This is a genomic window from Micromonospora sp. DT46, assembly GCF_049841735.1.
Taxonomy (GTDB): domain Bacteria; phylum Actinomycetota; class Actinomycetes; order Mycobacteriales; family Micromonosporaceae; genus Micromonospora; species Micromonospora reichwaldensis.
This window is the reverse complement of sequence record NZ_JBNCKW010000003.1, coordinates 286,056-341,097: the sequence shown is the minus strand read 5'-3', so window position 1 is coordinate 341,097 and position 55,042 is coordinate 286,056. Positions and strand designations below refer to the sequence as shown.

Here is a 55,042-nt window from a genome sequence, read left to right as displayed (position 1 = left end):
CACGCCGCCGACCCGGCCGTCACCGCGGGGGTGCTCACCGGGGTGTTGCTGGCCCGGCTCGGCCGGGACCTGCCCACCGAGGACGAGCGGGCCCGGCAGGCCGAGACGGCCCGGGAGCGACGCGCCGCCGCCGAGCGGGACCGGCAGGCGGAGACCGCCCGCGACCGGGCCGACGACGCCGAGTGGCAGCGACGAGCCGCCGCCGCGAAGGGCCGGGGTGCCGACGCACGGGAGCGGGTCGCGGCGGCACGGGACCGGGCGGAGGCGGCACACGACCAGTCGACCGCGGCCCGGGAGCGGGCGGCGACCGCCGGCCAGGCCGCCCCGAAGCCGGACCGGACGACGACACAAGGCCGGCCCGATCCGACGGCCGACCGGGCGGCGACGCACGGCCGGCCCAGCCCGACGCCGGACCGGGCGGCGGCGCACGGCCGGCCCGGCGGGTTGGCTGGCGGCGCGCCGGCCAACGGTGGCGCACCGGGCAGCGGCGGATCGACGGGCGATGGCGGCGCGTCGGCGGGCCGCGGTGGACCGGCCGCCGACGGTGCCGCCGCGGGACGGCCCGGATCGGCCGGCCGCGTCTGGTCGAGCCCGCCCGCGGGCCGGCCGGCGTCGGGCGGCACCCCCGGCCCGCGCGGGCGGGGCGTCGATGGCTGACCGGCGGAGCCAGCTGGTCACCCGGGCCAGGGGCATGCTGGGCGAGGCCCTCGGCGCCACCCGGACCCGGCTGTCCAGCGCGCAGGCCGAGCTGACCACGGCCCGGGAGCGGCTGGCGAAGGTCCGGCGGGCCGCGTCGGTCGTACCGGAGCGGGTGGGCGCGCAGCGCGACCGGCGGCTGGCCGAGATCGACGATCGGCACGCCGCACGCATCGCGGAGCTGGCCCGGCGGGCGGCGGACGCGGCGCAGCGGGAGGCCCCCGGGGCGGCCTCCGCGGACTGGACGCGGTGGCACCCGACCCCGACCCGGCGGGCCGAACCGCCGGGCGCGCTGCGCATCGGCACGGTACGCATCCCCGGCGCCGAACCGGTGCCGGCGCTGGTGCCGCTGCTCGACGCCGGCCACGTCGAGCTGACCGGGGACGACCGGGAGGGCTGCGACGCGGTGGTGTCGGCGCTGCTGCTGCGCGGCGTCGGGCGCGCCGATCCGGGCGCCGTACGGCTGGTCGGCTACGACCCCGAGCACCTGGGCGGCGGCCTGGCCGGTTTCGCCCCCCTCGGCACGGCCGGGCTGCTCACCTTCGTCGGCCCGGGCGGCTTGGCCCGGCTCCTCGACGACCTGGTGGAGCAGATCCGCCGGATCAACGAGACGGTGCTGGCCGGGGAGTACGTCTCGCTGCGCGAGCTGGCCGCCGCCACCGGTCGCCGGCCCGAGCCGTGGCGGGTGGCGGTGCTGCTGGGCGGGGACGAGCTGTCGCGGCACGAGCGCGGCCAGCTCGACCGGGTGGTCCGCACCGGGGCGGCCTGCGGCGTGCACCTGGTGGTGCGGGGCGTGTCGCTGCCCGAGGATCCCACCGTGACCCGGGTGGGCGCGTACGCCGACGGCGCCCGGATCGGCGGGCCGACCGGCCTGCCCGTACGCCTCGACCCGCCACCCCCGCCGGTCCTGGTCACCGAGACCTGCCGGGAGGTGGCGGCGCGGGTCAACGCCGGCCCCGCCCCGACTCCGTTCACCGACCTGCTGCCGCCGGTGGAGCAGATGTGGCGGGAGGACTCCGCCACCGGGCTGACCGCCCCGATCGGCGAGGGCCCGCACGGCCGGCCGGTGCTGCTCACCCTGGGCGACTACCCGCCGCACGCGTTGATCGGCGGCCCGTCCGGCACCGGCAAGACGAACCTGATCTTCGCCTGGATCGGCGCGCTGGCGGCCCGCTACTCCCCCAGCGAGCTGGAGTTCTACCTGCTGGACTTCAAGGAGGGGGTGTCGTTCGCCCGGTTCGCCAAGGGCCGGCGGGACCCGAGCTGGCTGCCGCACATGCGGCTCGTCGGGATCAACGTCAACACCGACCGGGAGTTCGGCCTGGCGTTGCTGCGCTTCCTCGCCGAGGAGCTGCGGCGGCGGGCCGACGCCGCGAAGAAGCACGAGGTCACCAAGCTCGCGGAGCTGCGCGCGGTCGACCCCACGGGGCACTGGCCGCGGATCGTCGCGGTGGTCGACGAGTTCCAGATGCTGCTGGCCGGGCGGGACGTGGTCGCCCGGGAGGCCGCCGACCTGCTGGAGGACCTGGCCCGGCGCGGCCGGTCCCAGGGCATCCACCTGGTGCTCGCCTCGCAGGACGTACGCGGCATCGAGGCGCTGTGGGGACGGCCGGCCCTGGTCGCGCAGTTCACGTTGCGCATCGCGCTGCCGAAGGCGCTGCGGATCCTCGCCGAGCGCAACGACGCCGCCCAGTCCCTGCCGCGCCACCACGCGGTGGTCAACGCGGAGTCCGGCATGGCGGAGGGCAACCAGGTGGCCCGGATCCCGTCGGCCAGCGACTGGGAGACGTGGAGCGAGTTGCAGCACCGGCTGTGGCGGATGCGCCCGCAGGACGCCGCGCCGGCCCGGCTCTTCGACGGCGACGCGATCCCCCGCCTCGCCGACGCGCCGGACTTCCGGGCGCTGGCCGCGCCGGAGACGGGGCACCCGCGTACGCCGGTCGCGCTGCTCGGCGAGATCATCGACGTGCAGTCCCGCTCGGCGGCGTTGCGGCTGCCCCGGGCTCCCGGCCGCAACCTGGCGGTGCTCGGCACCCGGGTGGACGAGGCGTGCGCGGTGCTCGACGCGGCGGCCCGCTCCCTGGCCCGCCAGCACCGCCCCGGCACGGCCCGGTTCTCGATCGCCTGCCTCGACCCGGACGCCGACCCGGCCGCCCGGTCCCTCTACGAGGATCTCGCCGACGACGCCGCCTGGTACGACGAGGAGACGGTAGGCGAGCTGATGGCCGAGACCGCCGAGGGGCTCGGTGCGCCGGGCATGCCGCACTACCTGCTGCTGTTCGCCGTCGACGCGGCGGCCGGGGCGTTGGCCACGCGGATCGGCCGGCGTACCGGGCTGGAGGAACTGCGCCGGATCCTGCACGACGGGCCGGAGCGGCGCACCCACGTGCTGGCCTGGTGGCGGGGCGTCGCCCGGATGCGGGCCGACCTGGGCGGGCCGGCGGCCCGGACGGACCAGATCGGCGCCTGGGTGGCGCTGGACGCCCACGGCGGCGAGCTGGGTTCGTCGCTGTATCCGGGGACGGGCGGCCCGGACTGGTATCCCCGGCCCTGGCGGGGGCTGTTCTTCGATCGGGCGGTGCACCGCACCGGCCAGGTGATCATTCCCTACGGGCCGGCGCGATGAACGAACCGGTGACCAGTGAGTCGTACGCGGCCCAGATCCGTCGGCTGGCCGAGCTGAGCGCGCGGGTGCGCGTCCAGCGGGCCGAGGCGCACACCTGGCACGCCCAACAGTGCGCGGCGGCCGAGCGGGCCGTCGCCGAGGCGGAGGCCGAACTGCGGCGCGCGGAGCGGGAGCTGGTGGACGCGCGGGAGGAGCAGGAACGGGTGGACGCCGAGGTCGCCGACCTGTGGCAACTGCTGCGCGGCCGGCTAGGCGGCTCGGGTCGCCGGGCGGGCGGGCCACCGGCGCCGGTGCCCGGCGCGACGGGCGACCCTGCTCCGCTGCTGGCCGGCGTGCGGGACCTGCTCAACCGCACCCGCCAGCCGGGTGACCTGCCGGGCTCGGTCAACCCGCTGCTGGCGTTGTGCGGGGTGGCGGGCGCGGTGCTCGCGTACGCCCTCGGTGGCGCGGCCCGGGCGGCGGGCGAGCGGTACGGCGGCGAGCTCGGGGTCGGGCTGCCGGTGCTGGCCCTGGTGGTGACGCTGCTGGGTCCGCTGGTCGGTCTGGTGCCGGCGAAGGTCCTCGCCGACCGTCGGCACGCCGTGCTCGGCCCCCGGCCGATGACCGTCGTGCTCGTCGCCGGGCTGGTGACCACGGTCGCGCTGCTCGTCGCCGGCCGCTGAACCGTGGCTCCGTCGCCGTGCCAGCGCCGGCTGGCCGGCCGCACACGCGGCCGACGGCAGCCGGGGTCGTCGCCCCGCCGCCGAAACGGTGGCCCGCTCAGGCGGGGACCAGCACCGCCTCGCGCAGGAGGCGGCGGGCCAGGGTGATCCGGTCGGTGTCGTCGTCCAGGCCCGGCAGGTCGCCGACCCGGACGGACCCGGCGCCGAGCAGGGCGTGCACGGCCGGCGCGCACGACGCGGGCAGGGTGATCGTGCGGTCGAACAGCACGAGCGCGACCTGGTCGCCCCGAGGGGTGAGCCGCCAGCGCAGGCCGGGTCGCGGGGCGAGCCGGGTGTCGGCGTCCAGGGCCGCCAGCGCGGTGGCCTGGGCCAGGGGTCGGATGGGCGCGGGCCGGGCGGCCGGCCAGGCGCGCTGCCGCAGCCGGGCGGCGACGGCCGCCGGGTCGGCCCGCAGCAGCCAGTCCCGCAGCGCCTCCACCGTCTCGGTCAGCTCCGGCTCGATCGCGTCCGGATCGGCGACGTCGGTGCCGAACGGCAGCGTGGCGCGCAGCCGCGGGTCCTCGGCGGCGAGGGCCAGCAGCTCCTCGACCATGGCGTAGCGGGTCAGCGCCCGGACGCCGACGGTCAGGTGCAGCGAGCTGGACTCCTGGGCCTGCGCGCTGTGCAGCCAACCGCGGGGCAGGTAGAGCGCGTCGCCGGGGGCGAGCACGACGTCCAGCGCGGCGGGCCCGTCGGCGGTGGCGGCGACCTCGTCGGCCCGGCCGCCCCACGGCTGCTTCTCCAGCGGGTCCGGCAGCACCGGCGGGTGGATCCGCCAGTGCTTGCGGCCGTCGACCTGGAGGACGAAGACGTCGTGGGTGTCGTAGTGGGTGGCGAACCCCTGGCTGCCGGCGGGGGTCAGGTAGGCGTTGACCTGCAACGGCTGCCCGACGGCGGTGCCGAGTTCGCGGGTGAAGTCGGTCAGGGCCGGCCAGGTGCGGTGCAGACCCTGCAGGACGAGGGTGGCGCCGCCGGCGTACAGCTCCAGCACCCGCTCGTCGAGGACCTGGTCGGCGATCTCGGCGCCGGCACCACCGCCGCCGGTGAAGCGGGCCGCCGGCACGAGCTGGCCGTCCTTGGCGATGCGCAGGAACGGCGTACGCAGGCCGCGGCGGCTGAGCAGCTCGTCTGCGTCAGCGGGGCTGAGCAGGTCGGTGAAGCCGGCCCGGTTGGGCAGTTCGTCGGCGCGGGAGAGCAGCGGGGTGCGTCCCCAGTGGGCGGCGGCGAACTTCGCCGGCTCGACCGACACGCAGCGGGCGAGCGCGGCCGAGGCCTCGGACGGGACCGCCGGGCGGCCGTCGCCGCCCGGCGGGTCGATGTCGGTCATGGCGGTCCGTCAGGCGCTGCCGTCGGCGCCACCGTCGTGCTGGCCCGGCGTGGCACCGCCGTCGGCGGGACCCTCCGCGCTGCCGTCGGCGCCACCGTCGTGCTGGCCCGGGGTCGCACCGCCGTCGGCGGGACCCTCCGCGCCCTGGTCAGCGCCCTGGTCGGCGCCACGCTCGGCACCGCGATCGGCACCGCCGTCGGCGCCACCGTCCTGCTGGCCCGGGGTCGCGCCGCCGTCGGCCGGGCCCTCGGGGCCGCCACCGCTGCTGGTCTGCATGTCGTCGTCGTTGAGTGCCATCGGTGCTCCCTAGGGATGTGCCGCCCCGCCGTTACGCCGGGGTCCGTCGTGCAGCGGGTGGTACCCCACACGCGATCTTCTCTAACCACACCGTAGACGTCCTTTCCGGTTCACACCGGCGGTTCGCCGTCCCCGGTCAGGGCCGCCAGCAGGCACGTCGCGGCGCGCGGTGCGGGTCCGACGCCGACGGCACCGGGGTTCGCGCCGCCCGGCGCGGCGACGCCGACGGTGACAGGATGGTCCTGTTCGAGCAGGAGGTGGCGATGATCGAGCCGACCGGACCGCGCCCGCTGGAACCGGTGACCGAGCAGTGGCAGCGCGCGCTGGCGATCGTGGCGCACCCCGACGACCTGGAGTTCGGCGCCGCCGCCGCGGTCGCCCGCTGGACGGCGCAGGGCAGACAGGTCGTCTACTGCCTCGTCACCAGCGGCGAGGCAGGCATCGACGCGATGCCCCCGCCGCGGGCCAGGGAGGTGCGGGAGCGGGAGCAACGCGAGTCCGCCGCCCTGGTCGGGGTGGAGACCGTGGAGTTCCTCGGCCTGCCCGACGGCATCCTGGAGTACGGCGTACCGCTGCGTCGCGCCCTGGCCGGGGTCGTCCGCCGGCACCGCCCCGAGATCGTCGTCACCAACAACTTCCGGGACACCTGGGACGGTGCGTACGCCCTCAACCAGGCCGACCACATCGCCACCGGCCGGGCGGTGCTGGACGCCGTCCGCGACGCCGGCAACCGGTGGGTGTTCCCGGAGCAACTCGTCGACGGGATCGGGCCGTGGAACGGGGTGCGCCAGGTCTGGGCCGCCTCCTCGCCCCTCGCCGCACACGGGGTGGACGTCACCGACACCTTCGCGCGGGGCGTGGCCTCGCTGCGGGCGCACGACGCGTACCTGAGCGGGCTGGGCGACGGCAGCTTCGACCCCGAGGAGTTCCTCGAAGGGCTCTGCCGCCCCGTCGGCGCCCGACTGGGCGTCCGTTACGGCACCGCCTTCGAGGTCTTCCACTTCGACCTCTGGTGAGGGACGGCGGATGATCCTGCTCGGCACCTCGGGATGGCAGTACCGCGACTGGCGGGGCCGCTTCTATCCGGCCGGGCTGCCGCAACGGCTCTGGCTGGAGCACTTCGCCGCCCGGTTCGCCACGGTGGAGGTCAACAACGCCTTCTACCGGCTGCCCGAGCGCGACACCTTCGCGGCCTGGCGGGCCCGTACCCCCGACGACTTCTGCGTGGCGGTGAAGATGAGCCGCTACCTCACCCACGTCAAGCGCCTACGCGACCCCGCCGAGCCGGTGGCCCGCTTCCTGGGCCGGGCCACCGCGCTCGGCGACCGGCTCGGCCCCGTGCTGGTGCAACTGCCGCCGAACCTGCCCGCCGACCCGGCGGCGCTGGACGCCACGCTGCGGCTCTTCCCCGCCGAGGTGCGGGTCGCGGTCGAGCCGCGGCACCCGTCATGGTGGACCGACGCCACCCGCGCCGTCCTGGAGCGGCGGCGGGCGGCGCTGGTCTGGGCGGACCGGCTCGGCCGGCCCGTCGCGCCCCGCTGGCGTACCGCAGACTTCGGCTACCTGCGGCTGCACGAGGGACGGGCCAAGCCCTGGCCCCGCTACGGCCGCACGTCGCTGGCCTCCTGGGTGCGCCGGCTGGCCGACGCGTTCGGCGACGACGAGCCCGCGTACGTCTACTTCAACAACGACCCGGGCGGCGCCGCCATCGTCGACGCGACCGCCTTCGCCGCGCTCGCCCGCCGGGCCGGCCGGTCGGTCAGCCGCGTACCCGGGACGCCCCCGGCCCTCGACGACGAGGACGAGGGAGAAGTGGCGCCGAGCGGGCCGGCGTGAACGGCGCGCGGTCCGCTCCGCCAGGGGCGGAGCGGACCGTCGCGGACGTGCGGCGCGTCAGGGAAGGATGTTCGCCATGTCCCGGGGCATCGTGGCCTTCACGTCCTCCCACTCGCCCTGGGTCACGTGGCGGCGCAGGGTGTCCAGCACCACCTGCACCACGCGCTCCGGGCCGCCCTCGACGTCGTACGGGAAGCCCTGCCGGACCTCCAGCAGGAAGTCGTCCCGGTTGAGCTTGATCGGCACGTCCGACGGCTTCCAGCCGTCGAAGTAGATCCCGCGCACCAGCACCGGGAGCTGCGCGGCGAACTCCACGCTCTCCTGCACCGGCATCCGGTCGCGCAGCAGGTGCAGCACCGTGCGCAGCGCGCAGTAGGACTGGTTGCGTTGCTCCTTGGGCCAGCCGTAGGCCTGCTCGATGTCCTTGAGGATGATGTTGGTCTTGTCCATCGAGGACTCGAACGCGGAATGCAGCTGCTCAGCCATCTGTCCACCCCCGTACGTCGGTCTCCCACCGTCGGTCGTCGTCACGTCGCGGCGGCCCCACCGGGCCGCGCGGCTGCCGGGTCGGACCGACCCGGGCGGGGCGCGGCGCCCACCGGGCGTCGGGGGACGACCCGACGACGTGCAGCACGGGGCCGCGTCGTCGACCCGGGACCACCCGAACCGTCATCTCCACCCACCTCCGTGGTGTCGCCTGCCGCGGCCACGGTCGGCCGCACACACCGTCCATGCTGCGTGGCGCCGGGGTGAGCGGCCCTCACCCCGACGGAGTGAACCGCCCGGCTCAGTCCGCGTCGAGCAGCCCGGCGAGGGTCGCGGCGTTGGTCTGCGCGAAGTCGCGGTAGCAGTTGTTGAAGAGGACGTGGGTCTGCCCGGTCGAGTCGGCCAGCTCGCGCAGCTTCGGCGCCCAGTCGCGCAGCTCCCGGTCGGCGTAGCGGTAGCCGAACTTCTCGTGGATGTCCTTGCTGGTCCACTTGTCGCTGTGCCCGTGGAAGCGGACCACCGCGAGGTCCGCGGTGGCGGCCAACACCGGGGGCACCGACGAGCGGTGCCCCTGCGGCATGTCCACGCAGACGTACGCCAGCCGGTGCTCGCGCAGGAAGGCGAGGGTCTCGTCGGCGTTGTCGCCGTCGAACCAGGAGGCGTGCCGGAACTCGTAGACCGGGCGCAGCGGGGCGCAGCGCTTCGCCACCTCCAGCAGGTACTGCTTGTTGTCGCGCCTGATGGTGAACCAGGGTGGGAACTGGAACAGCAGCGCGCCGAGCTTGCCCGCCTCGACCAGCGGGTCCAGCGCGGCGAGGAAGCGCGTCCACACCTCCTCGTACGCCTGCGGCGGCAGGTCGTCCGGGTACAGGTTCTTCTTCCCCGTGTCCGGCCGGAGGTCCTTGTAGAGCGCGCCGACCCGGGTCGGGTGCCCGGTGAGCAGGCTGAACGCCTTGACGTTGAAGGTGAAGCCGGCCGGGGTGCGCTCGGCCCACAGCCTCGCCGTCCGCTCGGCGGGCGGCGAGTAGTAGGTGGCGTCGACCTCGACCAGCGGGAACTGGCGGGCGTAGTACGCCAGCCGCTTCTCCGGGGTGTCGGCGGTCTGCGGATACCAGCCGGAGTCCAACAAGGTCCGGTCGGTCCAGGAGGCGGTGCCGACCTTGATCTCACCCATCGGTCGACCTCGCCGCGGTCCGGACCGACCGGCAACCGCTGGCGGGGATCAGGCCGCCCGACGTTCCCGGTTCTGCTTGCACTGCACGCAGGTGGTGGCGGAGGGGAAGATCTCCAGCCGCTCGACGGGGATCGCCGAGGTGCAGCCCTCGCAGAAGCCGTAGGTGCCCTCCTCCAGCCGGGTGAGGGCGTGCTCGTACTGGGCGCGGCGGTCGAGGATGGTCCGCAGCAGGGACTGCGCGGTGTCCCGCTCCGCCGTCTTGGTGCCGCTGTCGGCCTGGTCGTCACCGGCGGTGTCACCCACCTCCACCAGTCGCAGCACCTGGCTCTGCAGCACCGCCTGCTCGTACTCCGCGGACAGCTCGTCGTAGCGGGCCTGCAGGGAGCGCCGGATCTGGTCGATCTCCGCCTGGGATCGGCCCGTACCGATCGTGTCGTGGACGAGCATCGCTGCCTGCCTTTCTGGCCTGGAAGATCCGCCGGGGCACCGGGTAGGTGCGCCCGGCGCCGTGGTGGTCTGCGCGCGGGCGGATCACCCGCGCTCTGTGAGCCGGGCGAATACCCCGGCACGTCGACCGTCAAACCGACGACTTTTCGCCGTGTCACGGCGTCAGGGCGACACCGGGGACTCCACCAGCGCCGGATGCCGGGGATCGTCGGCACGGACCACGACGTCGGCGAAGGAGGCCGGTGCGACCTCGTCGGCGTACCGGGCGAAGGCGGGCAGCGTCCACCGCTGCGCGGGGTCGGTGCGCCGGTCCAGGGCTGCCGGGGAGAGCACCAGGTGGACCGTGACGTCGAAGGGCAGGCCCCCGCCGAGCAGCAGTGCCCCGCTGACCAGCACGACTCCCCCGGGCGGCAGGTCGACGTACGCGGCGCGGCTGGCCCGGTCTGTGGTGGCGTCCCACAGCGAGGGCAGCACCCGTCCCGAGCCGCCGGGCCCCGCCGGGTCGAGCACCTCCCGCCGCAGCCCCGGCTCGTCGACCCAGCCCTCGTAGAACGCGTCGGGGTTGGTCCGGCCGAACTCGAGGCGCACCGACGCGGGGCGGAGGAAGTCGGCGGCGCGTACGTGCAGCACGGGCCGACCGAGCGCGCGCAGCGGGTCGACCAGCGCGGCGGCGAGTTCGTCCGGGCCGGCCGCCGGGGCGCCGTCGACGGCCACCCGCAGCCGGCCGGGGGCGTCGGTGCCGGCGAGGCGCTCGGTCAGCTCGGCGACGAGCAGCTCCGGGGAGATGGGTCGGATCCGCATCCGACCATGGTGCCCCGCCGGCCGCCCCGGACGGGGCGCGGCGGCCGGCGCCCGCGCGGTCGGTGCTCGTAAGGCCAGTGCTCGCGCGGCCGAACGCGCGCGGTGGACGGTGCTCGCGCCGTGGACGGTGCTCGCGCGGTGGGCGGCGTCAGCCGTTGCGGTCGATGGTGACGCGGGCGTCGTCGGCGAGCCGGTAGCCGACGCCGTAGACGGTGGTGACCAGCGGGACGTCGACGCCGACCTTGCCACGCAGCCGACGGACGTGCACGTCCACGGTACGCACGCCGGCGTGCTCGTAGCCCCAGACCGCGTTGAGCAGCTGCAACCGGGTGAAGACCCGGCGGGGGTGGGCGACGAGGTGCAGCAGCAGGTCGAACTCCAGCCGGGTCAGGGGCAACGGCTCGCCGTCGCGCAGCACCGACCGGGACGAGGCGAGGATGTGCAGGGTCGGGATGGTGGCGGCGACCGGGCGCGACGGCGCGCGGCCGGCGGGCACCGGGTCGGGGCGGCGTTCGACGGTGGCGGTGATGACGGTGCCCTCGCCGCGTTCCAGCATCTCCCGGGCGGCCTCCAGCAGCCGTCGGGCGGGCGCGGTCAGCGACTCCTCGGATGCCAACGGGATGTTCAGGGTCACCGTGAGCATCGGTGCGGCGGTGTTGGCGGGGCGACGCTGGCCCCCCGGGGGTCGTCCGGGAACAGCGGGCTGGGACGTATGCCATCCGGCGCGCGACGAGGCGGGGCTGACCGACATGGTCCTCCTTGGCTGGTCCGGGTATCTCCCCACGGCCCGGGACGCCGCTCCATCGATGCTTCCCGGCGCCCGGGCGAGGGTCAAGGGGCGGCTGCGTTGCATGAATGTGACAATTGACGAACGCATCGGAGCCGGATGCTCGCTCTGCGTACGAAGCCTGATGATTACAGCAGAGCCGCCGGGTTGACCCGATAGGGGGGTGCCCGCCCGGTTCACGGTGGTCGGCGCGGGTGCGCCGGGAATGGATCAGCGTGGATCGCGTCGGCCCTCCGGACGGCCGTGGGCACGCGACCGGGGTGCCGCGCGGCGTACCGGCGACGGGACACTGCGGACGCGGACGCGGCGGCGCGGCGCGCCCAAGGCCGGGCACGCCGCGCGGGTGGCGCCGTCAGCGACTGCGCTCGATCTCGATCCGTGCCTCGTCGGCGAGGCGGTAGCCCACGCCGTAGACGGTGGTCACCACCGGCATGTCCTGGTCGAGCTTGGCGCGCAGCCGGCGGACGTGCACGTCGACGGTGCGCGCCACCGCGTGCTCGTAGCCCCACACCCGGCTCAGCAGCTGGAGCCGGGTGAACACCCGGCGGGGCTGCTCCGCCAGGAACAGCAGCAGGTCGTACTCGATGCGGGTCAGCGGGATCACGCGGGAGCCCTGGTGGACCACCCGCGAGCCGGTGGCGATCCGGATCGCCTGGGGGTCCACGACGGCCGGCACCGGCCGGGGCGCCGCCGGCCGGTCCTCGGCGACGCCGGGACCCAGCCGCCCCTCCCCCGACTCGGCGAGTTCGCCGATCAGCTCCAGCAGCCGGGCCAGGCGGGGGCTCACCGGCCCCGGGACGAGGTCGAGGGTGATGGTGACGGTCGGGGCGGAGCGCGGTCGGACCGCTCCGATCCGCTCGGGGCGCGCGGTCGAGTGGTGTCGGGTGGGGATGGCGACGACGGACATGGAGCCTCCTGGGCGGCGGTGCCGCCACGCCCGGTGGAGCGTGACGGTCAGGACGGCGCCCGACCGGCGGTCACCGGGGGCGCGGGGGTGGACGTGGGCTGCGGCGGGGTGGGGCCGAGCACGGGCAGGCCGGCGAGCCGCCAGGCGACGAAGCCGCCGACGACGTCCGTGGCGTGGCGCAGCCCGAGATCCTGGAGGGCGGCGGCGGCCAGCGAGGAGGTGTAGCCCTCCTGACAGATGACCATCACCCGCAGGTCGTAGCCGACGGCCTGCGGCAGCCGGGCCGGACAGCGGGGGTCGAACCGCCACTCCAGCACGTTGCGCTCGATCACCAGCGAGCCCGGCACGGTGCCGTGGGCGGCCCGCTGGGCGGCCGGGCGGATGTCCACCAGCAGGGCCCCGCCCCGGTGCGCCAGGTGTGCGCGCTCCGGGTCCAGCCGGTCCAGCCGCACCCGGGCGGCGGCCAGGATCTCGTCGATGCCCCGGGAGCCCGGCGGCGCCACCGGGGCCGGACACGCGTGCGGGTCGTCGGTCTGCGGCATGGTCGTTCCCTCCACTGGTTGCTGGCGGTGCACGTACGACGGCGGGCCGCCGGCGCGGGGCGGGCGGCGCGCAGGGGGTCGCGGGCGGCCCGGGCGCGACGGCGCCGCGCTCACCAGGCCACCCCGGCCTCGGCCACCTCGGCGACGCGCAGCCGGCCGTCGGTGAGCCGGTAGCTGGTCATCCGGCGCAGTGCGGGCCGGTAGACGTGGACGCTCACCGCCGGCTCGTCGTCCCGGTTGGACACCAGGTGCACGTGCCGCGGGCCGAAGCGACGCCCGGACCCGGCCGGCAGCCGGTGCGGGCGGAGCACGCCCCCGCCGACCGTCTCCTCGGTCAGGACTCCGGAGACGACCAGGAACGCGCCGCCGCAGCCACCGTGGTCGTGCAGATCGGTGCCCTGGCCGGGCAGCCAGCTCAGCGCCCACACCTCGTGGTCGGTCTCGTGCGCGAGCCGGGCGTACCAGCGGGAGACCGGGTCGAAGCGCAGCGGCACCGGCCAGCGGGCGGGGTCGGCGGCCCACCGCCGGGCGGTGGCGAGCAGGTCGGGTGGGCGTCGGTCGGGCATGGCGGTCCTCGCGGTTCGGCGGCGCGTCGACCAAGCATAGGCTGCAAACCCTATTGGTTTAGTAGGCATTCCCAGAGGCTGGGACGCGGCAGCGGCGGACCGGCGGATCCACCCGGCAGGCCGGCCGAGCAACGCACCAGGGGAGCGTCCGACTAACCTGGACCGGTGAGTGAGGAACTCGACGCGGAGACGCTGGCGTTCGCGCACCGGATGTTCGACCTGGCCCGCGACGGGGCCACCGCCGAACTCGCCGACTACGTCGACGCGGGGCTGCCAATCGACCTGACCAATGACAAGGGCGACACCCTGCTGATCCTCGCGGCGTACCACGCCCACGCCGAGACCGTCGCCGCGCTGCTCGCCCGCGGTGCCGACCACTCCCGGACCAACGACCGGGGCCAGACGGCGCTGGCCGCCGCCACCTTCCGCAGCAGCGCCGAGGCCGTCCGGGCGCTGCTCGCCGCCGGGGCCGACCCGCACCACGGCAACCCGTCGGCGGTGGAGACCGCCCGCTTCTTCGACCTGCCCGAGATGCTCTCGCTGCTGGCCGCGCCGACCGGCTGACGCCGACGCCCGGCGCATCCGGTCCGCGCCCGGTATACAGGGTCGGTGGAGGATCCGCTGCCCGAACAGATGCGCACCGCCGCCACGGCGCTGCTGGCCGCGCTTGACGAACCCGCCCGCGCCCAGGCCGCCCACCGGTTCGACGACGAGGCGGCCCGCCGCTGGCTCGAGTACCGGCCGCGACCCCGGCCCGGGGTCTGCCTGGCCGACCTCGACCGCGCCGGGCGCAAGGCCGCGCACCGGCTGCTGGCCACCGCGCTGAGCCCACCGGCGTACGCCCAGGCGATGGCCATCGTCGCGCTGGAGGAGGTGCTGGACCGGGCGGAGGGATGGCGCCGGGGCCGGCACAGCGGCGACTACTGGGTGGCAGTCTTCGGCGACCCGGCCCGCGACGACGCCTGGGCGTGGCGCCTGGAGGGGCACCACCTCTCGGTGAGCATGACCGTGGTGGCCGACCAGGTCTCCCCCGCGCCGATCTTCCTCGGCGCCAACCCGGCCACCGTCCGGTACGCCGGCCGCCCGGTCTCCCGGCCGCTGGGCGTGGAGGAGGACCTGGCCCGCGCCCTGCTCGACGCGATGGGCCCGGCGGGCCGGACGGCGGCGATCGTCGCCGACGAGGCGCCCGGGGACATCATCAGCGCCACCCGCGCCCGGGTGGACGGGCCGCTGGAGCCGCTCGGGGTGCCCGCCGACCGGCTCGGGCCCACCGGGCGGGCCCTGCTGGACCAGCTCGTGGCGCTCTACCTGGACCGGCTCCCACCCGAGCTGGCGGTCCGGGAGGCGCGCCGGCTGGACTCCGGGCAGCTGCACTTCGCCTGGGCCGGCCCGACGGCGCCCGGCCGGCGCCACTACTACCGCGTGCAGGGCGACGACCTGCTCATCGAGTACGACAACACCACCGACGACGGCAACCACGCGCACACCGTCCTGCGCCGCCCGGCCAGCGACTTCGGCGCGGACGTCCTCGCCGCCCACCACGCCGAATCCCACCCCCACCCCCGCTAGCCCCTCTCCCCCGCTAGCTGCCCCCAGCACCGCCCCGCCCACCCCCAGCCTCGTCGATCATGCAGTTGTAGCGCCCCGCGAAAGGGGCGAACAGTCCTCAACCGGCCACCACAGCTGCATGATCGGCGCCGCCGGGGCGGGCGGGGCGGGGCGGACGGAGCGGGGCGGGGCGGGCAGGGGTGGGGGGTCAGGGGCGGTGGTGGGCCAGGTCGACGGTGGCGTCGGAGGCGCTGGAGAGCGCGTCGAAGGTGGTGGGCTCGGCCCGGCGACCGGCGTCGAAGCGGCGTACCAGCCGGGCGCCCAACGCGACGCCGACGGCGCCGATGCCCAGGGCCACCAGCTCGGTGAGCAGCAGCACGACGGAGGCGCCCCGCTGCGGCGCGTCCGCGCGGACGAGGCAGGAGATCAGGAACAGCGCGGCCATCGCCACGTTCACCAGGTTGAAGGTGACCGCCGTGCGCCGGGTCCGGTCGACCGGCACGTCCCACAGGTCGATCATGCCGGCCACGGCGGTCAGCGCGGCGGCGACCAGGGCGGCCACGGACGTCCAGTAGCCCACCTCACCGAGGAAGGCCGGCCCGCCGAGCACGTCGGTCAGGTCGAACACGGTCGCGCTCACGAAGAGCCCGAACGGGAACGTCACCAGCATCGGTTGGATCGGGTGCCCCTGCACCCGCAGCCGGCTCTGCATGGTTCCTCCCCAGGTAGGCACACGTCACCAGTCCAGGGTGCTACCCGGGCGCCCGTACGCCGAAACGACACGCGGCCCGCCGGCCACCAGCGTCACGCAGGTCCCGATGGTCACGCCGGCCACGAAGGGCCCGCGGCGTCACCGCAGCACCGGCCGGCTGGCGGGTTCAGTTGTCCCGGGGGCGCGACACGGTGGCGACCAGCCGGTCGGCCACCTCCCGCAGTGGGATGTCCAGCGACGACGCCGCGCTGCGCAGCACGTCGAGCGCCTCGCCGGCCGCGCAGCCGCGCTGGGTCATGATCACGCCGATCGCCTGGCCGATCACCCCGTCGCCGAGCACCGAGGGCTCCAGTTCCCCGGCCTCGGCCGCCTTGCGCGCCCGGTCGCGGACCGCCGCGAGGAGCAGCCCGGCGTGCTCGGCGAGCAGCATCGCGGTGAGCTGGTGCCCCGGGGTGAGCAGGTCGTCGGGGCCGGCGTACAGGTTGATCGCCCCGATCACCTGTTCGTCGACGTCGACCGGCGCGGAGATCACCCCGTGCACGCCCAACTCCCGGGCCCGCGGCGTCCAGGACGGCCAGCGCACCTCGCGGTCCAGCCGGTCGGAGAGGATCATCTCCCGCCGCCGGATCGCGTCCATCGCGGGCGAGTCGGGGCCGTGCCGCAGGTCGTCCAGCCCCGCCAGGCGCGCGTCGGAGGCCGCCACCCCGGCCGGTTCGCCGGCGCGCAGCGCGGTGAAGCCGCACCAGCTCACGCCGGCCACCGCCTCGCGGGCGGTACGCACCAGCGCGTCCAGCGCCTCGTCGAAGTCCTCGACCGCGATCAGCGCGGCCGTCAGCTCGCGCAGCAGGGCGGCGGTCTCCAGGACACCGAGCCGCTCCACCGCCGGGTCCCACATCTCCAGGTTCACCGCTCCACAGCCCCCACCGTCCCGGGGCGTGCTTCCGCACGGCCGACCGGCGCCGTCACGTGTTCCATCGTCTGGTCTCTCCCGACTCCTCGGACCCGGCCTACTACCCTCGCAAACCGGGATCGAAACGGCGCAAAAGGGGCCCCTTCCGGTGCCCGAAGGCGCCGGAAGGGGCCCGGAGCGTCAGCGCGACGCGGAGCTGAGCCGCCGCCCCACCGAGGCGATCAACCGGTCCAGCTCCGAGCCGAACGGGTTGTCGTGCACGAGGTACGTCCAGGTCGCGCTCGGCCGCACCAGCTTCGCCTCGTCCGGCTCCCAGTCGTCGGTGAACTCGGTCTCCTCGAAGGTCTCGATCGTCCGCCGCTCGATCTCCGGGATCAGGTTGTTGAACGCCGGCACGGCCGCCCGGTGGAACTCGTCCAGCGGGTCGAGCCGACCCAGGGCGCGCAGGTGCACACCCTCGCGCACCTCGGAGAGCTCCGCGAGGTGGTCCGTCCAGAGCCGGTCGAGGTGGTAGAGGGCGATTGAGCGGGCGACCCGGGCGAGCAGGTCCTCGTCCATCTCGCCGGCCTTCTCCGGCACCCGGTCCAGCAGCATCAGCGCCGCGACGTCGCTGGTCAGTAGCCGTTCCCGGCGCTCCGCGAGGGCCTTGCGCTGCTGCTCGATGACGACGCTGTAGCGCCAGGTGTTGCGGTGGATCTCGTGGTTGACGCCCTCGGCGACCCGCTGGGCGTGCTCGACGGCGTACTCGACCTGGTCGTCGGTGACCAGGCCGTCGGCGTTCATCCGGGGCGAGGCGGGAACGGCGTCGCCGGCGTGCCGGGCGACCAGGTCGTCCTCCAGGCTGACGAAGAAGACCGATCCGCCCGGGTCGCCCTGCCGCCCGGCCCGGCCGCGCAGCTGGTCGTCGACGCGCCGGCTGTCGTGCCGGCCGCTGCCGATGACGTAGAGGCCGCCCAGCTCGGCGACCCGGTCCCGGTCGGTCTGGTCACTGCCGCCGAGGCGGATGTCGACGCCCCGGCCGGCCATCTGGGTGGAGACGGTCACCGCGCCGTACGCGCCGGCCTCGGCGATGATCGTCGCCTCCTCGTCGTCGTTCTTCGCGTTGAGCACCACGCAGGGCACCCCGATGGCGTTCAGGCCGGCCGCCAGCCCCTCGGACTCCTTCACGTCCAGGGTGCCGACCAGCACCGGCCGCCCGCGCTCGTGGTGGCGCTTGATCTCGTCGACCAGCGCCTCCTCCTTCTCGGCCCGGGTGGCGTAGATGCGGTCCGTCTCGTCCTCGCGCACGCACGGGGTGTTCGGCGGGATCACCGCCACCTCGAGGCCGAAGAACTCGCGGAGCTGGTCGCCGACCAGCACCGCGGTCGCCGTCATGCCGCACACCTTGGGGTAGAGCGCGATGTACGCCTGCACGGCGATCGTGCCGAGCACCTCGCCCTCGGCGGTGGCGTCGAGGCCCTCCTTGGCCTCCACGGCCGCCTGGAGCCCGTCCGGCCACCGGCGGCGCTGGGCGACCCGGCCTCGCATCTCGTCGATCAGCTCGACGGAGCCGTCGCGGACGATGTAGTCGACGTCGCGGTGCAGCAGGGCGTGCGCGTGCAGCGCCACGTTCACGGCGGACAGCTGCGCGACGTGCTCCTCGTCGTACAGGTCGATGCCGAGCTTGGCCTCGACGGCGGCCAGGCCGGCGGCGGTGAAGGCGACACTGCGGCCGTCCTCGGCCACCGTGTAGTGCTTGCCCTTGCGCAGGCCCCGCACCTGCGCGGCGGCGGCGTGCACCGGGTCCTGCTCGCCGGCGACCGAGCCGGCGAGGACCATCGGCACCCGGGCCTCGTCGATGAGGATCGAGTCGGCCTCGTCGACGATCGCCGTGCGCAGCGGCGGCTGCACCCGGTCCTCCACGTCCGTGACGAGCTGGTCGCGCAGGTAGTCGAAGCCGGCCTCGCTGACCGAGACGTAGGTGACGTCGCAGGCGTACGCGTCGCGCCGCTCCTGCGGGGTGGACGCCTCGTTGACCCAGCCGACGCTCAGGCCGAGCAGCTTGTAGACCGGCTCCATCCAGAGGGCGTCGCGCCGGGCCAGGTAGTCGTTGACGGTGAGCACGTGCACCGGGCCGTTGCCCAGCCGGACGTGCCCGTAGGCGGCGATGGTCGCGGTGAGCGTCTTGCCCTCACCGGTGGCCATCTCGGCGACCTTGCCCGAGAGCAGCGCCATCGCGCCCAGCAGCTGCACGTCGTACGGCCGCTGGTCGAGGCCGCGGCGGGCGGCCTCGCGGCCGATCGCGCAGATCTCCTCGTAGCCCGTGGCCTTGCCGGCGGCCTCGGTCAGCTCGGCGTCGTCGAGCGCCGACAGCTCGTCCTCGCGCGCCTCGACGGCCGGCAGCAGCTTCTCCAGCGGCCCCAGGTCGACCGTCGTCCCCGGGCGCTGGAGGAACCGGCGGAACCTGGTCTTCAAGCGTTGCGACACACCCATGAGCGGCAACGGTACGCGACCGGAGCCCGCGTTGGCGGCCCGCCCGGCGCGCCGCCGCGCGGGTGTCGTCGCCGGGCGGGTCGCGGTCGTGGACCGCTCAGCTCACCAGGAGCTGGTGCGTGGCCAGCTCACGGTAGAGCGGGCTGGTCCCGGTCAGCTCGTCGTGGGTGCCGGTGGCCGCCACCCGGCCGCCGTCGAGCACCACGATCTGGTCGGCGTCGACGACGGTGGAGAGGCGGTGCGCCACGATCAGCAGGGTGCGCCGGGCGGCGACCGCGTCGATGGCCCGGCGCAGCGCGGCCTCGTTGCGGGCGTCGAGGTTGCTGGTCGGCTCGTCGAGCAGCAGCACCGGCGGTCCGGCCAGCAGGGCGCGGGCGATCGCCAGCCGCTGCCGCTCGCCGCCGGAGAGCAGCACCCCGCCCTCGCCCACCTGCACGTCCAACCCCTCGGGAGCGCGCTCGGCGAGGTGGCCGAGGTTGACCTCGTCGAGCACCGCGCGCAGCCGGGCCTCGGTGGCCTCCGGCGCGCTGATCAGGAGGTTCTCCCGCAGCGTGCCGGCCAGCACGGGCGCGGACTGCTCGACGTAGCCGATCCGGGCGCGCAGCGCGTCGCGGGGCAGGTCCCGCACGTCGACCCCGTCGATGCGCAGCGCGCCCTCGGTGACCTCGTAGAAGCGCTCGACCAGCGCCAGCAGCGTCGACTTCCCGGCGCCCGACGGGCCGACCAGGGCGGTGCGGGTGCCGGCCGGCACGGTGAAGCTCACCTCGTGCAGCACCGGCGGGCCGCCGGGGTAGCCGAAGCCCACCCGGTCGAACTCGACGGACGCCGGGGCCCCGCCGGGCAGCGCCCGGGCCGGGACGGACGCGGGCCGGTCCGCGGCCCCCTCGACCGGCACGGCGAGCATCTCCTCGATGCGCTGGAGCGCACCCAGCCCGGTCTGCAACTGGGTGTAGGCGTGCACCGCCTGCCCGAGCGGAAGGACCAGGAAGAACAGGAACATGATGAAGGCGACCAGGTCGCCGACGGTGATCGCGCCCGCCGCCACCCGCGCCCCGCCCACCCCGAGGACCAGCAGGAACGCCCCCTGGATGGTGACGCTGCTAGCCGGGCCGACGAACGCCTGCACCCGGGCCACCCGCAGGCCCGCCGCGTACGCCCGCGCGGCGCTGACGCCGATCGCGTCGGCCTCGCGCCGCTCCGCCCGCGCCGCCCGGATCGTCCGGGCGGCGGAGATGGCGCGTTCCACCGCCGAGGTCATCTCGCCGACGCGTTCCTGGGCGGCGCGGGCCAGGCCCCGCACCCGGTGGGCGAAGGCGACGGCGATGCCGATGCCGGCGGCCACCCCGAGCAGGGTCACCCCGAACAGCACCGGGTCGAGCAGGACCATCGCGCCCCCCGCGCCGAGCACCATCACGGCGCCGGTGACGACCTCGAACAGGCCGGAGGTGACCACCGCGCGCAGCAGGGTGGTGTCCGAGCCGACGCGGGAGAGCAGGTCGCCGGTGCGGCGGCGGTCGTACTCGGCGATCGGCAGCCGCAGCAGGTGGCCGGCCAGCCGCCGCCGGGTGCCCAGCACGACCCCCTCCGCGGTGCGTTGCAGCAGGTAGTCCCGCACCCCGCCGATCGCCGCGGCCACCAGCACCAGGGCGACCAGCGCCGCGACCAGGCCGGCCACCGATCGGCTGCCGGAGAGCCCGTCCAGCACCGAGCGGGTGAGCAGCGGTTGTGCCAGTGACGCCGCCGCGCCGGCCAGCGACAGCGCGCCCACCACGGCGAGGGTGCCGCGGTGGGCGCGCAGGTACGGCAGCAGGGCGGCCAGGCCGATCCGCCGGTCGTCCACGGGGGCGCCCGAACCGCCGGCGGCGGTCGGCACGGGGTCGTCGGGGGTCGTCACGGGAGCGGCGGCGGTCATGGCTGGCACGGTATCGGGCCGCGCCATCCGCCCGGGGGGCGACGCGGGGCCTCAGGCGGTCAGCACCACCTGGAGCTCCTGGCGGCGCCGCTCGGCGAGATCGGTCAGCAGGGCCGGGGCCTGCTCGAACGGCACCACCGCCGAGACGAGGTGCTTGCGGATCACGTCCCCGTACGCGCGCAGCAGGTCGATCGTCTCGGCGGAGAGGCGCTCCCGGTCCCAGGTGGGGGCGAGCCCGCGCGGCACCCGGCCGATCTGCGCGCACCGCAGCGACAGTCCGTTGTGGTGGAACTCCTCGCCGAACCGGACCGCGTCCGCGCCGGCCTGGTAGAAGGCCAGGTCGACGACCGTGCCCTGGGGGCGCAGCAGGCGCAGCGCGAGCTGCAACGCCCACGCCTGCCCCCGGCACTGGAACACCACGTCGGCGCCCCGGTCGCCGGGGCCGTGCGCCCAGCGGGTCTTGAGCACCACCGCCGGGTCGTCGGCCTCCGGGTCGAGGGTCTCCAGGCCCAGCGCCTCGGCGACGGCCCGCCGCTGCGGGGTCGGGTCGAGCACCACCACCGAGGCGGCGCCGTGCCGCCTGGCGAACAGGGCGGTGAGCAGGGCCACCACCCCGCTGCCGACGACCGCGACCCGGCGGCCCCGCACCCCGTCGCCCAGCGACCGCACGTCGGCGCCGTGCAGGTCGGCGGCGGCGTGCAGCACCCCGTTGGCGCAGATCGGCCCCATGTGCGCGACGTAGACGCCGAGCAGCGGATCGAGGTCCTCGGGCAGCGGCACGAACCGCTCGGCGACCGGGTCGGCGACCCAGCCGGTGCGGTGGCCGTACGTCATCGCGCCGACGGTGCCCACGGCGACGGCCGGCGTACGGCTCTCCACCACCCGGCCCACCTGCATGTAGCCCAGCCGGGTCACCGGGTACGGGGTGCTGGCCGCGCCCGGTTGGAAGAGCCCGAGGTCGGCGTTCCAGGTGACGTTGAGGTAGGGGTTGGTGCCCTTGACGTAGCTGAGTTCGGTGCCTGCGGAGACGCCGCTGAACAGCGTCTCGACCCGGAACGTGCCGTCGGTCAGCTCGGCGGCGTCCTGCTCGACCAGCTCCACCCGGCCCGGGCCGCTGACCACCACGACGTGGTCACGCATCGACGGTCACCCCCGCGGCGAGCGGCGCGGCGACGGGCGTGTCCAGCCGTACGGGCCGGCCGGTGCGGGCGGAGTCGGCGACCGCGAGGGCGAGCCGCTGGGTGCCGAGGGCCTCGGCGTACGGGACGCGGACGTCGTCGCCGACGCCCCGGACCGCGTCGACGAAGGCCCGGTCCACGGCCACCCGGGCGGCCTCGGGATCGGCGTCGAAGCGGCGTTCCCCGTCGGCGTCGCGTACGACCAGGCCGTCCTCGCTGAGCGAGAGGGCCAGCCCGTCGGCGAGGATCTCCAGTCCGGCGCGGTGCTTCCAGCCGAGCACGCAGGCGGCGGTGAGCGTGCCGACCGCGCCTCCGGCGAAGCGCAGCGTCGCGGTGGTCACCGAGTCGATGTCGGCGCCGTCGACGGGCGGCGGGGTGCCGTTGCCGTACGCGGTGACCTCGGTGGCCTCGCCGACCAGGCACCGGATGAGGTCCAGCACGTGGGCGGCCTGCTCGACCACGGGGCCGCCGGAGCGGTCCCGCCGCGACCACCACGCCACCGGGGGCACCTTGTCCCACCACGCGCCGCTGACCATCCGCACCGGACGGTCGCCGAGCAGTTCCCGGGCCTGCTGGACCACCGGCAGGTACCGCCAGTGGTGCCCGACGCCGGTGAGCAGCCCCCGCCCGGTCACCAGGTCGGCGATGCGCTCGGCGGTCACCAGGTCGACGGCGACCGGCTTCTCGACGAACATGGGCACACCGGCCGCGACGACCGCCTCCTCGGCCGGCCCGTGGGCGAACGGCGGCACGCAGACGTAGACCGCGTCCGGCCCGGCGGCCAGCAGTTCCCCGACGTCGCCGAAGGTCCGGGCGCCGTGCGCGTCCGCCAGTTCCGCCGCCGCCTCCGGCACCACGTCGGTCACCCCGAGCAGTTCCACGTCCGCGAAGCCGCCCAACACCCGGGCGTGGCGTTGCGCCACCCCGCCGGCCCCAACCAGTCCCACCCGGCACGTGCGCATGTAAGAGCCCCTTCGCCACAGTTTCGCGTTCGGCGACTGCACTCCCCCCGCGTGCGCGCAACCAAACGTTCACCAGGGCGGAACCCGGTCACGTCACTGACGTGATCAAGCTGTTAGGCATGCTGCGTTAGCGCGAGTGCGGTAGTGGGAAAAACAGGGAAGGTTTTTCCGCCACGATCTGGGGGTGCCTGTGCGGAATACGGAAACGATGGTGTCACCGGTGGTGGAGGCGTGGGCCACCTACCGCACCACGTCGGCGGGTGACTGGCCGGCGCGGCGGCTGATCCGCGCCAAGGGGGACAGCAGGGTCAGCGTGGTCCTGCCGGCCCGAAACGAGGAGGCCACGGTCGGCGCGATCGTGTCGACGATCCGCGAGCACCTGATGGAGCGGGTGGCCCTGGTCGACGAGCTGATCGTGGTGGACTCCCGGTCCACCGACCGCACCGCCAGCGTGGCCCGCGCCGCCGGCGCGGAGGTGGTGAGCCAGGACGCGATGACCCGGGGCCTGCCCCGGCTGACCGGCAAGGGCGACGCGCTCTGGGCGGGGTTGGCCGCGGCCGAGGGCGACGTGGTGGCGTTCATCGACGCCGACCTGCGCGAGTTCCGTCCGCACTTCGTGACCGGGCTGATCGGTCCCCTGCTGACCGATCCCTCGGTGGACTTCGTGAAGGGCTTCTACCACCGCCCGCTGGTCGGGGCGTCGAGTGTGGAGGCCGACGGCGGCGGGCGGGTGACGGAGCTGATGGCCCGGCCGATGCTGAACCTGTTCTGGCCCGAGTTGGCGGGCTTCGTGCAGCCCCTCGCCGGTGAGTACGCCGGCCGCCGGGAGGTGCTGGAGCGGGTGCCGTTCGTCTCCGGCTACGGGGTCGAGACGGCGATGCTCATCGACCTGCTCGAGCTGGTCGGGTTGGACGCGCTGGCCCAGGTGGACCTGGGCGAGCGCAAGCACCGCCACCAGGACACGGCCGCGCTGGGCCGGATGTCGGCCCAGATCATGCTCACCGCCTGGTCGCGGCTGCAGCGGCGCGGCTGGGCGGCACCGGGGGCGATGCCCGCCGCGCTGCTGACCCAGTTCCGGCGCGGCGGCTCCGACGCCCTGCCGAACCTGGACCGGGAGATCGTCGTCAGCGACGTCTCCGTCGAGGAACGGCCGCCCCTGGCCGAGCTGCGGCACCGGATCCCCCGCCGACGGGTCGCCGCGGCGTGACCACGCGACCCCCCGTGACCGCGAACGACCGGACGCGGACGGCCCAGGCCCCCGCCGAGGGAAGGAATCCCGCATGAGCCTCACCGTCCTGATGAACGCCGGTCCGTGGCTGTCCGTGCCGCCGCCCGGCTACGGCGGCATCGAGAACGTGATCGCGACGCTGGTGCCGGAGTTGCGCCGGCTCGGCGTACGGGTGGTGCTCGCGTCGGTCGACAGCAGCACCCTGCCGGTCGACGAGAAGTTCTCCGTCTTTCCCGACGGGCAGTTCCACGCCCTGCAACGGCCGTACAACCAGGTCTGCGGCATCTCCCAGGCGCACCTGAACGGCGTGGTGCGCGCGTTGCACTCGCGCGACGACATCGACCTGGTGCACGACCATGTGGAGGCGGTCGGCCTGGCGACGCTCGCCGCGATGGGCCCGGACGCCCCGCCGGCCCTGCACACGCTGCACTGGGACCTGGCCAAGCACCCGGCGCTCTACGGCAACGTCGACGGCGGCGACCGGGTCCGGGTCAACGGGGTCTCCGCCTCGCAGCTGGCCCGCGCGCCCCAAGCGTTGCGGGAGCACTCGGTGGGCCACGTGCACCTGTCCACCCCGCTCGCCGTCGACGCGGACCGTCGGCCCCGGGTGGAGAAGGGCGACTATCTGATCATCCTCGGCCGGATCAACCCGGGCAAGGGCCAGGACGTGGGCGCGCGCCTCGCCCGGCGGGTGGGGGTGCCGCTGGTGCTCGCCGGGCCCGTCGGCCCGTACCACCGGCCGGAGGACCTGGCCGCCGCCGGGGACGAGGCCCGGCAGAACCCGGACGTCCGGTTCTTCTACGACGAGGTGGCGCCGCACGTCGACGGTGACCTGGTCCGCTGGGTGGGCACCGTGGCCGGGCAGGAACGCGACGACCTGCTGGCCGGCGCCCGGGCCTCGCTGTTCCCGCTGCGCTGGGAGGAGCCGGGCGGCACGGCGGTGGTCGAGTCGCTGGCCCTGGGCACGCCGGTGGTGGCCACCGCCCGGGGCTGCCTGCCCGAGCTGATCGAGCACGGCCGCACCGGCCTGCTCACCGCCGACGAGGATGAGCTGGGCGATCTGCTGCTGGCCGCCGGCCTGCTGGATCCGGACGAGTGCCGGCGCGAGGCCGCCGTCCGCTTCACCCCCGCGGTGATGGCCGAGAAGTACGTGGGCCTCTACGAGCGGGTCCGCCAGCTCGCCGCCGCACCGCGCCTGCAACCGGCCTGACCGGCGATCCGCACCCCGGGGCCGGCCCGCCGTCACGGTGGGCCGGCCCCGGCTGTGTGCCGGCGCCTGGATGGGGCGGTCCCCCGGCGGTGGGGTTTGACGGTGGGGGCAGCGGGAAGGCGCGATCCACTCAGCGTTCTCGCACAGTGAGGAGACGGCGGTGACCGGTCCCATGGCGCACTCCCGCGCCCGGCACAACCCGGCCGACGGCAGGGCTCCCGTCCGGCGGGCCGCCACCGCCGTGGCGGTGGTCTTCCTCCTGGTCGGCGTGCTCGGCTTCGTGCCGGGCATCACCAGCAACTTCGGCGACCTGCGCTTCGCCGGGCACGACTCCGAATCCAAGCTGCTCGGCCTGTTCCAGGTCTCGGTGCTGCACAACATCGTCCACCTGCTCTTCGGGGTGGCCGGGCTGCTGCTGGCCCGCACCGTCACGGGCGCGCGGACGTACCTGGTCGGCGGCGGCGCGATCTACCTGGTGCTCTGGCTCTACGGCCTGGTGATCGACCATGACAGCGCGGCCAACTTCATCCCGGTCAACAACGCCGACAACTGGCTGCACCTGTTCCTGGGCCTGGGCATGATCGCGCTCGGCATCCTGACCACGCGGGACCGGACCCGCCGGTGACGCATCGTGACCGGCCGGGGCGGCGACGCCCCGGCCGGTCCGTTTGACCCTCCGCGCGGCCGGGTAGTTCGCAGATCCCCGACGATGCGAAACGAGGGCGCCCGATGCCGAGCCGGATCACCTGCGAGGTGCACGACGAGTCGCCGGTGACCGTCGTACGCCTGCGTGGCGGCCTCGATCTCGGCACGATGCGCACGGTGCACGACGCGCTCGACGGCTGCCTCGCCAGCCAGCCCGACGCGCTCGTGGTCGACCTCACCGACGTCACCGTCCGTGACCGGCTCGCCCTCTCGGTCTTCGCCGCCATCGCCCGTCGCGCGGCCGGCTGGCCGGCGGTGCCCGTCGTGCTGTGCGCCCCGCCGGGCGAGGCGGCGACCTGGCTGGCCCAGTCGACCGCCTGCCGGGTGGTGCCCGTGCGCCGCGACTGCGACGAGGCGACCCGGGTGGCGAACGCGGCGGCGGCGCCCCGGCTGCGGGCCCGGCTCGAACCGGTGGCGGAGGCCTGCCGGCGGGCGCGGGAGCTGGTCACCGACGCGTGCGCCCGCTGGAACCTGCCGGAAACCGTCGGGCCGGCGTCGCTGGTGCTCAGCGAGCTGGTCGGCAACGTCGTCCGGCACGCCGGCACACCGATGCAGGTGACGCTGACCCTGTGCCGGCCGTACCTGCACCTGGTCGTCGCCGACGGCAGCCGGACCGCGGTCCGGGCCGGCGCCGCCGACCTGCGCGCCGAGGGCGGCCGGGGGCTGCTGCTCGTCCGCGAGACGGCCCAGCGGTGGGGCAGCGCCCCCGCCGGCGACGGGAAGGTCGTCTGGGCCATACTGCCCGCGAATTGACCGAATTTACCACTCTCGCCTGAATAACCGCTGTCGCCTGGTTTCATGGGATGCGGGGCGGGTAGCCGCGCCGTCCTATCTGTCGTCTGGCGGGGTGAGAGTCACATGCCCAAGCGGGTAACCACGGAACCACGCGACCGAGGACCGGCGATCCTGGCGCCGGCACGCTTCGGCGGCTACCCCGGGCCGCTGCGCAAGGCGCTTCCCGGCGGCAAACTGACCCGGTTCCTGGCCACCACCGACCACAAGCAGATCGGCCTGCTCTACCTGCTGACCTCGTTCGGCTTCTTCCTGGTCGCCGGGATCCAGGCGATGCTGATGCGCGCCGAGTTGGCCCGGCCCAACCTGCAGTTCCTCTCGGCCGAGCAGTACAACCAGCTCTTCACCTCGCACGGCGCGGTCATGCTGCTGCTGTTCGCCACCCCCGCGGCGTTCGGGTTCGCCAACTACATCGTGCCGATCCAGATCGGCGCCCCCGACGTGTCGTTCCCCCGGCTCAACGCCCTCGCGTACTGGCTCTACCTGTTCGGCGGCCTGATGGTGCTCGGGGGATTCCTCACCCCGGGCGGCTCCGCCGACTTCGGCTGGACCGCGTACTCGCCGCTGAGCAGCCAGGAGCACTCCCCCGGCGTCGGCGCCAACATGTGGGTGATCGGCCTGGTGATCTCGGGGCTGGGCACCATCCTCGGCGCCGTCAACCTGATCACCACGATCCTCACCCTGCGCGCGCCGGGCATGACCATGTTCCGGATGCCGATCTTCACCTGGAACATGCTCTTCACCAGCGTGCTGGTGATCCTGGTGTTCCCGCTGCTCGCCGCCGCGCTGCTGGCGCTCGCGGCCGACCGGCTGCTCAACGCCCACGTGTACGACCCGGGGACCGCCGGCCCGATGCTCTACCAGCACCTGTTCTGGTTCTTCGGCCATCCCGAGGTCTACATCATCGCGATTCCGTTCTTCGGCATCATCACCGAGATCATCCCCGTCTTCTCCCGCAAGCCGATCTTCGGATACACCGGCCTCGTGCTGGCCACCATCGCGATCACCGTGCTGTCGATGACCGTGTGGGCCCACCACATGTTCGCCACCGGCCAGGTGCTGCTGCCGTTCTTCAGCATCCTGAGCTACCTGATCGCGGTGCCCACCGGCGTGAAGTTCTTCAACTGGATCGGCACCATGTGGAAGGGGCAGATCACCTTCGAGACGCCGATGCTCTTCGCGATCGGCTTCCTGGTCACCTTCCTCTTCGGCGGCCTCACCGGGGTGCTGCTGGCCAGCCCGCCGGCGGACTGGCACACCCACGACACGTACTTCGTCGTCGGGCACTTCCACTACGTGCTGTTCGGCACGGTGGTCTTCGCGCTCTTCGGCGGCTTCTACTTCTGGTGGCCGAAGATGACCGGACGGCTGCTCGACGACCGGCTCGGCAAGGCCCACTTCTGGACCATGTTCCTCGGCTTCCACGGCACCTTCCTCGTCCAGCACTGGCTGGGCAACGAGGGCATGCCCCGCCGGTACGCCGACTACCTGCCGTCCGACGGGTTCACCGCCCTGAACACCATCTCCAGCATCTCCGCCTTCGTGCTCGGCGCGTCCACGCTCTTCTTCATCTGGAACGCCTGGAAGTCCTGGCGCTACGGGGCGATGGTGAACGTCGACGACCCGTGGGGCTTCGGCAACTCGCTGGAGTGGGCCACCACCTGCCCGCCGCCGCTGCGCAACTTCGACCGGATGCCCCGGATCCGCTCGGAGCGACCCGCCTTCGACGCCAAGTACGGTCCGCTCGTCGCCGACCTCGGCCGGGACCTGCCCCAGCGCACCACGAAGCCGCCGCAGGACTTCGGCGACGAGCTGCACCGCGAGAGGCACGTGCCCGAGGCGCCGGCCGCCGAGGGGGCGCACGGCGCGCGGGAGGCCGCCGCGTTCCAGCCCGCGGCGCAGTCCGGGGCCCGGCCCGTGGACGTCCCCGAGCCGGACGACATCCGTCGGCCCAGCTTCGAGCAGACCGACGAGCCGGAGGAGACCCGCCCCGGCGGCGACCGGGAGCCGCAGGCCAGGGAGCGCTGGCGGCATCCGCGCGGGCCCGGCGACACGCCCGAGCGCTGAGCGGGCGTACGCGAGAGGGCCGGCACCCCGGGGGTGCCGGCCCTCTTCGCGACGTGGTCTCAGCCCTCGCGGGCCGCCGCCAGGCCCGCCGCGGTGAGTGAGCGGCGCACGGCCGGCTGGACGCGGGTCAGCCGTAGCGGTACCCCGGTGCGGGCGGCGGCCTCGCGGCCCGCCATCAGCGCGGCGATGCCGCCGGCGTCGAAGCCACCGGCGCCCACCAGGTCGACCACCACCTCGGCGGGTTGCCCGGTCACCGCCTCCAGCATCGCCCGGCGGAGCTGGTCCGCGCCGTCCCGGTCGACCTCCCCGCCGACCTCCACGACCACCCGGTCGCCGTTGTGCCGCACCGAGATCCTGGTCTTCGCCGGCTCGGACGACTCGGCGGTCCCGTTCTGCCACGGCGGCGGGGCGTCGGCCAGCATCGCCTGACGCAGCCAGGTCAGCGCCCGCGACAGCAGCCGGGAGACGTGCATCTGGGAGATGCCGAAGCGGGCGGCGATCTCCGCCTGGGTCTGGTTGCCGTAGAAGCGCATGGCCAGGATGCGCCGCTCCCGCCAGGGCAGCCGGTGCAGCAGCCCGCTGACCGTCACCCGGTCGTCGACGGACTCCAGCGCGTTGTCGGACTCGCCGACCAGGTCGCCGAACTCCGCCGAGCTCTCCCCGCCGACGGGGGCGTTCAGCGAGGCCGGACTGTAGCCGGCGGCCGACTCCAGCGCGGCGAGGATCTCCTCCTGCGGGGTCTCCAGCCGTTCCGCCAGCTCGGCGACCGTCGGGGCCCGGGACAGCTCGCTGGTCAGCGCGGAGGTGGCCTGCCCGACCTCCAGGATCAGGTCGCGCAGCCGGCGCGGCACGTGCACGCCCCAGGTGCGGTCGCGGAAGTGCCGCTTGATCTCGCCGACGATGGTGATGGCCGCGTATGCGGTGAAGGAGCCCCGCTCGGGGTCGTACCGGTCGACGGCGTTGACCAGGCCGAGCCGGGCGACCTGCTCCAGGTCCTCCAGCGGCTCGCCCCGCCCCCGGTAGCGGCGGGCCAGCCGGCCCGCGAACGGCAGGGCGAACCGGACGAGGTCGTCACGTGCCTCCTGGCGTCGTTCGGGCGGTAGGCCCTCGATCCGCGCCGCGTACGCCAGTGCGGCCGCGTCGAGGTCCTCCAGACCCCGATCGGTCGGAGGTGGTGTGGTCGTGGTGGTCTGTCCGAACATCCGCGCCTCCCTCAGGAAGGTCCCCCGCCCGGATTCAGGAAACCGGTCGTGCGCGCGCGTGGTCGCACCACGCCCGGGCCGGAAAATGGGTCACATGACTGGGATGTCAGCGGGCGACGGCGCCACGCCGGACGGCGTGATCAGGCCGTCGCAGCCAGCGGTGTTCCCGCTCCGTAGGTACTCAATCACGGGACCCGGGGTTCGCGAGGATGTTTCGAAAGGGCCGACTCAACAGACGAGTAACCCCTGGTGGGAGCCGCCGTCGCGCAGCGCCGCGAGAGCCTCGGGGACGGTCATCGGCGGCGGCGTCGGCAGGTCGTACGGCTGCGCCCGCAGCACCTCCGTCGCCCGGCGGGTGGGCACCGAGGTGACCGGGTAGCCGCGCGCCGAGGTGCGGTCCAGCGCCCGCCGGCGGCGCCCGAAGCCGGCGACGGCCAGCCACTGGGGCAGCCCGGCCAGCGCTGGCGACCGCAGGCCGGGCGGCTCGGGCAGCACGTCCACCGAGCTGAACGGCTCGCTCCCGGCGAGCCACCACTCCGCCGCCTCCACGCTGCGCCGGGTGGCGTTCTCGCACCAGTACGGCACCATGCCGGCCCGGACCACCTGCCACGGGTCGAGGAGCCGGCCGCACTCCACCACCAGCCGGTCGCCGGTCTTGCCGGCCGCGCGCAGCCAGCGCCGGTACAGGTCGGCGGTCGCGGCGCTGAGCGCCTCCGGCCGCGGCACGAGGACCCGGTGCAGCGGATGCCCGTGCCCGCCGGCCCACTCCTGGACGCCGGCCTCGAAACCGGACTCCACGCCGTGTTCCGCCGGCTCGGGCGGCGAGGCGACCTCCGGCGGCTCCCAGTGCGCGCCGTCCCCGCCAGCCGAACGGAGCACCTGGCGCAGGGCGTGGCTGTCCGGGTGGAAGTCGACCGGGTCGAGGCCGCTGCCCGGGCAGCCGACCTGGAAGCTGTGCCCCGGGGCGGAGTCGAAGACCGGCCAGGTGCGGGCGTCGCGCAGCAGCAGCACCGGGGCGCCGGGCTCCAGCCGGTCGGCCAGGAACCGCGCGTACGCGGCCGGCAGGGACCGCCACCGGGCCGCCAGCGACACCGTGGCGCCGGCCAGCGCGCCCCGGCTCGCGGGGCAGTGCACCTGACGGACGTGCAGGTCGGCGTTGCCGCCGAGGAGACGGGCGGTGAGGGCGGCACCGTGGTCCAGGGCGGCCTGCGGCCGGTCGACGGCGCCCTGCGCCCAGTGCACGGTCATCTCGAACCCGGCCGGCAGCCAGGGCACGCCGAGCGCCATCGCCAGGTGCGCGGCCGCGCCGTGCGGGGAGCCGATCAGGGCGCCCGGGTAGCGGCGGCGCGGGTACTGCTCGGCGAACCAGCGGGCGACCCGGCCCGCGTCGACCTCGGCGGTCTGGCCGGGGGTGAGCGCCACCCGGCCGGCCGCCCGGATCACCGCCGCCCGGCGCACCGGTTCGGGCGCGCCGACGAACCGAGACAGCGGCCCCGGGTGTCCCGGGTGTCCGAGGTCGGCGCAGTCGGTGCCGCGCAGCGCCCGCGCGGTGGCGGCCACCAGCACCCGCGCGGCGCTGCCGGCGGCCACCACCCGGTCGCCCGCCAGCCCGGCACCCTCGGCCGTGAGCCCCTTGCGCACCTTGTGCCCCGGCTCCACCTTGCCTCGTTCGCTCACCACGCGGCCCGGCTTCCCGTCCCGATGGGGTTCAAACGGGGCATCCCCCACCGGGCGGGAGCAATCAGAAGATCCCGGGCGGGCCACCGCCGAACCGCCGAACCGGGTGACGACGCCGGTCACGCACCGCGACGGCACGCCGGTGAGCTGGGGTTTCAGTGCCGGAGCAAGGGGCACTTCAGCGCCCATGCGCACCGACGACGACACTCCCGCGGCAGCCACCATCACCCCCTACCAGGACGGCCCGCTGCTGGTCCGGGGCGACTTCGCCCTGGTCACCCCCGACGGGGAGACCATCGACGCGCGGCGGGGCACGGTGGCCCTGTGCCGCTGCGGGAAGTCGGCGCTCAAGCCGTTCTGCGACGGCACCCACAAGGCCGTCAACTTCCGCGCCGCCCCCACCCGCGAAACCCCCTGACCCCCCCCTGCCCCGCCCTGCGCCCACCCACGCGCGCCCCGGTGGCCGGCTGCGGCGATTGGACGCGTCGATCATGCACTTCTGGTGGGCGGAAGCTGGTGTTTCGAGGCTTTTGCGGGGCGCCACAACTGCATGATCCACGGACGGCACGGCGGGGCGGGGCGGGCCGCACTGCGGGGCGGGGCGGGGTGAAGCCGGGTGGGTCAGGCGACGGCGGCGGGTCTGCCGCCGGGACGCGGGCGGTCGCGCAGGTCGATGCGGATCGGCGCGGCGGTGGCGCGCAGGGAGGTGCGGCCGGCGGTCCAGGCGTCCAGCAGGTGCGCGCCGAAGAGCCGGTCCACCGCCAGCGCGGCGGCGGCGCCGAAGAGGACGTCCGGGGCGAGCGCCGGCTCCACCCGGACCAGCCCGCCGCACAGGTCGTAGGCGGCGATCTGCTCGTGCACCGCGTCGGCCTCGACGTGCTCGTCGTAGAAGCGCGTGGCCGCCTCGCCCAGGCCCAGGCGGCGCAGCCCGTTGCCGTACCGGCGGTTCGGCAGCGAGGAGGTCATCTCGTACGCGGCGAGGTGCCCCAGCAGCGCCCCGCGCAGCCGCCGGTGCAGCCCGAACAGCGACATGAGGTTGTTGGTGGCCAGGGTGACCGCCGGTACGGTGTCCAGGTGGGCGGCGTATCCGGTGTCCAGTCCCAGCTCGGCCAGGGTGACCCGGAACAGCTCGGCGTGCATCCGGTCCAGCCGCCCGTTGCCGTACTCGTCCATCTGGATCTCCACCAGGGCGGCCTTCGCCGGCCCGCCGAGGCGCGGCAGGGCCCAGCTGTGCGGGTCGGCCTCGCGCAGGTGGTAGATCGAGCGGTGCGTGACGAACTCCCGGAACTGGGCCAGCGACGCCCGGCGTTGCAGGTGGCCGGCGAGCGACGGCCCGTCGTCGGCGGCGACCACGTCGGCCAGCGCCGCCGGCACCCCGCCGGGCAGCGCCGCCGGCAGGAGCCCCACCAGCGCGCGCACCGCCGCCTCGAAGTGCCGTTCGGCGTACGCGCGCAGCGCGAGCAGGGACGGCTGCCACTCCCAGTCCTCGTCGACGCCCTGCCAGCCCCGGTAGTGCAGCTCGTAGCAGCAGAAGAGGGTGAGCTGGAGGTCCTCGTCAGTGAGGGCGTCGGCGGGGGCGAGCCCGGCGCCGAGCCCCGCCGGAAGGTCGTGCGGCGCCCGCCGCAGCGCGTCCAGCAGCGCCGTCGACACCGGCCCGCGGGGCTGCGGCAGGGGCGCGGGGCCGTACCGGCGGTCCGGGGCTTCTGACAAGGTGACCTCCAGCGTCGTACTGCCCGTCCTCAGTGCCCCTCGACTGGAGCGTTAAACGAGGTCGTCGACCTCCACGGCCACCCCGGCGGCGAGCATCCGGTCGCGTACCCGCCGGGCGGCGTCGCCCTCGGCGAACACCTCGCGCAGGTCCGCGAACGCGGGCTCGGGCGGCGCCAGCCGCACCGCCGGGTCGACCACCGCCTCCAGTACGCAGGGCCGGTCGGCCGCCAGCGCCTCGTCCCAGGCCGCCCCCACCAGCTCCGGCCGGTCGACCCGCACCCCGTGCAGGCCGAGCAGGCGCGCCCAGCCGGCGTACGGCACGTCGGGCCGGCGGCGCGTCGGGTCGGTCGGCGTACGACCGCCGCCCATGCCGGACAGGTCCCGGTTGTTGAGCACCAGCACCACCAGGCGGGGATCGCGCCACTCCCGCCAGTGGTGTGCCACGGTGATCAGCTCGGCCAGCCCGTTGAGCTGCATCGCGCCGTCGCCGAGCAGGGCGACCACCGGCTGGTCCGGGGCGGCGAGCTTGGCCGCCACGGCGTACGGCAGGGCACAGCCCACCGTGCCGAGCGTGCCGCAGAGCTGCGCGTTGACGCCCGGCGGCAGCTCCAGGTGCCGGGCGTACCAGTACATGACCGATCCGACGTCCACCGCCACCGCCCCGCGCGGCGGGACCCGGGTGGAGAGTTCGTGCAGCACGAGCTGCGGGTTCACCGGCTCGGCGGGGGCGGCGGCCCGGTCGGCCCGCTCGGCCCGCCACCGGTCGACCGAGCCCTCGACGGTCTCCCGCCACCGGGCGTTCGGCCGGTCGGGCACCCGGGCCAGCAACGCCCGCAGCGTCTCCTGGGCGTCGCCCACGAGCGGCACGTCCACCGGGTAGCGGGTGCCGATCCGGCGGCCGTCGATGTCGATCTGCACCGTGCGGGCCTGCCCCGGCATCGGGAAGTAGTCCGTCCACGGATCGTTCGTGCCAATGAGCAGCAGCGTGTCGCAGCCGCCCATCAGCTCGGCGGCGGCCGGGGTGCCGACCTCGCCGAGCACGCCGGCGTGGAAGGGCAGCCGTTCGTCGAGCACCGGCTTGCCCAGCAGCGAGGTCGCCACCCCGGCGCCGAGCCGGTCGGCGAGGGCGACGATCTCTCCGGCCGCGCCCCGGCCGCCCTGCCCGACCAGGATCGCGCTCCGCCGGCCGTTGGCGAGCAGTTGGGCGGCCGCGTCCAGGTCGGCGTCGTGCGGCAGGACCCGGGCCAGCGGCTCGCCCGGCGTCGCCGAGAGCACCCCAGCCGCGTGGGACTGCAGGTCGGGCACGGTGGCCTCCTGCAACTGCCGCGGCAGCACCACGCAGACCGGGCTGCGGGTGGCGGCGGCCGTGCGGAACGCCTGGTCGAGCAGGGCCGGCACCCCGTCGGGCGTACGGCCGTAGCGGACGAACTGGTTGCACACGTCGGCGAACAGCCGGCTCAGGCCGATCTCCTGGTGGGCGCCGCCGAGCGGGCCCGAGACGTCCTCGCCGACGATCGCCACCACCGGCTTGCTGTCCAGCTTGGCGTCGTAGAGGCCGTTGAGCAGTTGCACGGCGCTCGGCCCCTGGGTGGCCAGGCAGACCCCGATCCCGCCGGTGAACTTGGCGTGCCCGGTGGCCATGTAGGAGGCGGTCTCCTCGTGCCGGGCCGGCACGAACTCCGGGTCCCCGCCCGAGGCGTCCAACGCCTCGACCACCGGGGCGATGGCCTCCCCGGGGTAGCCGAAGACCCGCGGCACCCGCCAGGCGCGCAGGCGCTCGACCACCAGGTCGGCCACCGTTCGCTCAGCCATCGCCACGCCCCGGGGTGCCGGAGTCGACGTAGCGCAGCACCGCGCCGACGCCGTCGGTCAGCTCCGGTGCCTCGTCCGGGCCCAGCACGGTCAGCTCGGCGTCGGTGCCGACCAGCGCGCGCACGAGGGCGGCGTCGGCGCGGACCTTCTCCGGGTCGCGTACGGACATGGCGGCGAGCTGCCCCGGGTCGGTGGCGATCTCGGTCGGGTCCGGCCCGATCCAGAGTTCCCCGGTGGCGGACGGGTCGTCGACGATGAGCATCGTCTCGACCTGGTTGCGTTGCAGGGCGGACACCACGGCGTCCAGCCCGGCGCCGACGTCCTCCTGCATGCCGAACCGGTCCAGCACTGCGGTGATCCGCTGGTCGGCCACCTCGGCGATGGTCTGCACGGTGAGGTCGTCGAGCAGGCTCTGGTCGGCGCCGCCGCCCCGGGACCCGGCGTCGGTGCGCACCATCAGGTCCTGCCAACGTTCGGGCATCTGGGCGGCGATCACGCCGGTGGCGCGCACGTCGCCGGCGACCACCACCACCTCCGCGCCGACCTTCTCGGCCAGCTCCACCGTGGCGGCGGTGACGTCGCCCGCGTTGTGGTGCCAGGCCTCCATGGCGGCCCGCTGGTGGTGCGACTGCGACCAGCCGCCGGGCTGCACCCGGCGCAGCTGGAAGTCCTCCCGGCCGCTCACGTGGGCCCGGCGCGGCACGCCGCCGGCGCTGATCGCCATGGCGTCGGCGCCGGTCCGGTCGGCCAGCACCCGAACCCAGGCAACCTGCTCGCCGCGTTGCGCCAGCATGGGCATCACGTGCGGCAACGAGGTGTACGCGGCCAGGTCCCGCAGCGGCGGGGCGGAGAGGTACTCCGACAGCACCACCCGGCCCCGGGCGCCGAAGACCGCCAGCCCGTAGCCGCCGGGCATCGGATCGTGGCCCCGCACGACGCGTTCGACGGCGTCGATGGTGTCCACGTCGGCGCGCTGCTGTTGAAGTTGGTCACGCAGGGCGCGCCAGCGCAGATCGAGCGCCGGGTGGGCGTCCTCGGTGTTGGCGGACGCGTCCAGGTACACCGAGACCCACGGCCCCGGCCGGTCGTAGAGCGGGCGCAGGAAGGACAGCTGCATGCTCGACCCCTTTCCAGCTCGGCCCCCCGCTTACCCGTGCCGCTGCGGTTGTCACCTGGCCGCCGCGAGCGCGTGACCGCATTTCATTCATGTCGTTCAACCCGGACGACCGATACCATGAGTGAACGCAACCGGACTCTGGGTGGTGGAGATGGACAGCGACCTGCACATCCGGCGGATCGTCCATCCGACCGGCCGGATCGTCACTGGGCGGATCGTCCGGCTGATGGACGGCTACCCGCGCGAGGTGCGCATCGGCCAGCCGGTGCTGGTCGCGGTGCTCGTGGCGGCCGGGATCGCCGGCCTGCTGATGGCGCTGGCCCGTTCCCTGTTCTCCGCCAGCTCCGGCGCGGCCCGACGAAGCTTCAAGGACCTGAAGAAGGGCCCGGAATACCTGGTCACCCCGGTGCGGCTGCGCGACGCCGCCGGGCGGCTCTGCGAGGTCGAGCTGCACGGGCACCTGCCGCAGAGCGCCCTGCACCCGGCCGACCACGTGCAGCTCACGTTGCGCCCGCAGGGCGACCCGGACCTGCCGCCGAAGATCGAGCGGATCGTGAACCTGACGACGGGCCAGCTGCTCACCCCGCGTACCGCCACCCTGTGGTCGCACCTCGGGCCGCCGCTGCTGCTCCAGGCGGTGCTGGGCACGGTGCTGGTCGCCGCCGTGCTGGCCTGGTCCACGCTGACCTGACGGCCGGCGCGGTTTCCGGCGGCGCGCCCGCGGGCACGGTGGCGGACATGTTCGAGGGATTCACGCTGGAGCGGATCGACGTCGGCGAGGTCCAACTGCGGGTACGCCACGGCGGCTCGGGGCCACCCGTGGTGCTGCTGCACGGCCATCCGCGCACCCACGCGACCTGGCACCGGGTCGCGCCGCTGCTCGCCCGCGAGCACACCGTCATCTGCCCGGACCTGCGCGGTTACGGCGGCTCGTCGAAGCCGCCGAGCGACCCGGGGCACACCACGTACGCCAAGCGGGCGATGGCCCGCGACGTGGTCGGCCTGCTCGACGCGCTCGGCCACGACCGCGCGGCGGTGATCGGGCACGACCGGGGCTGCTACGCGGCGATGCGCACGGCGCTGGACCACCCGGAGCGCGTCAGCCGGCTGGGCGTGCTCGACGGGGTGCCGATCGGCGAGGCCCTGGCGCGCGCCGACGCCCGGTTCGCGGCCCGCTGGTGGCACTGGTTCTTCCTCGGCCAGTCGGACAAGCCGGCGGAGCGGGTGATCACCGCCGACCCGGACGCCTGGTACGGCGGGTCGGCGGCAGCCATGGGCGAGGAGGCGTACGCCGACTACCGCCGGGCCATCCACGACCCGGCGACGGTGCACGCGATGTGCGAGGACTACCGCGCCGGGCTCGGCCCCGACCGGGCGGCCGACGACGCCGACCGGGCCGCCGGGCGGCGGATCGCCTGCCCGGTGCTGTTCGGCTGGTCGGAGCGGGACGACATGGTCGACCTGTACGGCGACCCGGCGGCGATCTGGCGGGACTGGGCCGACGACGTGCGGGTGGCCGCGATCGACTCGGGCCACCACATGGCCGAGGAGGCCCCGGAGCAGCTCGCCGCCGCGCTGGCCGACTTCCTCGCCGGCTGACCGGTCAGCCGACGGGGGTCAGCGGCCGGTCCGGCTCGCCCGCGGTGCGCAGCATCCCGCGCCGGGCGGCCCAGCGTTCGAAGATCAGGGTGGCGAACGGCGGTACGGCGCAGGCCAGGGCCACGAGGGTGGGCCAGGGCCGCCACCGGTGCAGCCGGGCCATCGCGAGGACCAGCAGGCCGTACGCGACGAAGAGCGCGCCGTGGATCGGGCCGAAGATCTGCACGCCGATCTCGTTGCCCGGGGGGCCGTACTTGACGGCCATGCCGATCAGCAGGGCCAGCCAGGAGCAGGCCTCGGCGATCGCCGCCGCCACGAAGAGCCTGGTGATCTTCTCGCGCATCGTCACTCCCCCACCGGTTGCCGCACATGCTAACCACCCCGCCGGCCGCGCCGACGGCACGACGGGCGGAGGCGACAGGGATCACGCGGGCCCGAGCTGGGTACGTACAAGGAGCTTCGGGTCTTCCCCGGCCCGCCCTAAGCGTGCGAGGTTAGGGGAACCAACGGTGACAGGGCGGTGACCATGGGCGAGGACGTCGGCGTACGGACCTTCAGTCGCGAGGACCGGGCCCGCTATCGCGAGAAGGTACGGCGGTGCCTGGACGTCTTCGCCGAAATGCTCCGGGAGTCCCGGTTCGACGTCGAACGGCCGATGACCGGGCTGGAGATCGAGCTGAACCTGGTCGACGACGACTCGTTGCCGACCATGCGCAACGCCGACGTGCTGGCCGCCATCGCCGACCCGGCCTTCCAGACGGAGCTGGGCCAGTTCAACGTCGAGATCAACGTGGCGCCGCGCCGGCTGGCCGGCACCGGCACCCGCGAGTTCGAGGAGTCCGTGCGGGCCAGCCTCAACGCCGCCGAGACCAAGGCGCGGGACGTGGGCGCGCACATGGTGATGATCGGCGTCCTGCCGACGCTGCGGCCGGAGCACCTGACCGCCGAGACGCTGTCGGCCAACCCGCGCTACGCGCTGCTCAACGAGCAGATCTTCGCCGCCCGCGGCGAGGACCTGCGGATCGCGATCAACGGCGTGGAACGGCTCGCGGTCACCGCCGACACCATCACCCCGGAGGCGGCCTGCACGAGCACCCAGTTCCACCTCCAGGTCAGCCCGGCCCAGTTCGCCGACTACTGGAACGCCGCGCAGGTGATCGCCGGTATCCAGGTGGCCCTCGGGGCGAACTCGCCGTTGCTCTTCGGCCGGGAGCTGTGGCGGGAGACCCGCATCCCGCTGTTCCAGCAGGCCACCGACACCCGGCCGGAGGAGATCAAGGCCCAGGGCGTACGCCCCCGGGTGTGGTTCGGCGAGCGCTGGATCACCACGGTGTTCGACCTGTTCGAGGAGAACGTGCGCTACTTCCCGGCGCTGCTGCCCGTCTGCGACGCGGAGGACCCGGCCGAGGCCCTGGCCCGGGGGGACGTGCCGAGGCTCGCCGAGCTGCGGCTGCACAACGGCACCGTCTACCGCTGGAACCGCCCCGTGTACGACGTGCTGAAGGGCCGCCCGCACCTGCGGGTGGAGAACCGGGTGCTGCCGGCCGGGCCGACGGTGCTCGACACCGTGGCCAACGGCGCCTTCTACTTCGGTCTCGTCCGGGCGCTCGCCGAGGCCGACCGGCCGCTGTGGTCGCAGATGTCGTTCAGCGCGGCCGAGGAGAACTTCAACGCCTGCGCCCGCTACGGCATCGACGCCCAGGTCTTCTGGCCCGGCCTCGGTTATCTCCCGGTCACCGAGCTGGTGCTGCGCCGGCTGCTGCCGCTGGCCCACCACGGGCTGGACCGGTGGGGCCTCGACCCCGCCGAGCGGGACCGGCTGCTCGGCGTCATCGAGCAACGCTGCCTGACCGGCCGCAACGGGGCGAGCTGGCAGGTGGAGACCCTGCACCGGTTGGAGTCCGCCGACCATCTCGACCGGCCGGAGGCGCTGCGTGAGGTGGTGCGGCACTACGTGACGCTGATGCACACCAACCGGCCGGTCCACGAGTGGCCCATCCCCTGACCGGGACCACGACGGGGGCGGGGGTGCCCCGCCGGCCCGGACGCGCGTCGGTCCGGGACACGGTCAGGGCTCGACGTCCGGGTCGTCGAGCACGGCTTTGGCGTGGAACACGACGCCGCCGAGGACCTCCCGGACGTTGTGCCAGCGGTCGAGCCGCGCCCCGGCGAAGGTGACGTCGCCGTGGAACGAGGCCCGCCCCTGCCGACCGTCGAGCCGGAAGGCGGCGCTGGCGAACCCGCTGGCGTCGAACCGGGTGGTTCCGTGGAACTGAGCGCCGGTGAAGTCCGCGTAGCCGACCTGGCAGCCGCTGAGGTCGAGGTCGACCAGCGTCGCGCCGCACAGCGGCAGGTTCGTCTCCGGCCAGTGCGGTGGCCGCGCCCCGCCCGGCACTGCGCTCGCCGGACGCAGCCGCTCGGCGAGCAGCCGCTGCGCGTCGCGCCGCGCCTGGACCTCCCCGGCCTGGGCGGGGGTCAGCTCGCCGGTCACGTCGAACGGCAGCGGCACCCGCAGATACGCGCAGACGGCGTCGACCACGCGCTGGCGCAGCTCCGGCCTCGCGTCGCCGAGTTCGCCGAGAGCCCGCAGCCCCACGCGGCGGACAGCGGAATCCCGGTCGGCGAGCTGGCGGGTGCGGGGCGCGACGGGTCCGTCCCGCACGAGCACGCTCGCGCCGTCCGGCCCAGGCTCGGGCACCCAGCCGAGGGGCCAGCACATCGGCTCGCCGTCGGCCGCGCCGGCCCACCGGGCGCCGGTGAGGTCCACGGCGGGCTGGTCCAGGTGCACGAGCCCGCCGAACTCGGCGTCCCGGAACGTCGCCTCCGCGCCGAACCGCGCCTTGCCGAACCAGGCAGGGCCGTCGAAGCGGGCCCACCGGAACGACGCGGCCCCGACGAAACGTGCCCCGTCCCCGCCCTCCGCCCAGCCCTGGTAGTCACCCATCAGGACCGCGGCCGGCCAGCCCGGGTCGTCCTCGTTCGGCTCGTCCCACGGGGCGGGGTCGACGTTCTCGACGTCGTCCCAGGCCGGGTCGTCCTCCCACAGCTCCTCCTCGCCCCGCCCGAACCACGCCATCCCGGCGAAGGCGACCCGGTCGAAGCTGGCCGGGCCCCGGAACCGGGCTCGGCCGAACACGGCGTCGGCGGCGAACCGGGCGTCGTCGAACCGGGTCTCGCCGTGAAAGACCGCACGGGCGAAGACCGCGTCGCCGGTGAACCGGGCGAAGGCGAAGGAGGTCGACCCGAAGAACCGCGTGTCGGCGAAGCGGGCCTCGGCCAGCTCGCAGCGGCCAAGGTCGGCATCCACCAGGGTCGCCCCGGACAGGTCCACGGCGAGGTCCGGCCCCGGCGACGCCCCGGCGCCCTCGGCCGCTCCGGCGGCGTCGGTCGTCCTGGCGCCCTCGCCCGCCCCGGCGCCCTCGCCCGCGCCGTCGACCGCCCCGGCAGCGGGGCGCAGCAGCAGCCCGGCGAGCACCCGCGACGCCTCGCGTCGCGCGTCGGCGTCCGTGCCGTCCGGGGCGGGCGGCGTACGCAGGTAGGCGCAGACCGCGTCGGCCGCGACCTGGCGCAGCGCGGGACGGGCCGCGCCGAGTTCGGCGAGCCGCCGCAGGGCGGACCCCCGCTCCGGGCCCGTCGCCTCGACGACCTGGGCGGCGGTCCGGCACGCCTCGACGCCCCTCTCCTCGACTGCCATGCGCCCTCCAGAACCGACGCGACAGCCCGCCCGCCGGGGTTTCCCGCCGGGGCCGTCCCCCGACGTGCCGGCGCAGGATAGCGGCTGGGGGCGACACACCCCGTCGTCATGGCGCTCTCCGACGGCGTCACCGCCTGCGCCCGCGGCTGCCAACCGCGACCGTCGGCCCACCCGCTGCCGGAGGCGGCCGGTCGGCCTGTTTCGGAGTCGCCGGCGCCCTGACGGGGGCAGATCGGGTCAGGAAATCGCGCACGATTGAAGAAACGAGGTGACGACGGTCGGCCCATCATGAAACGCGGACATCGCTCCACGTGACTCGCCGCTCACGGAGGGTCGCGTGGGCGCGTCCACGTCGACCGGTGGCCATTCGTCGCGGGCGTCGGCGCCCGCCTTCCCTTCCCACCGGCCCCTCCCTCACCTTCGAGGAGCGCATGTGACGCAGACCCAGAGGTCCCCCCAGCGACCCGACGCGCCCGTCCGGTTCGGCCCCGACACCGCGCGGACCGCGACGTCCGCGTTCGTCAACGGGCACTTTCCCCGGCGGCGAGGGCTGATCATCCTCCTCAGCGTCCTCGGCGGGTTCCTGCTGACCGTCATCTGGTCGGCGGAGTTCGTGGACCGGACCATCGGCGACAACGTCGCCAACACAATGCTCGGCCACGACGCCAAGGAGACGCCCATCCAGGGCATCGCGGCCGGCATCATGTTCGCCTTCGTCTCCGGCATCGCGGGTACGTTCACCGCCTGCAACATCGCCGCGTTCGGCGCCCTGGCCCCGCTGACCGGCACCACGGGCGGCAGGTTCAGCCGGATCGTCGCGCCGCTGAAGCCGCTGGGCTGGATGTCGGTGGGCATGGTCGCGGTGTCGGCCGCCTACGGCGCGGTCGTCGGCCTCGTCGGCACGTCGATGCCGCAGTTCTCCACCGCTCCCAACGCCCCCGGCGGGCTGTCACCGAGGAGCATCCAGTCCATGGTGGTCTTCGGCGTGATCGGGATCATCATGATCTATCTCGGTCTGGCCGCGCTGGGCGTCGTGCCGGACCCGTTCGCCCGAATCGCCCGACGGTTCCCCAACGCCCCGATGGTCTTCATGGGCGCGCTGATCGCCGGCTTCCTGATCGGCCGGCCCTTCGCGCTGTTCCGGCAGATGTTCCGCGACGCCGCCGAGAGCGGCAACCCGCTCTACGGCGCGGCGGCGTTCACGCTTCAGTCCCTCGGCAACATCGTCATCATGGCGGTGCTGTTCCTGCTGCTGGCCTGGCTCGCCGGCTCCCGCCTGCAACGCTGGTTCAGCGCCCGGCCGAGCCGGCTGGCGGTCCTGACCGCGGTCGCGTTCATCGTCGCCGGCGCCTTCACGTTCCTCTACTGGGACGTGCGGCTGCTCGCCCGCCGCGAGATCATCCCCTGGTACCCGACGGCCCCCTGGGCCTGAGCCGGTGACGAGGTCCGGGGACGGCGGTGCCCCGTCGTCCCCGGACCCGGCCGACCGCGAGGCGGCACGACCCACCGGAGCGTCCGTCCCACAGGACCGGCGTCCGGCTCGGTCAGTCCTCCGGGCGGTCCCACGGCGACGGGTCGTCGCGCAGCCGGCTGTAGAGCCAACCGTCGCGCCACCGGCCGGCCCGGAACTCGCAGGCGCGCAGCACGCCCTCCAACTGGAATCCGGCCTTTTCCAGCGCCCGCTGCTCGGCGGCGTTCTCGGGGTGGGTGCCGGCCTGGACGCGCTGCGCCGGGGTGTGACAGAACAGGTAGTCGCAGAGCAGCGCCTGCGCCTGCCAGCCGATTCCCCGCCCCCGCCACTCCGGCAGCAACACGATGCCGATCTCCCAGTGGATCGCCGCGCCGCCGTACCGGCCGGCACGGTAGCCGACGACGCCGGCGGCGGCCTGCTCCGCCTCGACCTCGACGGCCAGGCGGCCATCCTCCTCGCCGAGCCAGCCGTCGGCGGCGAATCGTCGCGCCGGCGCCCCCGGGTCCCGGAACCCGTGCCAGTCCAGCCCGACCAGACCCGGCTCGACGGCGAACCGGACGAGCATCGGCAGGTCCCCCTCGGCCACCGGGCGCAGCCGCACGCCGTCGCGGGCCACCTCCGCGCCCGGGTACCTCGATCGGTCCGTCACCATCCCGGCACGGTACCCACCCGCCGGCACCGGCGCGGTCCCGAAGGCGGGGCCCTGCCGACCGCCGGCTCAGACCTTGAGGACGACCTTGGTGCACTCGTCCTGCTTCTTCTGGAAGATCTTGTAGCCCTTGGCCGCGTCCTTGAGCCGCATCCGGTGGCTGATGATGAAACTGGGGTCGATGTCGCCGCGCTGGATGCGGTTGAGCAGCGGACGGGTGTAGCGCTGGACGTGACACTGACCGGTACGCATGATCAACGACCGGTTCATGAACGCGCCCATCGGGAACTTGTCGACGAAGCCCCCGTACGCCCCGACCACCGAGACGACGCCGCCGCTACGGCAGGCGAGGATGGCCTGGCGCAGCGCGAACGGGCGTTCCGTCTCGACCCGGGCGGCCTGCTTGGCCCGGTCGTACGCGTAGACGGCGGTGTTGCCGTGGTGCCCCTCCAGGCCGACGGCGTCGATGCAGGCGTCGGGCCCCCGGCCGGCGGTCATCGCGTTGAGCGCGTCGAGCACGTCGGTGTCGTCGTAGTTGATGGTCTCCGCGCCGGTGTGTTCCTCGGCGAGCCGCAGCCGGTACGGGTACCGGTCGATGACGATCACCCGCTCCGCGCCGAGCATCCGGGCGCTGGCGGCGGCGAGCAGGCCCACCGGGCCGGCCCCCCACACGGCGATCACGTCGCCCGGCTTGATGTCGCACATCTCCGCGCCCATGAAGCCGGTGGGCAGCACGTCGGCGAGCATCACGGCCTGGTCGTCGGGGACCTCGTCGGGCACCTTGATCGGGCCGACGTCGGCGAACGGCACCCGGGCGTACTCGGCCTGGCCGCCGGCGTAGCCGCCGAGCAGGTGGGAGTAGCCGAAGATGCCGGCCGGCGAGTGCCCCATGATCTTCTCGGCCACCCCGGCGTTGGGGTTGGAGTTCTCGCAGACCGAGAAGAGCCCGCGCTGGCAGGAGGAACAGTGCCCGCAGGCGATCGGGAACGGCACCACCACCCGGTCGCCGGGGCGCAGGTTGCGCACCTGCGGGCCGACCTCCACGACCTCGCCCATGAACTCGTGGCCGAGGATGTCGCCCTTGCGCATGGCGGGGATGTACCCGTGGTACAGGTGCAGGTCGGAGCCGCAGATGGCGGTCGAGGTGATCCGTACGATCGCGTCGCGCGCGTTCATGATGGTCGGGTCTGGTACGTCGACGACCTTGACGCTGTCCTTGCCCATCCAGGCGGTGGCCTTCATCGTTCGTCCTCTCGGGTGGCGGGCGGTCAGCGGCGGGCGATGGGCAGCGGCTGGGCGGGGCGTTGCATGACCTGCTGGCGTACGGAGATGCCGTCGGGGCTGCCCTCGGAGCGGACCACCTCGCCGGTCTCCACCACCTGCTTGAACCGGCGCAGGTCGTCGCGTACCTGCTGCTCGGGTTCCTCGCCGAAGAGCTTCGCCACGGCCCGGCCCAGCGCGCCGGCCGGCGGGGCGTAGCGCAGCCGCACCCGGACCTCGGTGCCACGATCGCCCGGCGCGGGCACGAACCGGACCCGACCCGCGTTGGGCACGCGGGTGCCGGGCAGCGACCGCCAGGCGAGCGACCGGTTCGGCTGGTCGTCGACGATCTCCGCGTCCCACTCGATCCGGCGGCCGGCCGGGCCGTGCGCGGTCCAGTGCGACCGGCGCAGGTCGTCGGCGCGTACCGACTCCAGGTGGGACATGAACCGGGGCAGGTTCTCCAGGTCCCGCCAGAAGCGGTACGCCTCGGCCGGGGACCGGTTGACGGTGACCGAGACCTCCATGTCGATCACCCGCCGGTGCGCGGCCCGGGCCCGTCCGGCGCGCACGGCGGCGATCAGGTCGACGGCGGCGATGCCGGCGACGGCCGCGGTGGTGAGGCCGACCCGCCGGCGCCGCTCGCCGCACCGCTCCGCCCAGGCCCGTCCGAGCAGGGTGAGGTCCAGCGCGTCGCCGGCCACCCGGGTCCACGCCCAGCCGGCCGGCCGGCGGCCGCCGAGCAGGCCCGCCGCGTGGATCAGCTCGCGGGCGCCCACGGCCATGATCACCCCGCCCGCGGCGGGTGAGTCGTCCACGCCGGTCAGCCGGGCCACCGCGCGCGGGGCGAGCAGGCTGCCGGCCCCGAGGGCGAGGCTGACCGCGCCCAGCAGCCGGGGCAGCCCGGCGCCCTGGCCGCGTCGTCCCCGCTGGTCCAGCATCATCGGATCGGTCTCGTCCACGTCGCACCACCGTCAGATCGTCCTGACCCGCCCCCGGGGCAGGCCCGGCGGCGGGAAGCCGCCACGCCTGACGCTATGCCCGCGAATCGCCTAACGAACCCCGAATCGGCACACAACTCGACGCCCGCTGCCGCCCTGTTTCCGCCCGTCGGCCGGGGCCGCGCCGGCGACCGTCTCACGCTCGCCGGCACGGGCGCCGCCAGCACCGTTGCGGCGCGGGCGGGCACCGCCGTATCCGTCAGCGCCCGTCGGACTCCGGCCGGCGGCGGTACGCCCGGTCCAGGATCGCGATCAGTTCGTCGGCGGCGCGGGCGCCGTCGAACCCGGCTCGGGCGAGCTGCTCGGCGACGATGGCGTCGATCGCGCCGTTGATCATGACGGCGAGCAGTTCGGCGTCAGTGTCCTCGCGGTAGTCACCGGCCGAGCGCGCCGCCCCGATGAGGTCCACGACGCTCTGCCGCCGGCTGGGCGCGTCCGGCCCGTCGGAGATGCCGGTCTCCTCGGTGATGGCTTCGATGATCATGCGGGCGTGCTCGGGGTGCTCCCGCAGGTGGGCGACGAGCGAGCGGACGTACGCCTCCAGCGCGGCGGCCCCGCGGGCACGCTCGACGGCCGCGCCGACGTCGGTGGTGAGGGCCTCGATCACCGCCGCGTACGCGGCCTGGACCAGGGCGTCCTTGGAAGGGAAGTGATAGAGCACCGCCGCCTTGGACAGGCCGGCCGCCTCGGCGATGCGCGCCAGCGAGGTGCCGGCGTAGCCGTGGCGGGCGACGAGGTCGGTGGTCACCCGGACGAGCTGGGCGCGACGGGCCTGCTCGGTGATGGTCAGCGGCCGGCGCGAACGGTCCTTGCGGGTGGTGGCGTCCGGCGTCATTCGGTGTCCTCGGGGTGTCGTGGCGGCCCTGCCGGGCCGGGTAGCCGCGGCACGGACAGGGTAACCCCCCGGTCAGACTTTCTACCGACTGGTTGAAAATCTGACCGACCGGTAGAATCCTGGGATGGGCAACGACGTCCACGACCACCACGGAAACGGAGGGGGGCACCATGCGAGCGCGCGTACCTCGGATCAGGCATCGCCGGCGCTGGATCGTCGGCGGCGGCGTCGCGCTCGTCACCACCCTGGCGGTGGCCGCGGGGGTCGCCCTGCACCACCCCGCGCCCGTCGGCTACTACGTCTCCGCGCGGGCGCAGGACCGCTTCCTGCGCGCCTACGAACGGGCGATGGCCGACCTGCCCCAGCCGGACCGCACGCTCGACGTGCGGACCAGCTACGGGGTGGTCCGCGTCTACCACTTCGCGGGCGCCGACTCCTCCCCCGCCGCTCCGCTGCTGCTGTTGCCGGGCCGGGCCGCGCCCTCCCCCGTGTGGGCCGACAACCTGCCCTTGCTGCTGCGCACGCGGAGCGTGTACACGGTGGACCTGCTCGGCGAGCCGGGAATGAGCGTCCAGCAACGACCGATCGGCTCCGCCCGTGACCACGCGCAGTGGCTGCACGAGCTGATGCGGGGCCTGCCCGACGAGCGGCTGCACCTGCTCGGCCTGTCCATCGGCGGCTGGACCGCGATGAACCTCGTGGCGCACCGGCCGGAGAAGGTCGCAAGCGTGGTCCTGCTGGATCCGGTCCTGGTCTTCACCGATCTGTCGCCGGCAGCGATCGTCCGCTCCATCCCGGCGAGCGTGCGCTGGTTCCCCCGGTCCTGGCGGGACGACTTCGCGAGTTGGACGGCGAACGGCGCGCCGGTCGAGGACGTCCCGGTCGCCGAGATGATCGAGGCCGGGATGCAGTCGTACGTGCTCAAGCTCTCCGCTCCCGAACGACTCACCGACGAACAGCTCGCCGGCGTGCGGGTGCCGGTCCTCACCCTGCTCGCCGGCAGGTCGCGGATGCACGACACGGCGGCCGGGGCGGCGCACGCCCGGCGCGTCCTGCCGCACGCCGCGGTGAAGGTCTACCCGGAAGCCTCGCACGCCATCAACGGCGAGCATCCGGAGCAGATCGCCGCCGACGTCGCCGCGCACCTGGCACCCCTACCCTGACGCAGGACCCACACGCCCGACCGGCCGCCGCCCCCGGTACCGGTTCGCGGCGCGGCGACGGACCGCCCTCAATTGAGGGGTATGGCGATCGGTCGATGGCTTGTAGCGTGGGCCCTCCTCACCCACCCAGGAGGGAAGTGATCATGCCCACGGTCACCGTTCGCGTTCTCGGTGCCCTCAGCGCCAGCGTGCTGAGCGCGACTCTCGGCGTCCTGGCGGTCGCCGCGCCCGCCCAGGCCGCGTCCCGCGACGGCGCCTGCAACACCGGCGAGTTCTGTTACTACTACAACAGCAACCACGCGGGCTCGATCTCCGATCACGCCGGCTCGCTGGCCGACTACGGCACCGCCCAGCCGGGCTGCTACGAGTTCAAGGGCGCCGGCAGCGGCAAGGGCCAGTGCATCAAGAACAACGCCGCCTCGGCGTGGAACCGCACCGGCAAGACGGTGCGTGTCTACTACAACACCGGCTACAACGGTTCCCAGGCGCACCAGGACTTCGCGCCCGGGGCGAAGAAGAACCTCAGCTCCACGCTGAAGAACAACAACGCCTCCCACCAGCTGATCTCCGCCGGCGCCAGCTACCCGGCGAAGGACGACTACCCCTACAAGGGTCAGACCTCGGGCATCGATCCGTGGAACTTCTACAAGGGGCAGTGCACCAGCTTCGCGGCCTGGGCGGTGCGCAGCCGGGTCGGCGTCGCCTTCCACAACCAGTACAAGGGCCAGGCGCGGTGGGGCAACGCCAAGGAGTGGGTCGCCGCCGCCGGACGCGCCGGCGTGCCGGTGTACAACAGCCCGAAGGCCGGTGACGTCGCGGTACGCCTGGGCGGCACCTACGGTCACGTCGCGTTCGTGACCAGGGTGAACGCGAACGGCACCTTCGAAATCGACGAGTACAACTACGTTTCGGCCGACAGGTACAGCCACCGGACGGTGTCGGTGGGAACCGCCAACAACCAGTTCTCCAAGTTCATCCGCTTCAAGTGACCCCGCGCCTCGGACGGAAACTTCTCCGCCGATGACGGAACACCGCGCGCAGAGCCCCGGCCGCATGGCCGGGGCTCTGCCGATCACGTGCCCTTACGCCGGGGAGAGACCCTCCACGAAGTCGTAGAGGCTCTTGATGTCGTTGTCGAAGTACGGGCCGTCGAACTGTCCGTTGCCCGGGTTGTCGCCGTGGCTCACGACGCTGTTGATGAATCCGAGACCATTCTGGTCGTTGTATTCCTGCAGCCAGGGACCGCCGCTGGAGCCGTAGGTCATGTTGCACCACATCCGGATCTGCTGGGCGCCGGCGTGCCAGGTGCCGCTCTGGCAGAAGTACTGGCTCTCGCCGCCGCCGAGATTGGACGGATAGCCCAGCGCGGTCATCAGGGAGATGTTGTAACCCCAGTTCCAGCGCATGCCGTGGCCGCCGACCGTCTCGACGACCTTCAGGCCCCAGTTACCGCCGTTGTGCATGATGGCGATGGCCATGTCCTCGTCGTAGCTGCTGCTGTTGATCCACGCGGTGCGGGCCGCGAGCTGGTACGCCACGAACGTGCCGAACGGCCGCGCGCCGTCGCGGTAGCGCGGCACGAACTGCCAGTTGCTGTACCACTGCCCGCCGGCGCCCTGGTGCACGCAGTGCCCGGCGGTCATGACCAGTCGCGCCTTGCCGCTGGCGACCGCACTCGCCGAGCACGAGGCGCCGCCACCGTTGGGGGTGGTGAAGTAGACCTTGCCGACGACCGCCGACTCGTTGAGCTGGATGCCGACGTCGGCGCCGCTGGCGGCGCTCGGTCGCACCGGCGCGACCGAGCCCGCCGGTCCGTCGGGCTTCGGCGCCCGGCTCGTGGATTCGGTGGCCTTCGCCGACTTCGCGATGTCGAGGTCGACGGCGTTCGCCATGCGCTCCGGCGTCCAGAACCTGGCGACCTCCTCGGCGATCTTCTCGTTGGTGATCGCACGACCGTCACTGGTGCGGGCGACGGCGGTGGTGTTGCCGTTCCTCTCGACCGTGGTCGGCTTCGCCTGGGCGACCGCCGGAGCGGTCACGACCAGCGCGAGTGCCAGGCTGGCCGATGCGGACCAGCGCAGGGTTGATCTCAACAGTTGCCCCCTTTTTCGGGTACTCCAACTCGGACCAGCGAAACCTATCGATCAAATTGCTTTGATCACAACGTGATCGAATGACAGGTAATTGACATTGACTTTCTGGCGTCCGAAAAGGACCACAGCCGGCGGCAAACAAAGCACCCCCACCCCGAACAGAAGCGTCAAAATTGACTCGCAAATCCCATCGCCGCGAATTCGCACTCTCAATTTGAGGACGCTCACCGCTGTCGACAGGTGGGAATTGCGGACCGCGGCAGTTGAGACGTTGCCCGGACGCGTCCGGCTGCCCATTCGCGCCGCGACCGCAGCCACCCGTGCACGCGGCAATCTCGCTCACCCGGGGAGGGGCCGGCACGGAGGGGCTGACGCGCATAAGGTCGGCTCGACCCGGCAACCTTCGCGAGGACAGGACGGGACAGCACATGGACCAAGGCACCCGCAACGAGGTGCTCGGCCGCCTGGCTGAGGCAGTCGGGTCCATCACCGTCGCGCACCCGACGCGGGTTGCCGTCGACGGACCGCCCGCCGCAGGCAAGACCACCCTCGCCGACGAGCTCGCCGTCATCCTGCGCGACCAGGGCCGCGACGTCATCCGCGCGACGATCGACGATTTCCTCTTTCCCCGGGCACAGCGCTATCCGCGCGGCGAATTCTCGGCCGAAGGCTGCTACTTCGACACCCACGACTACGACGCGCTGAACCGGGTTCTGCTCGATCCGCTCGGCCCGGGCGGGGATCGACGCTTTCGACACGCGGTCTACGACCGTACCGCGGATAGTGTGCTGTCCCCGCCGGCCGCCACTGCCACCGCCGACGCCGTGCTGGTCTTCGACGGCGTCTTCCTCATGCGTCCGGAGCTGATCGACAGGTGGGACCTGCGCATCTTCGTGTCAACCGCGCTTGAGAAGACCGTGGACCGTGCCGTGATCCGAGAGCGCCGGACGTCGTCCCGGGCTGAAATCGAACGGCGCTGGCGCGAGCGTTACATCCCCTCCCAACAGCTGTACTTCGCTACCGTCCGCCCGACCGATCACGCCGACATCGTCGTGCACAACGACGAGCCTCAGCGGCCGATCTGGGAGACTCGAAGACGCTGACCGCACCCGATTCGGCAAAGCCCTCGACTCAACCACGACATTTGGCACCGCAAGAGTCCGGGGGATCGTCGCGCTACCCTCCCCAGCATGACGCGTTACCTTGTCGTGCCCGGTCGAGGCGTTCCATTCCCCGACCACTGGTCGCGCAGTTGGGTCAGGGACTACCCGAAGTACCAGTGGGCGCCCGAACCGCCCGGGCCACCGTACGTCGCCGCCGAACGGGTCGCCGCGCTGCACGCTGCCATAAGCGCCGACGATGAGCCGGCGATCCTCGTGGCGCACAGTGCGGGATGCCTGACCGTCGCCGTCTGGGCCAGCCAGCATGTCGGTCCCGTCCGTGCCGCCCTGCTGGTCACGCCACCGTACCTGGATCCGGACTGGACTCCCGACCCTCACGAGACCGTCGATGTCGTCATCGACCACGTGCCACGCGAGCCACTGCCCTTTCGCTCGATCCTGGTCGCCAGTCACAACGACCCAATTACCACGTTCGAGCAATTCGAAGCGTACGCGCGAGACTGGGGCTCGGAACTGTTCGACGCGGGCGCAGTCGGGCACCTGGACTCCAAGACCGGGTTCGGCGCGTGGCCCGACGGCGAGCGCCTGGTCCGATCATTGGCCCAGCCCGCACAGGTGACGTTGGAGTACTAGACTGGAACCAAGATCAGTGCGGCCCGCTGGCTACGACTATCTGCGCGAGGGGTATCGACCTTCGCCGGTGTTCACCGGGAACCGCGGCGCAGATCGGCCACCTCGTCTGACGGCGTGAAGCCGGCCGAGGCGTAGGTAGCTACGGCGCCGACGTTGGAACTCTCCACGCACACACTCGCGCTGGACGAACCCATGTCGCGAAGCGCCGCAGCGGCGGCAAGCGTGATCGCAGTGCCGTAACCATGGCCTCGGTGACTGCGGTACGCGCCCATCGGTTCCAGCAGTCCAGGCCGCCCCGGGCCGGCTGACCACACAGCCGCCACCGCCACGGCGTCGTCATTCTGATCAAATGCGGCGAGGCAGCGTGCGTCAGCGTAGAACGGGCCACCGGCCATCGCGAGCCAACCTCCGACCGTACGGCGCCGGTCGGCATCGGTGAAGGGCGACCCGCGGAACGCGGACCAGTGGACGGCGACCCACACCTCGGCGCGATCGGGCTCGATCGTCTCGATGCGCAGACCGCAGTCCTGTACCGGGTCCGAGAGACCGCGGTGGAACGTTGTCCACGGCTCATCCCGCTCCCAACCCCGCTTCAGCAGCAACTGGGTGAGAAGCCCCGCACCTCGGGCTTCGACGGTCGCACCGTGGGGAGCCAGGACACGCCCTGGTTCGTCCAGATCAGCGGCGAGCCGACGGGCCAGTGCCTCGTCATCACGCCAGTCGGGAGCGACGGCCATGCGCACCAGTTCGGGGCCGTCCAGCAGCCCGATCGCGAGAACCTCCCCGTCGCGCGACCACATCCGGATGGCAGCCGCCGTAGCCTCGGCACCACCTAACGAGTGCCACCCGAGATCGCCGGAATGCAGATGCAGCGGTCCCCCGTCGTACTGCCACCCCTTGAGCGCGTCCACCGCTGGTGACAACTCATCAACGCTCGGGGTGCTCAAGATGATGCTCACGGTGCATCCAAACCCCAAAGAGCGACCTGGCACCATCGATTTTGTAGGGAGCCGGCGTTCTCGTCACGGTTCGCCGAATGCCTGTTCCAGGCCGTCACCAGGCTGTCGATAGCCGATCCGGAACGTCGAGGTGGCCCGGCACCTGTTCGAGGAGTGCGTCCACAAGAAGGCGCAGGGCGTCTTCGCCAACCCGAACGTCTTCTTCTACCGGCGCAACGTGCTCGGCGGGGCGGTGTTCGCGCCGCGCTCGGTGGACACCACGATGACCTTCGCGCTGACCCACGAGATCTGGTCGTACGGCGAGCGGATGGCCTCGCTGCGCCGGTTCGTGCAGGCCCTCTACGACCACACCGTGCCCGGCGGGGTGTGGATCAACAGCGACGTGTGCGGGCCGGACGGCCGGGACCGGACGGTGCACCTGCGCCTGACCACGACGGACGGCGTCAACCCGCCCCGGCCGCGTACCGACCTGGCGGCCCTGCCGCCCGGTGAGGTGACGGCGTACGTCGACGCGCTGTCGACCCGGGCCCGGCTGGACCAGTTCGCGGTCGACTACCGGTTCCCGTTCGCGTACCGCCCGGTGGACGGGGCGGACGGCGTGGTCGAGCTGACCCTCGGCGCGGCGATGGACTTCCTCACCCGCAAGGACTACACCGACAACTGGCTGTCGGAGACCCAGGAACAGTTCTGCGGCCTGGAGTACGCCGACTGGAAGTCGTTGCTCACCGACGTCGGCTTCGAGATCGCCTGATCGCCCGCCGCCCGGTCAACACCTGACGGCCCCGGCCCGGACGTCCTGGCCGTCGCCGTCACCGGAGCCAGACCCTGCACAGCTACCACGCCCGGCAGGCCTCCACCGCGCCATCCTCATGATGCCGGCCGGAGTACTAGTCTGGGCGGCAAGGTGTTCGACCGCGACGCCTCATCCTCGGAAGGTGAAAACGTGGACCTGGAGAGGACCCGGCTGTTCGGCGTGGGAGAGTCGTACGGCTTCACCACCGCGGCGGGCCAGCGAGGCGCCGTGATCGTGCACTTCGACGGCCGACGCGACATCGTGCTCTACGACCCCAGCGACCCCGAACGGGTCAGGCACACGTTGACGCTGGAGGGCACGGAGCCGCGGACGATCGCGGAACTGCTCGGTCTGCCCCTGGTCATGGACCACCTGACGGAGCTGACGCCGCCGTTGGAAGGCGTCGAGACCGTACGCATGCCGGTTCCCGCCCGGTCGCCGTTCGTCGGGCGCCGGCTCGGTGAGACGCGGGCGCGGACCCGCACCGGCGCGTCGATCGTCGCGGTGGTCCGGGGCGATCACGTGATCCCCTCGCCGGACACCGACTTCACCATCCAGTCCGGTGATTCGCTGGTGGTCGTCGGCGACGGTGCCAGCCTCGTCAAGCTCCGCGAGCTCTTCACCAACGGCTGACGACCGCCGCCAACGGTGACGGGAGCATTGGCCACCCGCCGAACGCCCGTCTGGTGGTCCGGTCAGCGGGTCAGGCCGACCAGCGTCGCCAGGCGCGCCACGCCGGCCGGCGCCGGGTGGGCCCGGGCGACCTCGGCGACGACCGTACGCGCCAACGGCCGGCACCGGACCTCGGCGGGCGCGACGGCATCCGCGTGGACCAGGACCCGGCCCGCGCCGCACAGGTCGCCGACCTGGAGGTACGCCCGCGCGGCGTCCACGAGGTAGGCGGCCCGGTACTCGGCCGGCAGCCGCCGCCACGCCTCCTGCCGTACCGCCTGCTCGTGCCGGCGCACCGCCTCCCCGGCGTCCCCCCGCTCGAGGGCCGCGACCACCCGGGCCGCCTCAACGGCGTCCGGCCCGAAGCCGGTCCGGTGCAGGTCGTCACCGGCGACCCGCGCCGCCACCCGGGCGGCCCGCTCGACCAGCTCCTCGCTGCGGCCGGTGTCGCCGCAGCCGGCGGCGGCCAGCGCGGCCTGGATCAGCAGGGTCCCGTGCACCGGCTCCGACGCGGGCGCGACGCGACGCGCGACGGCCAGCGTCGCCACCAGCGCCAGCCGGTCCCGGCCCAGCGCACGCAGCGCCTGACCGACCGCCACCGTCGCCGCCCCCGCCAGCACCGCATCGCCACCGGCCACCGCCACCGCCCGGTCGGCGGCCAGCCACCCCAGGTCGGCCTCGCCGAGCTTCAC

At 74.0% G+C, this 55,042-nt stretch carries 53 protein-coding genes (2 of these 53 only partly in view); 23 read left to right on the top strand and 30 right to left on the bottom strand.

The annotated features are described in order from the left end of the window. The 3 genes in view from ACLQ20_RS09455 to ACLQ20_RS09445 are tightly spaced (each overlapping or abutting the next) and all read left to right on the top strand, a layout consistent with a single transcriptional unit that may run on beyond the window. A protein-coding gene (locus tag ACLQ20_RS09455; RefSeq protein WP_425855041.1) for a hypothetical protein crosses the window boundary here: on the top strand, positions 1-657 show its end. 765 nt of this gene lie to the left of the window's left edge; the window shows 657 of its 1,422 coding nt (coding positions 766-1,422); its start codon lies beyond the left edge, outside the window; it ends in the stop codon at positions 655-657. Further along, positions 650-3,322 carry an FtsK/SpoIIIE domain-containing protein gene (locus ACLQ20_RS09450; protein ID WP_425855039.1) on the top strand — a complete coding sequence of 891 codons (2,673 nt, stop codon included), beginning with the start codon at positions 650-652 and terminating at the stop codon, positions 3,320-3,322. The genes ACLQ20_RS09455 and ACLQ20_RS09450 overlap by 8 nt, the downstream gene beginning before the upstream one ends. Further along, positions 3,319-3,984 carry a hypothetical protein gene (locus ACLQ20_RS09445; protein WP_151454311.1) on the top strand — a complete coding sequence of 222 codons (666 nt, stop codon included), beginning with the start codon at positions 3,319-3,321 and terminating at the stop codon, positions 3,982-3,984. The genes ACLQ20_RS09450 and ACLQ20_RS09445 overlap by 4 nt, the downstream gene beginning before the upstream one ends. 97 nt (positions 3,985-4,081) lie before the next feature. On the opposite strand, the gene ACLQ20_RS09440 is transcribed toward ACLQ20_RS09445, so the two are convergent. Continuing rightward, on the bottom strand, positions 4,082-5,350 hold the full coding sequence (locus ACLQ20_RS09440) for a cupin domain-containing protein (protein WP_151454312.1): 1,269 nt from the start codon (positions 5,348-5,350) through the stop codon (positions 4,082-4,084). A 9-nt stretch (positions 5,351-5,359) separates the two neighbouring features. Next, on the bottom strand, positions 5,360-5,647 hold the full coding sequence (locus tag ACLQ20_RS09435) for a hypothetical protein (RefSeq protein WP_151454313.1): 288 nt from the start codon (positions 5,645-5,647) through the stop codon (positions 5,360-5,362). Between the two features lie 236 nt (positions 5,648-5,883). Between ACLQ20_RS09435 and ACLQ20_RS09430 the strand changes: the two genes are divergently transcribed. Both ACLQ20_RS09430 and ACLQ20_RS09425 read left to right on the top strand, forming a co-directional pair. Beyond that, positions 5,884-6,663, top strand: a complete 780-nt coding sequence (locus ACLQ20_RS09430) for a PIG-L deacetylase family protein (RefSeq protein ID WP_327028141.1) — start codon at positions 5,884-5,886, stop codon at positions 6,661-6,663. A 10-nt stretch (positions 6,664-6,673) separates the two neighbouring features. Continuing rightward, a complete protein-coding gene (locus tag ACLQ20_RS09425; RefSeq protein WP_358119675.1) occupies positions 6,674-7,483 on the top strand; it encodes a DUF72 domain-containing protein in 810 nt (269 codons plus the stop codon). 57 nt (positions 7,484-7,540) lie between these two features. Here the strand turns inward: ACLQ20_RS09425 and ACLQ20_RS09420 are convergent, their stop codons facing one another. The 8 genes from ACLQ20_RS09420 to ACLQ20_RS09385 form a co-directional block, all read right to left on the bottom strand. Beyond that, positions 7,541-7,969 carry a DUF2267 domain-containing protein gene (locus ACLQ20_RS09420; protein ID WP_151454315.1) on the bottom strand — a complete coding sequence of 143 codons (429 nt, stop codon included), beginning with the start codon at positions 7,967-7,969 and terminating at the stop codon, positions 7,541-7,543. Between the two features lie 301 nt (positions 7,970-8,270). Next, on the bottom strand, positions 8,271-9,143 hold the full coding sequence (locus ACLQ20_RS09415; protein ID WP_425855036.1) for a DUF72 domain-containing protein: 873 nt from the start codon (positions 9,141-9,143) through the stop codon (positions 8,271-8,273). A 48-nt stretch (positions 9,144-9,191) separates the two neighbouring features. After that, complete coding sequence (locus tag ACLQ20_RS09410; RefSeq protein ID WP_089000644.1) at positions 9,192-9,590, bottom strand: TraR/DksA family transcriptional regulator; 399 nt, start codon at positions 9,588-9,590, stop codon at positions 9,192-9,194. A 162-nt stretch (positions 9,591-9,752) separates the two neighbouring features. Further along, a complete protein-coding gene (locus ACLQ20_RS09405; protein ID WP_132237939.1) occupies positions 9,753-10,391 on the bottom strand; it encodes a uridine kinase in 639 nt (212 codons plus the stop codon). A gap of 148 nt (positions 10,392-10,539) precedes the next feature. Then, positions 10,540-11,142 carry a winged helix-turn-helix domain-containing protein gene (locus tag ACLQ20_RS09400; RefSeq protein WP_151454317.1) on the bottom strand — a complete coding sequence of 201 codons (603 nt, stop codon included), beginning with the start codon at positions 11,140-11,142 and terminating at the stop codon, positions 10,540-10,542. Positions 11,143-11,530: 388 nt separating this feature from the next. Continuing rightward, on the bottom strand, positions 11,531-12,085 hold the full coding sequence (locus ACLQ20_RS09395) for a winged helix-turn-helix domain-containing protein (protein WP_425855033.1): 555 nt from the start codon (positions 12,083-12,085) through the stop codon (positions 11,531-11,533). Between the two features lie 47 nt (positions 12,086-12,132). Next, positions 12,133-12,627 carry a rhodanese-like domain-containing protein gene (locus ACLQ20_RS09390; RefSeq protein ID WP_327028137.1) on the bottom strand — a complete coding sequence of 165 codons (495 nt, stop codon included), beginning with the start codon at positions 12,625-12,627 and terminating at the stop codon, positions 12,133-12,135. 110 nt (positions 12,628-12,737) lie between these two features. After that, the gene (locus ACLQ20_RS09385; RefSeq protein ID WP_151457758.1) at positions 12,738-13,193 is read right to left on the bottom strand and encodes a cysteine dioxygenase; all 456 of its coding nucleotides are present in this window, start codon (positions 13,191-13,193) and stop codon (positions 12,738-12,740) included. Between the two features lie 165 nt (positions 13,194-13,358). On the opposite strand from ACLQ20_RS09385, the gene ACLQ20_RS09380 reads away from it, so the two are divergent. Together ACLQ20_RS09380 and ACLQ20_RS09375 are read left to right on the top strand one after the other, a co-directional pair. Next, positions 13,359-13,757 (top strand): ankyrin repeat domain-containing protein, encoded by a 399-nt coding sequence (locus ACLQ20_RS09380; RefSeq protein ID WP_151457759.1) that lies wholly within the window; start codon positions 13,359-13,361, stop codon positions 13,755-13,757. Positions 13,758-13,802: 45 nt separating this feature from the next. Continuing rightward, positions 13,803-14,762 carry a DUF3500 domain-containing protein gene (locus ACLQ20_RS09375; RefSeq protein ID WP_358119691.1) on the top strand — a complete coding sequence of 320 codons (960 nt, stop codon included), beginning with the start codon at positions 13,803-13,805 and terminating at the stop codon, positions 14,760-14,762. Positions 14,763-14,949: 187 nt separating this feature from the next. Here ACLQ20_RS09375 and ACLQ20_RS09370 read toward each other — a convergent pair whose 3' ends face one another. From ACLQ20_RS09370 to ACLQ20_RS09345, 6 genes are all read right to left on the bottom strand, one after another. After that, positions 14,950-15,453, bottom strand: coding sequence for a DUF2231 domain-containing protein (locus ACLQ20_RS09370; protein ID WP_425855031.1), 504 nt, complete (start codon positions 15,451-15,453; stop codon positions 14,950-14,952). A 166-nt stretch (positions 15,454-15,619) separates the two neighbouring features. Then, positions 15,620-16,360, bottom strand: a complete 741-nt coding sequence (locus ACLQ20_RS09365; protein ID WP_151457511.1) for a GAF and ANTAR domain-containing protein — start codon at positions 16,358-16,360, stop codon at positions 15,620-15,622. A gap of 183 nt (positions 16,361-16,543) precedes the next feature. Then, a complete protein-coding gene (gene secA2, locus ACLQ20_RS09360; RefSeq protein WP_151457510.1) occupies positions 16,544-18,835 on the bottom strand; it encodes an accessory Sec system translocase SecA2 in 2,292 nt (763 codons plus the stop codon). A 97-nt stretch (positions 18,836-18,932) separates the two neighbouring features. Continuing rightward, entirely contained in the window at positions 18,933-20,747 is a 1,815-nt protein-coding gene (locus ACLQ20_RS09355) for an ABC transporter ATP-binding protein (protein ID WP_425855028.1), read from the bottom strand. Between the two features lie 51 nt (positions 20,748-20,798). Beyond that, positions 20,799-21,887: a zinc-dependent alcohol dehydrogenase gene (locus ACLQ20_RS09350; RefSeq protein WP_425855026.1), complete on the bottom strand. Its 1,089-nt coding sequence runs from the start codon at positions 21,885-21,887 to the stop codon at positions 20,799-20,801. Then, positions 21,880-22,887 carry a Gfo/Idh/MocA family protein gene (locus ACLQ20_RS09345; protein WP_425855024.1) on the bottom strand — a complete coding sequence of 336 codons (1,008 nt, stop codon included), beginning with the start codon at positions 22,885-22,887 and terminating at the stop codon, positions 21,880-21,882. Before ACLQ20_RS09345 ends, ACLQ20_RS09350 begins: the two co-directional genes overlap by 8 nt. Positions 22,888-23,095: 208 nt before the next feature. Here ACLQ20_RS09345 and ACLQ20_RS09340 point away from each other — a divergent pair, with 208 nt between their 5' ends. The 5 genes from ACLQ20_RS09340 (at position 23,096) to ctaD (ending at position 28,889) form a co-directional block, all read left to right on the top strand. Further along, positions 23,096-24,094, top strand: coding sequence for a glucosyl-3-phosphoglycerate synthase (locus ACLQ20_RS09340; protein ID WP_192581519.1), 999 nt, complete (start codon positions 23,096-23,098; stop codon positions 24,092-24,094). 73 nt (positions 24,095-24,167) lie between these two features. Beyond that, positions 24,168-25,325 carry a glycosyltransferase gene (locus ACLQ20_RS09335; RefSeq protein WP_327028132.1) on the top strand — a complete coding sequence of 386 codons (1,158 nt, stop codon included), beginning with the start codon at positions 24,168-24,170 and terminating at the stop codon, positions 25,323-25,325. Positions 25,326-25,497: 172 nt separating this feature from the next. Then, positions 25,498-25,950, top strand: coding sequence for a DUF4383 domain-containing protein (locus ACLQ20_RS09330; protein WP_151456370.1), 453 nt, complete (start codon positions 25,498-25,500; stop codon positions 25,948-25,950). 104 nt (positions 25,951-26,054) lie between these two features. Next, the gene (locus ACLQ20_RS09325; protein WP_151456364.1) at positions 26,055-26,783 is read left to right on the top strand and encodes an STAS domain-containing protein; all 729 of its coding nucleotides are present in this window, start codon (positions 26,055-26,057) and stop codon (positions 26,781-26,783) included. A 105-nt stretch (positions 26,784-26,888) separates the two neighbouring features. After that, complete coding sequence (gene ctaD, locus ACLQ20_RS09320) at positions 26,889-28,889, top strand: aa3-type cytochrome oxidase subunit I (RefSeq protein WP_151456363.1); 2,001 nt, start codon at positions 26,889-26,891, stop codon at positions 28,887-28,889. 59 nt (positions 28,890-28,948) lie between these two features. Here the strand turns inward: ctaD and ACLQ20_RS09315 are convergent, their stop codons facing one another. Both ACLQ20_RS09315 and ACLQ20_RS09310 read right to left on the bottom strand, forming a co-directional pair. Continuing rightward, positions 28,949-30,091, bottom strand: a complete 1,143-nt coding sequence (locus ACLQ20_RS09315) for a SigB/SigF/SigG family RNA polymerase sigma factor (RefSeq protein ID WP_151456362.1) — start codon at positions 30,089-30,091, stop codon at positions 28,949-28,951. Positions 30,092-30,319: 228 nt separating this feature from the next. Continuing rightward, positions 30,320-31,732 carry a hypothetical protein gene (locus ACLQ20_RS09310; protein WP_151456369.1) on the bottom strand — a complete coding sequence of 471 codons (1,413 nt, stop codon included), beginning with the start codon at positions 31,730-31,732 and terminating at the stop codon, positions 30,320-30,322. Positions 31,733-31,955: 223 nt separating this feature from the next. Between ACLQ20_RS09310 and ACLQ20_RS09305 the strand changes: the two genes are divergently transcribed. Further along, positions 31,956-32,186 carry a CDGSH iron-sulfur domain-containing protein gene (locus ACLQ20_RS09305; RefSeq protein ID WP_311410258.1) on the top strand — a complete coding sequence of 77 codons (231 nt, stop codon included), beginning with the start codon at positions 31,956-31,958 and terminating at the stop codon, positions 32,184-32,186. 203 nt (positions 32,187-32,389) lie between these two features. Here ACLQ20_RS09305 and ACLQ20_RS09300 read toward each other — a convergent pair whose 3' ends face one another. From ACLQ20_RS09300 to ACLQ20_RS09290, 3 genes are read right to left on the bottom strand one after another with little or no spacing between them, the layout of a single operon-like run. Further along, complete coding sequence (locus tag ACLQ20_RS09300; protein ID WP_151453874.1) at positions 32,390-33,478, bottom strand: iron-containing redox enzyme family protein; 1,089 nt, start codon at positions 33,476-33,478, stop codon at positions 32,390-32,392. A 51-nt stretch (positions 33,479-33,529) separates the two neighbouring features. Next, positions 33,530-35,290, bottom strand: a complete 1,761-nt coding sequence (locus tag ACLQ20_RS09295; RefSeq protein ID WP_151453875.1) for a thiamine pyrophosphate-binding protein — start codon at positions 35,288-35,290, stop codon at positions 33,530-33,532. Continuing rightward, positions 35,283-36,407, bottom strand: coding sequence for a Vms1/Ankzf1 family peptidyl-tRNA hydrolase (locus ACLQ20_RS09290; RefSeq protein WP_151453876.1), 1,125 nt, complete (start codon positions 36,405-36,407; stop codon positions 35,283-35,285). Before ACLQ20_RS09290 ends, ACLQ20_RS09295 begins: the two co-directional genes overlap by 8 nt. Before the next feature lie 142 nt (positions 36,408-36,549). Here ACLQ20_RS09290 and ACLQ20_RS09285 point away from each other — a divergent pair, with 142 nt between their 5' ends. Together ACLQ20_RS09285 and ACLQ20_RS09280 are read left to right on the top strand one after the other, a co-directional pair. Next, the gene (locus tag ACLQ20_RS09285) at positions 36,550-37,098 is read left to right on the top strand and encodes a hypothetical protein (RefSeq protein ID WP_425855359.1); all 549 of its coding nucleotides are present in this window, start codon (positions 36,550-36,552) and stop codon (positions 37,096-37,098) included. Positions 37,099-37,145: 47 nt separating this feature from the next. Then, positions 37,146-38,006, top strand: coding sequence for an alpha/beta fold hydrolase (locus ACLQ20_RS09280; RefSeq protein ID WP_425855021.1), 861 nt, complete (start codon positions 37,146-37,148; stop codon positions 38,004-38,006). 4 nt (positions 38,007-38,010) lie between these two features. On the opposite strand, the gene ACLQ20_RS09275 is transcribed toward ACLQ20_RS09280, so the two are convergent. Then, a complete protein-coding gene (locus tag ACLQ20_RS09275; protein WP_132237982.1) occupies positions 38,011-38,349 on the bottom strand; it encodes a DUF3817 domain-containing protein in 339 nt (112 codons plus the stop codon). 183 nt (positions 38,350-38,532) lie between these two features. On the opposite strand from ACLQ20_RS09275, the gene ACLQ20_RS09270 reads away from it, so the two are divergent. Continuing rightward, positions 38,533-40,011: a glutamate--cysteine ligase gene (locus ACLQ20_RS09270; protein WP_151453896.1), complete on the top strand. Its 1,479-nt coding sequence runs from the start codon at positions 38,533-38,535 to the stop codon at positions 40,009-40,011. A gap of 63 nt (positions 40,012-40,074) precedes the next feature. Here the strand turns inward: ACLQ20_RS09270 and ACLQ20_RS09265 are convergent, their stop codons facing one another. Continuing rightward, positions 40,075-41,700 (bottom strand): pentapeptide repeat-containing protein, encoded by a 1,626-nt coding sequence (locus ACLQ20_RS09265; RefSeq protein WP_327028128.1) that lies wholly within the window; start codon positions 41,698-41,700, stop codon positions 40,075-40,077. A gap of 433 nt (positions 41,701-42,133) precedes the next feature. Here ACLQ20_RS09265 and ACLQ20_RS09260 point away from each other — a divergent pair, with 433 nt between their 5' ends. Beyond that, positions 42,134-43,132: a hypothetical protein gene (locus ACLQ20_RS09260; RefSeq protein WP_225852103.1), complete on the top strand. Its 999-nt coding sequence runs from the start codon at positions 42,134-42,136 to the stop codon at positions 43,130-43,132. A 112-nt stretch (positions 43,133-43,244) separates the two neighbouring features. Here the strand turns inward: ACLQ20_RS09260 and ACLQ20_RS09255 are convergent, their stop codons facing one another. The 4 genes from ACLQ20_RS09255 to ACLQ20_RS09240 all read right to left on the bottom strand — a co-directional run bounded on the left by ACLQ20_RS09255 (position 43,245) and on the right by ACLQ20_RS09240 (position 46,916). Then, positions 43,245-43,823, bottom strand: a complete 579-nt coding sequence (locus ACLQ20_RS09255; RefSeq protein ID WP_358119723.1) for a GNAT family N-acetyltransferase — start codon at positions 43,821-43,823, stop codon at positions 43,245-43,247. 66 nt (positions 43,824-43,889) lie between these two features. After that, complete coding sequence (locus ACLQ20_RS09250) at positions 43,890-45,062, bottom strand: zinc-dependent alcohol dehydrogenase (protein WP_151453880.1); 1,173 nt, start codon at positions 45,060-45,062, stop codon at positions 43,890-43,892. Positions 45,063-45,088: 26 nt separating this feature from the next. Next, on the bottom strand, positions 45,089-46,042 hold the full coding sequence (locus ACLQ20_RS09245; RefSeq protein WP_225852104.1) for an SRPBCC family protein: 954 nt from the start codon (positions 46,040-46,042) through the stop codon (positions 45,089-45,091). A gap of 238 nt (positions 46,043-46,280) precedes the next feature. After that, on the bottom strand, positions 46,281-46,916 hold the full coding sequence (locus tag ACLQ20_RS09240; RefSeq protein ID WP_151453881.1) for a TetR/AcrR family transcriptional regulator: 636 nt from the start codon (positions 46,914-46,916) through the stop codon (positions 46,281-46,283). A gap of 170 nt (positions 46,917-47,086) precedes the next feature. Between ACLQ20_RS09240 and ACLQ20_RS09235 the strand changes: the two genes are divergently transcribed. Next, complete coding sequence (locus ACLQ20_RS09235; protein WP_327028127.1) at positions 47,087-48,079, top strand: alpha/beta fold hydrolase; 993 nt, start codon at positions 47,087-47,089, stop codon at positions 48,077-48,079. 143 nt (positions 48,080-48,222) lie between these two features. Further along, a complete protein-coding gene (locus ACLQ20_RS09230) occupies positions 48,223-49,068 on the top strand; it encodes a CHAP domain-containing protein (protein ID WP_327028126.1) in 846 nt (281 codons plus the stop codon). A gap of 93 nt (positions 49,069-49,161) precedes the next feature. Here ACLQ20_RS09230 and ACLQ20_RS09225 read toward each other — a convergent pair whose 3' ends face one another. Further along, positions 49,162-50,175, bottom strand: a complete 1,014-nt coding sequence (locus ACLQ20_RS09225) for a trypsin-like serine peptidase (RefSeq protein ID WP_370518926.1) — start codon at positions 50,173-50,175, stop codon at positions 49,162-49,164. A gap of 425 nt (positions 50,176-50,600) precedes the next feature. Between ACLQ20_RS09225 and ACLQ20_RS09220 the strand changes: the two genes are divergently transcribed. Next, complete coding sequence (locus tag ACLQ20_RS09220; protein WP_151453884.1) at positions 50,601-51,275, top strand: uridylate kinase; 675 nt, start codon at positions 50,601-50,603, stop codon at positions 51,273-51,275. A gap of 87 nt (positions 51,276-51,362) precedes the next feature. After that, positions 51,363-51,926 carry an RBBP9/YdeN family alpha/beta hydrolase gene (locus ACLQ20_RS09215; RefSeq protein ID WP_151453885.1) on the top strand — a complete coding sequence of 188 codons (564 nt, stop codon included), beginning with the start codon at positions 51,363-51,365 and terminating at the stop codon, positions 51,924-51,926. A 71-nt stretch (positions 51,927-51,997) separates the two neighbouring features. On the opposite strand, the gene ACLQ20_RS09210 is transcribed toward ACLQ20_RS09215, so the two are convergent. Beyond that, positions 51,998-52,885 carry a GNAT family N-acetyltransferase gene (locus ACLQ20_RS09210; RefSeq protein WP_425855016.1) on the bottom strand — a complete coding sequence of 296 codons (888 nt, stop codon included), beginning with the start codon at positions 52,883-52,885 and terminating at the stop codon, positions 51,998-52,000. Between the two features lie 130 nt (positions 52,886-53,015). On the opposite strand from ACLQ20_RS09210, the gene ACLQ20_RS09205 reads away from it, so the two are divergent. After that, the gene (locus ACLQ20_RS09205; RefSeq protein ID WP_425855014.1) at positions 53,016-53,636 is read left to right on the top strand and encodes a hypothetical protein; all 621 of its coding nucleotides are present in this window, start codon (positions 53,016-53,018) and stop codon (positions 53,634-53,636) included. A 192-nt stretch (positions 53,637-53,828) separates the two neighbouring features. Continuing rightward, entirely contained in the window at positions 53,829-54,311 is a 483-nt protein-coding gene (locus ACLQ20_RS09200) for a cation:proton antiporter regulatory subunit (protein ID WP_151453887.1), read from the top strand. A 62-nt stretch (positions 54,312-54,373) separates the two neighbouring features. On the opposite strand, the gene ACLQ20_RS09195 is transcribed toward ACLQ20_RS09200, so the two are convergent. Next, positions 54,374-55,042 carry the 3' portion of a helix-turn-helix domain-containing protein gene (locus ACLQ20_RS09195; protein WP_425855013.1) on the bottom strand. Its footprint extends 474 nt past the window's final position, so the window shows 669 of its 1,143 coding nt (coding positions 475-1,143); its start codon lies beyond the right edge, outside the window; the stop codon is at positions 54,374-54,376.

Coding starts and splice junctions, on each gene's coding strand:
- ACLQ20_RS09235 (WP_327028127.1), top strand. CDS start 47,087: ATGCGAGCGCGCGTACCTCGGATCAGGCATCGCCGGCGCTGGATCGTC.
- ACLQ20_RS09425 (WP_358119675.1), top strand. CDS start 6,674: ATGATCCTGCTCGGCACCTCGGGATGGCAGTACCGCGACTGGCGGGGC.
- ACLQ20_RS09405 (WP_132237939.1), bottom strand. CDS start 10,391: ATGCGGATCCGACCCATCTCCCCGGAGCTGCTCGTCGCCGAGCTGACC.
- ACLQ20_RS09305 (WP_311410258.1), top strand. CDS start 31,956: ATGCGCACCGACGACGACACTCCCGCGGCAGCCACCATCACCCCCTAC.
- ACLQ20_RS09390 (WP_327028137.1), bottom strand. CDS start 12,627: ATGCCGCAGACCGACGACCCGCACGCGTGTCCGGCCCCGGTGGCGCCG.
- ACLQ20_RS09440 (WP_151454312.1), bottom strand. CDS start 5,350: ATGACCGACATCGACCCGCCGGGCGGCGACGGCCGCCCGGCGGTCCCG.
- secA2 (WP_151457510.1), bottom strand. CDS start 18,835: ATGGGTGTGTCGCAACGCTTGAAGACCAGGTTCCGCCGGTTCCTCCAG.
- ACLQ20_RS09395 (WP_425855033.1), bottom strand. CDS start 12,085: ATGTCCGTCGTCGCCATCCCCACCCGACACCACTCGACCGCGCGCCCC.
- ACLQ20_RS09370 (WP_425855031.1), bottom strand. CDS start 15,453: ATGCAGAGCCGGCTGCGGGTGCAGGGGCACCCGATCCAACCGATGCTG.
- ACLQ20_RS09435 (WP_151454313.1), bottom strand. CDS start 5,647: ATGGCACTCAACGACGACGACATGCAGACCAGCAGCGGTGGCGGCCCC.
- ACLQ20_RS09400 (WP_151454317.1), bottom strand. CDS start 11,142: ATGTCGGTCAGCCCCGCCTCGTCGCGCGCCGGATGGCATACGTCCCAG.
- ACLQ20_RS09450 (WP_425855039.1), top strand. CDS start 650: ATGGCTGACCGGCGGAGCCAGCTGGTCACCCGGGCCAGGGGCATGCTG.
- ACLQ20_RS09290 (WP_151453876.1), bottom strand. CDS start 36,407: ATGCAGCTGTCCTTCCTGCGCCCGCTCTACGACCGGCCGGGGCCGTGG.
- ACLQ20_RS09385 (WP_151457758.1), bottom strand. CDS start 13,193: ATGCCCGACCGACGCCCACCCGACCTGCTCGCCACCGCCCGGCGGTGG.
- ACLQ20_RS09355 (WP_425855028.1), bottom strand. CDS start 20,747: ATGACCGCCGCCGCTCCCGTGACGACCCCCGACGACCCCGTGCCGACC.
- ACLQ20_RS09215 (WP_151453885.1), top strand. CDS start 51,363: ATGACGCGTTACCTTGTCGTGCCCGGTCGAGGCGTTCCATTCCCCGAC.
- ACLQ20_RS09325 (WP_151456364.1), top strand. CDS start 26,055: ATGCCGAGCCGGATCACCTGCGAGGTGCACGACGAGTCGCCGGTGACC.
- ACLQ20_RS09330 (WP_151456370.1), top strand. CDS start 25,498: ATGGCGCACTCCCGCGCCCGGCACAACCCGGCCGACGGCAGGGCTCCC.
- ACLQ20_RS09345 (WP_425855024.1), bottom strand. CDS start 22,887: ATGCGCACGTGCCGGGTGGGACTGGTTGGGGCCGGCGGGGTGGCGCAA.
- ACLQ20_RS09315 (WP_151456362.1), bottom strand. CDS start 30,091: ATGTTCGGACAGACCACCACGACCACACCACCTCCGACCGATCGGGGT.
- ACLQ20_RS09275 (WP_132237982.1), bottom strand. CDS start 38,349: ATGCGCGAGAAGATCACCAGGCTCTTCGTGGCGGCGGCGATCGCCGAG.
- ACLQ20_RS09445 (WP_151454311.1), top strand. CDS start 3,319: ATGAACGAACCGGTGACCAGTGAGTCGTACGCGGCCCAGATCCGTCGG.
- ACLQ20_RS09340 (WP_192581519.1), top strand. CDS start 23,096: ATGGTGTCACCGGTGGTGGAGGCGTGGGCCACCTACCGCACCACGTCG.
- ACLQ20_RS09430 (WP_327028141.1), top strand. CDS start 5,884: ATGGTCCTGTTCGAGCAGGAGGTGGCGATGATCGAGCCGACCGGACCG.
- ctaD (WP_151456363.1), top strand. CDS start 26,889: ATGCCCAAGCGGGTAACCACGGAACCACGCGACCGAGGACCGGCGATC.
- ACLQ20_RS09255 (WP_358119723.1), bottom strand. CDS start 43,823: ATGGTGACGGACCGATCGAGGTACCCGGGCGCGGAGGTGGCCCGCGAC.
- ACLQ20_RS09230 (WP_327028126.1), top strand. CDS start 48,223: ATGCCCACGGTCACCGTTCGCGTTCTCGGTGCCCTCAGCGCCAGCGTG.
- ACLQ20_RS09270 (WP_151453896.1), top strand. CDS start 38,533: ATGGGCGAGGACGTCGGCGTACGGACCTTCAGTCGCGAGGACCGGGCC.
- ACLQ20_RS09250 (WP_151453880.1), bottom strand. CDS start 45,062: ATGAAGGCCACCGCCTGGATGGGCAAGGACAGCGTCAAGGTCGTCGAC.
- ACLQ20_RS09420 (WP_151454315.1), bottom strand. CDS start 7,969: ATGGCTGAGCAGCTGCATTCCGCGTTCGAGTCCTCGATGGACAAGACC.
- ACLQ20_RS09410 (WP_089000644.1), bottom strand. CDS start 9,590: ATGCTCGTCCACGACACGATCGGTACGGGCCGATCCCAGGCGGAGATC.
- ACLQ20_RS09415 (WP_425855036.1), bottom strand. CDS start 9,143: ATGGGTGAGATCAAGGTCGGCACCGCCTCCTGGACCGACCGGACCTTG.
- ACLQ20_RS09350 (WP_425855026.1), bottom strand. CDS start 21,887: ATGCGTGACCACGTCGTGGTGGTCAGCGGCCCGGGCCGGGTGGAGCTG.
- ACLQ20_RS09295 (WP_151453875.1), bottom strand. CDS start 35,290: ATGGCTGAGCGAACGGTGGCCGACCTGGTGGTCGAGCGCCTGCGCGCC.
- ACLQ20_RS09335 (WP_327028132.1), top strand. CDS start 24,168: ATGAGCCTCACCGTCCTGATGAACGCCGGTCCGTGGCTGTCCGTGCCG.
- ACLQ20_RS09280 (WP_425855021.1), top strand. CDS start 37,146: ATGTTCGAGGGATTCACGCTGGAGCGGATCGACGTCGGCGAGGTCCAA.
- ACLQ20_RS09240 (WP_151453881.1), bottom strand. CDS start 46,916: ATGACGCCGGACGCCACCACCCGCAAGGACCGTTCGCGCCGGCCGCTG.
- ACLQ20_RS09265 (WP_327028128.1), bottom strand. CDS start 41,700: ATGGCAGTCGAGGAGAGGGGCGTCGAGGCGTGCCGGACCGCCGCCCAG.
- ACLQ20_RS09220 (WP_151453884.1), top strand. CDS start 50,601: ATGGACCAAGGCACCCGCAACGAGGTGCTCGGCCGCCTGGCTGAGGCA.